The organism is Aeromonas sp. R5-3 (assembly GCF_040908225.1).
Lineage (GTDB): Bacteria > Pseudomonadota > Gammaproteobacteria > Enterobacterales > Aeromonadaceae > Aeromonas > Aeromonas dhakensis.
Genome location: NZ_JBFODH010000008.1, coordinates 1 through 57,671 on the forward strand (window position 1 = coordinate 1; position 57,671 = coordinate 57,671).

A 57,671-nucleotide genomic window follows, 5' to 3' on the forward strand; every position below is an offset into this window, starting at 1 on the left:
CGGCTACAGCCGCCAGCAGTTCTACGAGATCCGCCGTAACTACCAGACCTATGGCGCCGAGGGCTTGCTCGACAAACTCCCCGGCTGTAAAGGGGGGCATCCCAACCGGGTCGCTCCCGAGATTGAGCAGGCCATCCTCGATTACTCTCTCACCAGACCAACCCATGGCCCGCTGCGGGTCGCGCAAGAACTGGCTCTGCAAGGCATCAACGTCAGTGCGGGCGGTGTGCGTGGCGTGTGGCAACGTCACGATTTGCTCTCTAAGCATGACCGCTTGTTGCGCCTCGAGAAAACCCATAGGGAGCAGACCATTGAGCTCAATGACGAGCAAATTCGCCTGCTCGAGCGCTTCAGTCCCGAGTTCCGAGAACGCCAGATAGAGGTCCACTACACCGGGGAACTGGTGGCAGTCGACACCTTCTTCGTCGGTGCACTCAAGGGTGTGGGCAAGGTGTATCTGCAAACCGTGCTAGATTGCTACAGCCGCCACGCCTGGGGACGGCTCTACACCAGCAAGCTGCCGGTGACGTCGGTCCATGTACTCAACGAAACGGTGCTGCCGTTCTTCGAAGCCCATGAGGCACGGGTCTATACCATCTTGTCGGACAATGGGCGCGAGTTCTGCGGGCGCCCTGACCATCATCCCTACGAGCTGTTCCTGCAACTGGAGGGGATTGAGCACCAGACCACCAAGGTACGCAGGCCACAGAGCAACGGCTTTATCGAACGGTTGCATCGAACCCTGTTGGATGAACACTTCCGTATCAAAGGGAGGACAACCTGGTATGAGTCGGTGGAGCAGATGCAGACAGACCTGGATAGCTATCTGGAGCACTACAACAACCAGCGACCACATCAGGGCAGGATGATGGAAGGACAAACGCCCTACAGCATGTTCAAGAAGGGTCTGAAATTGATACCGAAGGAAGTGCGCACTAAAGTAGCGTAAACAAGACACCGGTTTGAGGCCGGTGTCAGGTGATAACTAGATCTGTACACGTTGTAGACGATGCCGAACATCAAGCAATGCTTTGCGATAGAGAGACTGGGGATGTTCATCCTTAGTCTGTTCAATCAGATGCTCAATGATAGGTAATGACATTGACTTGTACTCGGGAAACTCGGCTAATTGGTAAGTAGCAATAGCCTGCTGTACTGCGGTGAGCACTTGGCCTTTTTCATCCATGCCAGCAAACCACACAAATACTTGGCGAAATTGTTCAAAGCGTTTGTTTGCTGCTTCGAGTTTTCGTGTGTCCAAGTATTTCCAAACGCCGAAGAGAAAAGCAATGGGGCCTCCCAGTAAGGTTAGAGAGGTAAGATATTCCATATTTGCTAGCCTGTATCTCAATGGATCCATAGATAAATGATTGTGACATGACTCTTTATTCAATGTCATCAAGGTCTTAGCCACTTTGAAATGACTCTTTCGTGCGTCTGGCTTTGGCTATGTCATCGAGGACAACAGAGATCAGCTCCGGGTCTCCTACCTCAACAGCTTCGTCCAGATATGCTTTAATCTCGGCTTCACTGGTCAAGTATTCAGCAGGTTCGTATTTGCTAAACACTTCTTCCATGTCTCGTCTCCCCACTCTCATGACACTGAAATTTCGATGCGAGCGCTCATAAATGTGAGACTCCTGTGGCCCTTCATTATACTTCTGTTGTCGTGACTCTTTACTCAGCACTTCCTCTATTCTATGACATTTCTATTTGACGGAATTCACGACATTTCTACATGTTTTTGACATATGTTACAGAAGGCCATCCAGGGCGTGATCCGAGAACTTGTGAGCGTCGTCGAAATACTCCTGCAAGGTACGGATGTCCTTGTGGCGGGTGACCTCGATGATCTTGTTCATCGGTTTGCCGGCGGTCACCGCCGATGTGATAAAGCCGCGGCGCAGACTGTGGCCGCTGACCTGGAGATCGTCGATGGCCTGACCGGTGCGCCGCTTGATCATCAGGTTGATGCCTTGCGGGCCGAGCGGCTCCTGCATGAGCTGGCCCCAGCGATTCATGCGGCGAAACAGGGCCCCCTCATGGATCCGGCTCTGTTTGAGCCAGCGCGCCAGTGCCGACACCGGGCAATATTGTTTGCCGGGCACCAGGGCGATCTCCGTTTCATGTAGCTGATGCTTGCTGGGCTTGAGCCGAAGGCGGATCCCCTGCCCCACAAAGTCGAGGTCATCCACCTCAATCCTTGCGGCCTCCGAGCGGCGCAAGGCACAGCTGAACATCAGCAACAACAGGGTGTAATCCCGCAGTCCCGCCAGATTGCTGGTGTCGATTTGGTCGAGCACGCATGCCAGCGGTTTCAGGGTCAGCGCCCCCGTTTTACGTTTGCGGTTGTCACCGAGCCGCACTATGCCCCGCATCATCTCCTTTATTTCCGCATGCTCGGTCGGCATGGGGTGGATCCCCTTCTGCTTGAAGGCATAACGGATGCCGGCGAGCCGTCTTACCAGGGTGGCTGGCTTGCGGGGATCGCCGTTGCGCAGCGCCCCCTTCCCCTCTTCCTTGTCCAGCCAGACCCAATCGGCCAGGATGCCGTCGGCCTGATCCGCCAGAAAGTTCATGATGTCATGATGGGTAGTCTGCAGCGGATCGAGCCCATGCAGCTGACACCAGAACACGAAGATACGGGTATCGGCCTGGTAGGCATTGAGGGTGGAGTCGGCTTTGGCGCTGCGCAGGAAGCGTCTGGCCCGGCTGTTCAGCTGAGGATCGAAGACGCTCTGCAAGGGCTGTTGAACTGGGTTTGAAATGCGTGGGTAGTTCACTTAACTCTATGATTTAATGCGGAGTTTCGTTGAATCTTACAGGATCTTGCAGATCTATCAAGTATCGATAATGAATATTATCGATACTTATGAAGAGTGCTTTTAACCCATTTCACCCTCCTCATTTATTCCTCAGCACACTGTTCTTCTTGCTTCGTTTTATCAGGGTTGAGGGCTTTGCCTCATCAGCATCCACTACACGAAGTGAGAGATAACGAACAACTATGATCGTTTTTGAATGGGCCATGATAGTGCTGATTGTCATAGTAAAACGCCCCGCTATGCGGGGCGTTGTTTGTTATCGCTTTGCCAACTTGAACAATTCAAAGAAGTTGTCACTGGTCGCCTGCGCCAATTCGGCTAGCGGCATTTGCCGCAGATCCGCGATGAACTGGGCCACGTCGCGAACAAAGGCCGGCTCGTTCTCCCTGCCCCGGTGCGGAACCGGCGCCAGATAGGGTGAGTCGGTTTCAACCAGCAGTCGTTCCAGTGGCAGCGCCTTGACTACAGATTGCAGCGCAGCCGCGTTCTTGAAAGTAGCGATACCGGAGATGGAGATATAAAAGCCCATCGCCATGGCCGCCTCTGCCATTTCAAGCGACTCGGTGAAGCAGTGCAGCACCCCGCCTACCTGATCTGCCCCCTCTTCGCGCATGATCTGCAGGGTATCCTGCTGGGCATCGCGGGTATGGATGATGAGGGGCTTGTTCAGGGCGCGGGCCACCCGGATATGCTCCCGGAAGGAAGCCTGCTGTACCTCCTTGTTCTCCGGCGAATAGAAGTAGTCGAGCCCGGTCTCGCCGATGGCCACCACCCTTTTATCCGCCGCCTGAGTCAACAACAAATCGGCATCGACGCCAGGCTCTTGGTTGAGGGGATGCACGCCGCAGGAGGCAAACACCTGAGGGTAAGGGGCGATCGCCTCCAGCATGGTCGGGAACTGTGCCTGGGTCACACTCACACAGAGAAAATATCCCACGTCCTGCCTGGCCGCCTTGGCCAGCACATCGGCCATGTCGGTCTGCTTGCTGCCATAACTCAGACGATCGAGATGGCAATGGGAATCAACGAGTAACATACAAAACCTTTTGGGATCTATAACCAGCGAGTGAGCCAGTTCATCAAATGAATGGTGGGGTTGGAGAGCTGCCCGGGCTGGCAGGCCGCCTTGAGCCCAACGAGCTGCTGCTCCGCCTCCAGCAGCTTTTCACTGGAGTGACGCTCCGCCAGTTGTTGACTGAGCGAGGCCAGATCCGGCATGGCCAGCTGGTGATGCCCACAACCGGCCTGCGTCTTGAGCGCATCGCACAAGAACAGCTGCACCCAGTGCAGTCTGACCTGGGTATCGCTTGCCAGCAGGCTGCACACATGGTTGGTCCGGGTGGGCGTTTGCGAGAGGGCGAGAAAACTCTCAAGCAGATCACGGCGATCCGTGTCCTGCTGCTGCATCAAGTAATCCAGCACTCGCAGCGGAGCCCCCTGGCAGATCCGCACCTGAGCCTGGGTGGCCTGATGACCCTGCTCGGCGAGCCAGGCCAGGGTCTCCCCTTCCGCCGGCAACTGGCAGACATGCTTGTGGCAACGGCTGAGAATGGTGGGCAGCAGGCGGGAAACCTGAGAGGCGATCAGCAGCAACAAGCTGTCGCCGGCCGGCTCCTCCAGGGTTTTGAGCAGCGCGTTGGCGGCCGATTCGGTCATGCGCTCCGTATCCGGGATGATCACCACCTTGCCCCGGCCAAGCTGGGCCGAATTCTGCAGACGTGCACAGATCTCGCGGATGGCCTCGACCCCTATGGTCTTGCCCTCAGTGGTGAGGGTGCCCAGATCCGGGTGGTGGCCCTTTTCAAACAGCTGGCAGGAGTGGCACTGACCACAAGGCTCGCCCCGATCAGGCTGATGGCACAGGTGCAGGCGGGCCAGCTGCTGTGCAAGTTGCTCCTTGCCAAGACCGGGATCACCCAGCAGCAGCCAGGCGTGCCCCAGCCGGCCGGCGGCGGCAGTCTGACTCAAGGCATGCCAGTCCGGGATCAACCAGGGATACATGAGGGCTCGTCTTTCAGGTAGTGGGACAATGCAGCCTCGATGGCCGCCTTGACCTGCTCCGGCGCTTGGCCGGCGTCGATCACCTTGACTGACGCATCGGCGGCAGCCAGTTCCAGATAGCGCTGGCGGGTACGCTCGAAGAAGCTGAGCTGTTCAAGCTCGATCCGGTCCAGCTCACCGCGATGACGGGCCCGTTGCAGGCCGATGGCGGGATCGATGTCGAGATAGAGGGTCAGATCCGGCTTGAAGTCGCCGAGCACGGCCCGCTTGATGGCGCCGATGAGGTTGGCATCGATGCCGCGACCACCGCCCTGGTAGGCCTGGGAGGAGAGATCGTGGCGATCGCCCACCACCCAGACACCATCGGCCAGCGCCGGCTTGATGCGGGTCTCGACCAGTTGCACCCGGGAGGCGTACATCAGCAACAGTTCGGCTTCGATGGTGAGCCGCTCGTCGTGCACCTCCTTGACGATGGCCCGCATCCGCTCCGCCAACGGCGTGCCGCCCGGCTCACGGGTACACTCGATCCGTGCCACCCCGTGGGCATGCAGATAGTCGGTCACGTAGCGCACCGCGGAGCTCTTTCCTGCGCCTTCCAGTCCTTCAATCACGATAAATTTAGACATTAGGGTTTCTTCAAAATGTATTCACGCACCGCCCGATTGTGTTCATCGAGGGTCTTGGAAAAATAGTGGGCTCCGCCCCCCTTGGCGACGAAATAGAGATAGTCGGTCGACAGGGGGTTGAGCGCCGCTTCGATGGAGGCCTTGCCCGGCATGGCGATGGGAGTGGGCGGCAAGCCGTCGATCACATAGGTGTTGTAGGGGTTCACGTCGGTCAGGTCGCTGCGGCGGATATTGCCGTCATACCTGTCCTTCACCCCGTAGATGACGGTGGGATCAGTCTGCAGCTTCATGCCAAGGCGAAGACGATTGACGAACACCGAGGCGATCCGCGCCCGCTCTTCCGGCATCCCCGTCTCTTTTTCGATGATCGAGGCCATGATCAGCGCCTCGTAGGGAGTCTTGTAGGGCAGATTGGCCTGACGCTTCTCCCAGCTCTGCTGCAGGAAGGTCTCCATGTCCTGATGGGCACGGCGCAAAATGGAGAGATCGCTGGCATGAGTGGTATAGGCGTAGGTCTCCGGCAGGAACCACCCCTCCAGCTTGCCGTTTTCGATGCCAAGCTCCTGAGCCAGATCGGTCTCGGGCAACTCGACGGTCAGCCGCTCCAGATAGGGGGCGCTGGCCAGCTGCTTCAACCAATCCTCGAAACGGGATCCTTCGACGAAGGTCAGGCTGAAGTGAAACTCCTTGCCGGAAGCAAACAGGGAGAGGGTATCCTTGAGCGGTGCCCCTTCCTTGATCTCATAGGTACCGGACTTGATGGCAACCAGCTCGGGATGACCGCGCAACCAGAGCCGCACCGCCCAGGGGCTGGTTTCCCCCTCCCCCAGTTCGGCGATCAGACGCGCCGCATGGGCCCCCTTCTCAACGGTAAAGAGACGGGTCGGTCCCTTGTTGGTGAGCGTCTCCACCTGTTGCCACTTGTAATGTACATAGCCCCCGGCAGCGGCGACAGTCAGCGCCGCGCCCGCGAGCAGGGTGTAAAGCCGATTAAACTTCAATGACCAAACGCTCCTGTAAACGGCGGATCAATTCCTGACTGGCATATTGGGTCTCCCCGATGCCGGTGACCGGCACTATGCCCATCAGGGTATTGGTCAGCCATACCTCTTCGGCCTGCCACAGTGACTCCAGCGGAGCCTCCACGACACGCAGTTCAATGCTCATCTGTTTTAGCATCGCCATCACATGGCGCCGCATGATGCCGTCTATGCCGCAGTGGGAGAGATCCGGTGTAAACACCGTTCTACCACGGCGCCAAAACAGATTGGCACTGACCCCTTCTACCAGAAATCCCCGACTGTTCAAGACTATACCTTCGACCCCGGAACGGGCCGCGAGTTCGCTTTTCAGCAGCACCTGCTCCAGCCGGTTGAGGGTCTTGAGGCCTGCCAGCATGGGGGCATCCCCCAACCGCTGTCGGCATACCAAGAGTGGAATGCCATCTCGCTGCCATGTCGGATAGTGAGCCGGGTAAGCGGCCAGCGACAGGATCCGGGTCGGCGCATGGCAGGCTGTGCCATCATAGCCCCGGCCACCGCTGCCACGGGTCAGCATCACCTTGATCACCGCCAGCGCTTGATCGCGGGCCAATTGGGCCACTTCATCGCCAAGTTGTTGCCAGTCCAGCTCGGCAAGGCCGAGTCTGGCGCTCGCTTGCTGCAACCTTGTCAGGTGTGCCGGCCACCAGACGGGTCGGCTATCCTTGACCAACAGGGTGGTGAAATGACCATCCCCATAGGCCAGACCACGATCCATAGCGGAGACGCTGTCTGTCGGTATTCCATTGATCAGCAAAAGGATCCCTCCGATAAAAAAGGCCCGATACTGACGTATCGGGCCCATACTATCCGCCCAGGGCGAATTATACGCGTTTGAAGATCAGTGAGCCATTGGTGCCGCCAAAACCGAAGGAATTGGAGAGGGCATATTCGAAGTTGCCGGCCTTGGCAACATGAGGCACCAGATCCAGGTCGCACTCATCATCCGGGTTGTCCAGGTTGATGGTGGGCGGCGCCATCTGATCGCGCAGCGCCAGTACCGTGATGATCGCCTCGATGGCGCCGGCGGCACCCAGCAGGTGACCGGTCATCGATTTGGTGGAACTGACCATCAGGGATTTGGCATGTTCGCCAAATACGGCCTTCATGCCGCGCAGCTCGGCGACGTCACCCAGCGGGGTGGAGGTGCCGTGGGCGTTGATGTAGCCCACCTGCTCGGGGGCGATACCGGCATCCTTGATGGCATTTTGCATGGCGCGTGCGCCACCGTTTCCGTCAGCGGGAGGCGCCGTCATGTGGTAGGCATCGCCGCTCATGCCAAAGCCGACCAGCTCGGCATAGATCTTGGCACCACGGGCCTTGGCGTGTTCGTACTCTTCCAGCACCAGCACCCCGGCGCCATCACCCAGCACGAAACCGTCGCGATCTTTATCCCACGGACGGCTGGCCTTGGTGGGCTCGTCGTTGCGGTTGGAGAGCGCCTTGGCGGCGGCAAAACCGCCCATCCCCATCGGGGTGGATGCCTTCTCGGCACCACCGGCCACCATCACGTCCGCATCGCCGTAGGCGATCATGCGACCGGCCATGCCGATGGCATGGGTGCCTGTGGTACAGGCGGTGGTGACGGCGATGTTGGGGCCCTGCAGGCCTCTCATGATGGAGAGATGACCGGACACCATATTGATGATGGTGGACGGTACGAAGAAGGGGCTCAGCTTGCGGGGACCGCCGTTGACCAGGCTGCTGTGGTTCTGCTCAATCAGACCCAGACCGCCGATGCCGGAACCAATCGCCACACCGACACGCTCGGCATTCTCCTCGTTGATGACGAGACCGGCATCATCCAGCGCCTGCACGCCTGCGGCGATGCCGTACTGGATGAAGAGATCCATCTTGCGAGCTTCTTTGCGGTTGATACCGTACTGCTCGGGATCGAAATCCTTGACCTGGCCTGCGAAGCGGGTCGCAAACTCGCTGGCGTCAAAGTGTTCGATGGGAGAAATGCCGCTCTGCCCGTTGAGCAGGGCTTGCCAGCTGGATTCGGCAGTGTTGCCTACCGGGGAAAGCATCCCCAAGCCGGTCACCACGACTCTGCGTTTTGACACTGAGGTAGTCTCCGAGAGGTGTTTTGAAAAGGAGTAAACATAAAAGAAGCGGCCCTTGGGCCGCTTCTTTCAGAACAGGAACTTATTCCTGATTAGCGGTGATGTAGTCGATAGCCGCTTGAACAGTGGTGATCTTCTCGGCTTCTTCATCAGGAATTTCGGTATCGAATTCTTCTTCCAGCGCCATTACCAGTTCAACGGTATCCAAAGAGTCAGCGCCCAGGTCGTCGACGAAGGAGGCAGCGTTCTTAACGTCTTCTTCTTTAACACCCAGTTGTTCGATGATGATTTTCTTTACGCGTTCTTCGATGTTGCTCATGACCTGAATTTTCCTTTAAAAATACGCTATTGCGTCTGGTTGGGGTAGTTTATTCAATTGACGTGAGTTTGCAAGTAGCTTGCCGCTGGTCAAACCACGAAATTCGCCAAACTTCGGCGTACTATCGCAAATTTGAACAGATCTCACGACAAATTGATTACACCATGTACATCCCGCCATTAACATGCAGGGTTTCGCCAGTGATGTAGGCGGCATCATCCGATGCCAAGAATACCACAGCAGCGGCAATTTCTTTTGGATCGCCCAGCCGAGCGGCAGGTACCTGGCTCATGATGCCGGCACGCTGCTCTTCATTGAGCGCCTTGGTCATATCGGTCTCGATGAAACCGGGGGCAACCGCGTTCACGGTAATGCCGCGGGAGGCCACTTCACGGGCCAGCGACTTGGTGAACCCCACCAGGCCCGCCTTGGCGGCTGCATAGTTGACCTGACCAGCGTTGCCCATGGTGCCGACCACGGAACCGATGCTGATGATGCGGCCATTGCGCTTCTTCATCATGGCGCGCAGCACCGGCTTGCTCAGACGGTACAGGGAGGTGAGGTTGGTGTCGATGATCTCGTTCCACTCATCATCCTTCATCCGCATCAACAGGTTGTCACGGGTGATCCCTGCGTTGTTGATCAGGATGTCGATGTCGCCAAAACGCGCCTTGATGGCGGCGAAGACGGCTTCGATGGATTCCTGGCTAGTCACGTTCAGTGCCATGCCGCAACCCTGTTCACCCAGATAGACGCTGATTGCCTCGGCGCCGCTCTCGCTGGTCGCCGTGCCGACTACCTTGGCGCCACGGGCCGCAAAAGTTTCAGCAATCGCACGGCCGATGCCACGACTGGCACCGGTCACCAACACAACCTTATCGGTAAAGCTCATTCATTGCTCCTGTTTACTTGATCTGGGCCAGCGCCTGCTCGAAAGAGGCGGCATCGTTGGCATGAATACCTTCCACGCGCTTGTCGATGCGCTTGGCGAGCCCGGTCAGTACCTTGCCCGGTCCCATTTCGATCTCGAGGGTGACCCCCTCGTTGGCCATCCGCTCGACAGTCTCGGTCCAACGAACCGGGCTGAACAGCTGACGCACCAATGCCTGCTTGATGGCGGCCGGATCCTGCTCACAGGATACGTCGACATTATTGATGACGGCGATGGCAGGAACCTTGATCTCGATCCCGTCCAGCGCAGCTGCCAGTTTTTCGGCGGCAGGTTTCATCAGGGCGCAGTGGGAGGGCACGGAGACCGGCAGCGGCAGCGCACGCTTGGCACCGGACTCTTTCATCAGCACGTTGGCGCGCTCGACAGCCTCTTTGTGACCGGCGATGACCACCTGGCCCGGGGAGTTGAAGTTGACCGGAGAGACCACCTGCCCTTCAGCCGCCTTCTCGCAGTTGGCAGCGATGGCGTCATTGTCCAGGCCGATGATGGCGGCCATGGCACCGGTGCCTTCCGGCACGGCTTCCTGCATGGCCAGACCACGCAGTTCAACCAGCTTGACCGCATCGGTAAAGGCCAGTGCGCCGCTGCAGACCAGGGCGGAATACTCACCCAGACTGTGGCCTGCCATCACGGCGGGGGTTGCCCCACCCTGCTGTTGCCACAGGCGCCACAGCGCGACAGAAGCGGTCAGCAGTGCAGGCTGGGTACGCCAGGTCTTGTTCAGCTCTTCGGCCGGACCTTCCATGACCAGGGCAAACAGGTCATAACCCAGCACCTGGCTCGCCTCGGCGAAGGTCTCCTTGATCACGGCATGTTGTTCGGCCAGCTCGGCCAGCATGCCGACGGTTTGGGAGCCCTGTCCCGGGAAGGCAATGGCAAATTGGGTCATCATTGATTCCTTTAAATAAGAGAAAAATGAGAACGGCAGGATGAGACGCTCGTCCCATCCCGCTGACGATCAGAGGCGAACCAGCGCCGAGCCCCAGGCAAAACCGCCGCCGAAAGCTTCCAGCAAGACCAGCTGGCCCGGTTTGATCCGGCCGTCGCGCACCCCTTCATCGAAGGCGATGGGCACGGAGGCAGCAGAGGTGTTGCCGTGTTTGTCGAGGGTCAGCACCACCTTGTCCAGCCCCATGCCAAGCTTCTTGGCGGTGGCGCTGATGATGCGGAAGTTGGCCTGATGGGGCACCAGCCAGTCCAGCTCGCTCGGCTCGATGCCGGCGGCGGCCAGGGTTTCGGTGACGATCTCGCTCAGACGGGTGACCGCGACTTTGAAGACATCATTGCCCTTCATGTACATGTAGGCTTCGAGCTCGGCCCCCGGCATGCCGCGACGGGGCTGCGGCAGCTTGAGCAGCTCGCCATAACGACCATCGGCATGCAGATGGGTGGAGAGGATGCCGGGGGTGTCGCTCGCACCGATCACCACTGCCCCTGCCCCATCCCCGAACAGGATGATGGTGCCACGATCCTCGGGATCGCACATGCGCGACAGCACATCGGCGCCGACGACCAGCACGTGGCGGGCGGCGCCGGATTTGACGAACTGATCGGCAATGGAGAGCGCATACGTAAAGCCGGCGCAGGCGGCCGCCACGTCGAAGGCCGGGATCCCTTGCACCCCGAGCAGCCCCTGCAGTTCACAGGCGGCGGCCGGAAAGGCGTTTTCGGCGCTGGTGGTGGCCAGCACTATCATGTCGAGATCGGCAGCAGTCAGACCTGCGGCATCCAGCGCGCGCAGGGCCGCCTGGTGAGACAGGGTTGCAACGGTTTCATCGGCACCGGCAATGCGGCGTTCACGGATCCCGGTACGCTCCACAATCCACTCGTCACTGGTCTCTACCATCTGTTCGAGGTCGGCGTTGGTACGTACTGAGGACGGCAGATAGCTGCCAGTACCCAAAATTTTGCTATGCATAGAGTTCTTATAGGTCCCTGTCGGAAAAGACAGATTCAAGGCGATCTGCGATTTGCAATGGAAGTTGATGCTTGGCCTCTTGCGCGGCCAGCAGGATCGCGTTACACAGGGCGCGCCGTTCGGCCCGCCCATGGCTTTTTACCACAATGCCGCGCAATCCTAACAGACTTGCACCGTTATACTGGTCGGGGTTCAGGTAAGAAAAACGTCGTTTGAACATAAATCCGGCGATACGGCCAAGAAAACTGCGTTTCTTGCGGGGATATCCGGCCAGTTGGGCCATCATCCGTACCACCCCCTCTGCCGTCTTGAGGGCGACATTGCCGACAAAACCGTCGCAGACGATCACGTCACAATCGCCGCTAAAAATTCGATCCCCTTCAACAAAGCCGACAAAGTTGAGCGCCTGGCACTGGCGCAGCAGTTCGGCACTGTGGCGCACCAGATCGTTCCCCTTGATCTCCTCCTCCCCCACGTTGAGCAGGGCCACCCTGGGAGTGGCAACCCCCTCCACCTTTTCAGCCACCACTGAGCCCATCACGGCAAACTGCAGCAGGGTGTCGGCATCGCAGCTGACGTTGGCACCGAGATCCAGCATCACGGTACGTTTGCCGGACAGGGTGGGCAGCGCCTTGATGAGGGCGGGTCGGTCGACGCCGGGCAGGGATTTGAGCACGCATTTGGCCATGGCCATCAGTGCGCCTGTGTTGCCGGCGCTGACGCAGGCATCGGCCTCGCCGCTCTTGACCAGATTGAGTACGACTCGCATGGAGGAGTCTTTCAGGGTGCGCAGTGCCACGATCGGTTTGTCGCCCATCCCAACAACCTGGGAGGCATGGACAAAACGGACGCGAGGGTGATTGAGCAAGCCATGTTGCTGCAGGAGGGGGGTGGTCTGGTGCTGGTCACCGACCAGGATCAATTTCAGCTGGGGTAAAAGAGACAGTGCCTGCACGGCGGCAGGCACTGTTTCCGAGGGGCCAATATCTCCCCCCATGATGTCTAGCGCGACAGTTTGCGTAGACAAAGGCAATCCTTAAGCGATTACCTTTTTACCGCGGTAGAAACCATCGGCAGTCACGTGGTGACGACGATGGATTTCGCCACTGGTCTGATCAACAGTCAGGGCAGCGGTGGTCAGCGCATCGTGGGAACGACGCATGCCACGCTTGGCACGGGTTTTACGGTTCTGTTGTACGGCCATTGTAGGCTAACTCCTAAATTCACTTACGTTTAAGCTCTTCAAGAACTGCAAAGGGATTCGGCCGCTCATCAGCAGGTTCGATTTCACCCCAGGTCATCTCCATGTTACCGCGCGGGCAAGCATCCATGGGATGCATGGCCACCTGCGGCAACGAGAGGATGAGTTCATCCTCCAGGATTTGATGAAGATCCATCTCGCCGTTTTCGTCCAACTCAATGGGCTCATAAGCTTCCGGCAGTTCTTCCTCGTTTGTTCTTTCGAACAGCGGAGTGTAGATAAATTCAGCTTCACAGAGATGTTCGAATGTCTCTCCACAACGCTGGCAAACCAGGTCAACCTTGGCATGGGCAGTGCCTTTCATAACGGTCAACTTCTGGACATCTTTGCCAAAGTGCAGCGATACATCGATATCACTCCGCAAGCCTGCGGTTGATTCCTCCAGCCTGGGCATCTGCGACTTTTCCACTATCCCGACATAATCGAGCAGCTTCGAGGCACTACGGACTGGATCAACCTTTACGGGCAACTTCACCTTTTGCATAGGGCGCGAATATTATAGGTCCAACAACTGATAGTCAAAGGAAAAAGTCCTTACCCCCGATGATTTTAACCTCACAACCCCCGCACATGGCGGAACTTGCGCTCACCGGTGCCTGATTATGCCACAAACCTGCGGATCCGACACCGGATCCTGGCCGGATTTGCTGGTGCGTCAGGCCCCAGACAGTTGTCAGACCGCCCCACTGTCACTTGCTTGTCCAATTCGCCCTGCCTTCCCCACCCTGCCGCAGTCAAGGGGTAGCGCCACAAGCGCCATGCTTTCCACCAGGTCGCTGATGAAGACAGGCACAGATCCCCACCGGGGCGCCCTCCATCAGGCGGCGAATGGCGCGAAAACTCTGCAGCGCAGCGTCGGCAGCCATGGGATTGACGAGCCAGGCGGGCAGCGTGTCGCCCGGGTTGGTATAGGTTTCGAGGCGCACCAGCGTCGTGCCGTTCAGCTGAGGCAGCGCTTCCCAGCGTCCTTCACTGGTGCGGATCCGCACCCGACCGGGATAAGGCGGCAAAGCATCGGGGGCCGCCCAGACGTTCAACACCAGGCCGCAATCTGACAGCCGTTGCAGGCGGGAGTGGGTAATAAGCTCCCTGTCCTGTACAGGCCAGGGGGCAGCGAGGCGGGTATAAACAATATCCTCATCGGGAGCGGGTTTGGCCAACACCCTCACCTCCAGGCTTTGGGGCAGCCACTCCTGATGTCGACCGGTATCACGCAGCACCGCGAGCAACGCCGCAGGGGGCGCTGCCACATACATCTCCAGTCGCAAGGCCAGAAAGGCGCCGGGTGGATGAGGGCGGGTCCACAGCAGTATGCCCTCCTCCCCTGCCTGCAGGTGCCAGCCTTGTCCCCAGACGGGCAGACAGAGCAGCCACAACAACCATGCCCCCAGCTTGTTCATCTCATCGCCCCTGTTACCCCGCTCTTATGCTTATAGCCGTTTTCGGACGGGACAGAGACAGTCAGTGTCACTCCATCAGCCAGATGTAGCCGACGCGCACTGTATTCTGAGCAAGGCCAGCGCATCGAGCAGGCACACCTGCTTGCGAGCGCGGCGACATTTGCCCGCGCCGCACGATGGCGATACCATCGGCGCCTGCCCGTTTCTGACCCTGGATACCTGATTGCCATGTCGCGCCCCCTGATCCTCGCCTCCACCTCCCGTTACCGCAAAGCCTTGCTGGAAAAGCTGGGCTTCCCCTTTGAGTGCGCCGCGCCCGAAGTCGATGAATCTGTGCTACCCGGTGAAGAGGCACAGGCGCTGGTGGCCCGCCTTGCCCATGCCAAGGCCAGCGCCATTGCCAGCCTGCGTGATCAAGGGCTGATCATCGGCTCGGATCAGGTGTGCGTCTGCGATGGCCGGATCCTGGGGAAACCGGGAACGGTCGAACAAGCGGTAGCCCAGCTGATGGCGGCCCAGGGGCGCAGCATCACCTTTTATACCGGCCTGTGCGTACTGGATGCGGCCTCCGGCCGGGCTGAGCAGCTGGTTGAGCCTTTCACCGTCCATTTTCGCCAGCTGGATGAGAGTGCTATCCGCCGCTATGTGGAGGCCGAGCGTCCCCTCGACTGTGCCGGCAGCTTCAAGTGTGAAGGCATGGGTATCGTGCTGTTCAAGGCTCTGGAGGGACGCGATCCCAATGCGTTGATCGGCTTGCCGCTGATCGGGCTGATCAAACTGCTGGAGCGCCACGGCCTCTCTCTGCCCTGATGAAGATAGAATGTTGGCAATAAAAAACGGAAGCCTTGGCTTCCGTTTTTTATTGCATCCCGGTGCTTGTCATCAACCCAGCAGCGCCCTCAGCTCCGCCATGGTATCGACCACCGCCAGCGGATGGTGGGCCTGCAGGCGCCCCCGATCGTGCACGCCCCAGCTTACGCCGATGCGCGGCATGGCCAACGCTTCGGCCATCGCCATGTCGTGGATGGAGTCACCTATCATCACCGCCTGTGACGGGATCAGCGCCAGCTCGGTCAGGATCTGGGTCAGCATCAGGGGATCAGGCTTGGAGTTGGCCTCATCCGCCCCGCGCGTGACGGCAAAGAGCGGCCGCAACCCGGTTTCATCCAGTACCCTGTCCAACCCCCGCCGTGACTTGCCAGTCGCCACCGCCAGCGCAATACCCTGCTCGTGCCAGCCGTGCAGCAACTCCCTCGCCCCGGCAAACAGGGGGCTGGGAGTGGCATCGTGCAAGTAGTGGTGGCGATAGCGGGCGATCAGAGCATTGGCTCGCTCACCGCCCTGCTCCAGGGAAAACAGCCGGGGGATCCCGACCTCCAGACTGAGACCAATGATCTGATGAGTCTCGGTGGCGGTGGGCACCACCTCGGCACAGTCATGGGCGGCGGCGGCCACGCAGGCCACTATCCGGCCCACCGAGTCCATCAGGGTACCGTCCCAGTCGAAAATGGCGAGCCGGATCTGCGTCATCAGCGTGCCAATCCGTTGAGGAAGGTCTCGAGCTCGGGCGACAGGGGCGCTTCGACCTGCATCTCGCGACCATCGGCCGGATGAGTGAAGGTCAGCCGCCAGGCATGCAAGAAGAGCCGTTTCAGGCCTTGGCTGCGCATTTTCTCGTCAAATGCCGCTTCTCCATACTTGTCGTCACACGCGATGGGGTGGCCGGCATGCAGGGTGTGCACCCGGATCTGGTGGGTACGGCCGGTGATCGGGCTGCACTCGACCAGGGTCGCCTCGGCGAATTGACGGGCAATGCGAAACCGGGTTTCTGACGGCTTGCCATCGGCACTGACCCGCACGACCCGCTCGCCGGATTGCAAATCATTCTTGCGCAGCGGCGCATTGACCACCTTGACGTGGGGTTGCCACTGGCCACGCACCAGCGCCAGGTACTGTTTGCGCATGGTCTTGACCCGCAGCTGCTCGTGCAGACTACGCAGGGCGCTGCGCTTCTTGGCGACCAGCAGCACACCGGAGGTGTCGCGATCGAGACGATGCACCAGTTCGAGAAAGCGGGCTTCCGGGCGCAGGGCGCGCAGCCCTTCGATGACCCCGAAGCTCAGCCCGCTGCCGCCGTGAACGGCCATGCCGGACGGCTTGTTGAGCACGATCATGGCGTCGTCTTCAAACAGGATCTGGCTTTCCAGACGCTGGATGCTGCCGAGGTTGGCCGAGGGCAATTCATTCTTTTCGGCGACCCGCACGGGGGGAACCCGTACCTCGTCGCCGGCGCAGAGTTTGTACTCCGGTTTGATGCGCTTTTTGTTGACGCGCACTTCCCCCTTGCGAAGGATGCGATAGATCAGGCTCTTGGGGACGCCCTTTAGCTGAGTCTTGAGAAAATTGTCGATGCGCTGCCCGTCATGCTCAGCTTCGATGGTGAGCAGCTGCACTTGTTGTTGTATCTGTGTCATGGCGCGGATTTTAACACTGCCGACGGCCCTTGGCTGCATGCTTTGTTGAAAAATGGCGCCTTGCTATAAAAGTGATTTAAATGGGATAATAAACAAGGTTTTGTCATTGTGTTCAAGCCTTGTACTAAGTGGCCAAAAATTATGCCACCCAATCCCGAAACACCGTGTATACAAGAACATGACGGTTCCCGGGTGCGAGGTACAGCGCATGGAGAACGCAAACAGAACCGCCTATTTGTCTCCACACCGGTATCCTTTTCATGCCTTCTCGAGAAGGCTGAACCAGAGTGCCCTTAGTTTGCGCCTCATGCATACCCCAACCGGGAGGTTGCCCCAGTATGCTGAAGACCCGAGGCCGGCGCCGGCAGGATCCTGTGGAGGAAATCAAAATGACAAAATAACGAGAACTCAATGAAAAGAATGCTAATCAACGCGACTCAGGAAGAAGAGTTGCGCGTAGCGCTGGTTGACGGACAACAGCTCTACGATCTGGATATTGAAAGTCCGGGACACGAGCAGAAGAAAGCGAACATTTACAAGGGCAAAATCACCCGCGTAGAACCCAGTCTCGAAGCTGCTTTTGTCGACTATGGCGCCGAGCGCCACGGTTTCCTGCCGTTAAAGGAAATCGCCCGCAATTACTTCCCCTCCGGTTACTCCTATCAGGGTCGTCCCAACATCAAAGAAGTGGTCCGCGAAGGCCAGGAAGTTATCGTCCAGATCGACAAGGAAGAGCGTGGCACCAAGGGTGCAGCCCTCACCACCTTCATCAGTCTGGCCGGCAGCTACCTGGTGCTGATGCCGAACAACCCCCGTGCCGGCGGTATCTCCCGTCGCATCGAGGGCGATGAACGGACTGAACTGAAAGAAGCCCTGAGCGGCCTGACCGTGCCGGACGGCATGGGCCTCATCGTGCGTACCGCCGGTGTGGGCAAGTCCCCGGAAGAGCTGGAATGGGATCTGAACGTTCTGCTCAACCACTGGGACTCCATCCACAAGGCGTCACAGAGCCGCTCCGCGCCGGTGCTGATCCATCAGGAAAGCAACGTCATCGTGCGTGCCATCCGTGATTACCTGCGCCGCGATGTGGGCGAGATCCTGATCGACAACCCGGTCATTTTCGAACGCGCCAAGTCGCACATCGAGCTGGTACGTCCCGATTTCCTCAACCGCGTGAAGCTGTACAAGGGTGAAGTTGCCCTGTTCAACCACTTCCAGATTGAGAGCCAGATCGAGTCTGCCTTCCAGCGTGAAGTGCGCCTGCCCTCCGGCGGCAGCATCGTGATCGATCCGACCGAAGCGCTGACCTCCATCGATATCAACTCCTCCCGTGCCACCAAGGGCGGCGATATCGAAGAGACTGCGCTGCAGACCAACCTGGAAGCGGCCGACGAGATTGCCCGTCAATTGCGTCTGCGTGACCTGGGTGGTCTGATTGTCATCGACTTCATCGACATGACGCCGGTTCGCCATCAGCGCGAAGTGGAAAACCGTCTGCGTGAAGCCGTGCATCAGGACCGTGCCCGCATCCAGCTCGGCCGGATCTCCCGTTTCGGTCTGCTGGAGATGTCTCGTCAGCGTCTGCGTCCCTCCCTCAACGAGTCCAGCAGCCATATCTGCCCCCGTTGCCAGGGTCAGGGCGTGATCCGTGACAACGAATCACTGGCCCTGTCCATCCTGCGTCTCATCGAAGAAGAGGCGATGAAGGACAACACCGAGCAGGTGCATGCTCAGGTGCCGGTCGATGTCGCCGCCTATCTGCTCAACGAGAAGCGCAGCTCCATCGCCAGCCTGGAACAACGCAATGATGTGCGTGTCTACATCATTCCGAACCAGCACCTGGAAACCCCGCACTACGAAGTGACCCGCATCCGTCAGAACGAGATCCCGGAAGCGGCCAGCTACGAGCTGAAAACCGAAATTGCCAAGCCGGTCTACCAGCCCAAACAGGCCCAGACCATCGAGCGCGAGCAGCCCCTGCTGCAAGGCTTCGTCCAGGCACCGCAACCGGCTGCGCCGGTGGCCCCCGCCCCTGTTGCAGCCCCGGTTGCCGAAGAGCCGGGCCTGTTCGGCAAGCTGTTCAAGAGCCTCTCCAACCTGTTCGGCGGCAATGCTGACAGCGCCGAGGTCACCGCGCCTGCCGAGAAACCGGCAACGCGCGAGGCTCGCAAAGAGGACGGTCACCGTCATCAGCGCGATGAATCCCGCAGCCGTGGTCAACGTGGTCGTCGTGACGACAACCGCAGCAGCCGCAACGGCGATGCCGGCGAGAAGCGCGAAGGCGTGGCCAGCCGCGAGAACGGCGAAGGCCGCAACCGTCGCCCGCGCAAAGAGCGTGAGCCGCGTCAGGAACGTGAAGCCCGTGGTGAGGTGCGCGAACAGCGCATGGAACGTGAACCTCGCGAGGCTCGTGAGCCGCGTCAGGAGCGCGAACCCCGTGCCCCGCGTCAGGCTCGTGAGCCCCGCGCTCCGCGTGAACCCCGTGCCGAGGTAGTGGTTGACACGCTGGACAGCGTAGAAGCCGTTGCCACCAACGTGGAACAGCGTCAGGAAAAAGAGCAGAAAGTGGCCGAGCGCCGCGAACGCCGCCAACTGCGCAAGCAGATCCGCGTCGATGCGCCTGCCGATGACGCCGCTGTTGCCCACGCTGCCGATGTAGCGCCGGTTGCCGCCGTCGATGCCGTTGACGCGACTGAACAGCAGGATGAGCAGGCAGAAGGCCAGCGTCGTTCCCGCCGTACTCCGCGCAATCAGCGTATCGAAGGTCAGCGCCGCAAGCGCATCAACGAAGAAGCTCGCAGCCAGCGTGACGATGAAGAGCAGACTGCCGAAGTCGCTGCACCAACTCTGACTGCCGCCGCGCAAGCCGATGCAGCCCAGGTCAAAGTGGAAGAACCGGCTGTGCCCGTGATCACCATCCCGAGCGCTGAAGCCGTTGCTGCTGCCCTGCAGGCCTCCTCTGCCCTGACCGAGCACGTGGTTGCAGAGGCCGTCGCCGAAGAAGCCCGCGAGCAGGCCGAAGCCGTTGTCGCCGCTGAACCGGTAGCAACCGTCGTCGAAACCGCCCCCGTGGTAGCCGAACCGGTCATTGCTGCTGTTGAAGCCGCGCCTGTTGCAGTGGAAACCGTGGCAGAGGCTGTCGTTGAGCCCGCACAGGCTGTTGAGACTCCGGTTGTCGAGACCAAGCCGGTTGTGGAAGCGACCGTAAAAACCGCCCCGGCAGTTGCAGACGTTGTTGCCGCACCGACCGTTGAGCCGGTTGCCGCTGTGGCCGAGCCTGTTGTCGCTGCAGAGACTGCCAAGGTTGAACCCGCAACCGCAGCCCCGGCTGCCAAGCAGGTCAAGCGCGGTGGCAGCCTGCTGGCTGGTGCCCGCAAGGCCTCTGCCCCGATGGCAACTCCGGCCGCCGCCCCTGCCTTGCCGGCACGCGAGCCGGTCGAGTATGCACCCTTGGTGCGCAGCGAAGTGGCCACTTCCGGCCGCCATGGTGGCAGTACTGCCGCCGTCAACGTTGCAACCAGCCCGGCCGGTCGTCCCTGATTGACCCGCTAGCCTGATAAAAGAGCCACACAGTGTGTGGCTCTTTTTTTATCTCTCTATGTAGCTCGTATTGACCCAGGAGCAGCGCCTGCAACCCAGTCCATTACCGTCTGCTCATCTTCTTTATGCCACACTGTGCAAACCTAACCCTGGCTTCTCGCACTTGGTTACCCGTCATGCTTCCCTACCCCACTATCCAGGCTTCATACCGCTGATGCATCCATATGATCTGAAACCCCGGTCGTTTTACGACAGCAGACATGGTCAGTTGAAACCGCGGTTAACACGGCTTGCTCCCCCACTCCAGGCGGCTTTCCAAGCAGTGAAGCTGTGATAGCGGAGCAGAACATTGCTCATGCCGTTGCACACTGTCCATTTCTTCTATCGGATATTCACCAATGCACATCTGACTGCCTCGTTACATCATCTGAACTCTGCTGCTCGCGCCGATTGGCCTCCCCATGACTTGAGTGACTGGTCTAACGGGCCACATTTTTGTTGATGTCAAATCCCCTCGCTTTGTAGACGGGTTTCTTTGAAGGTCGTGATATGGGTGAGATCAGTGATGAGTCTTTTACATTGTTTTCAAATATTTAGTTTGATGGCATATAACGAGAGCATTGGCATCCTCGTCAACTACGAAGGTATGGCTGAGTGTTTGTTTTGAAGACATGAAAAAAGGGCCCTTGGGGCCCTTTTGACAATCAGATGGAACTGGTTCAACTGAACAGATGGTTGCTGATCAGGAACAGACCACCGGAGAGCAGCATGGTGAGCGGCAGGGTCAGCACCCAGGCCATCAGAATGGTCTTGATGGTCTGGCTCTGCAGGCCCGACTTGTTGGCTACCATGGTCCCCGCTACCGCAGAGGAGAGAATATGAGTGGTGGACACCGGCATGCCGGTCAGACTGGCGATACCGATGGAGGCAGCTGCCGTGATCTGGGCTGCGATCCCCTGGCTATAGGTCATGCCGGAGGAGCCGATCTTCTCACCTACCGTGTAGACGATACGACGCCAGCCCACCATGGTACCGCAACCAAGCGCCAGGGCGATGGAGACGATAACCCAGGTCGGCGCGTATTCGGCAGTCGCGGTCAGATCCTTGCGCCATTTGGCGAGATCGGTCAGCTCCTTGGCCGGCAGCGGCAGCTTGGAGACCTTGCGGGCAGTATCGTCGATGCACAGCAGCAGGCGACGTACTTCACGGCGATCGGTCAGGTCCATCTCTTCATAGGTGCGCACCTGGGCAAGACGATTGTCCAGGGTGGCCATGGCCTGCAGTGCACCGGAGGCGGCGCAGTGGGTCATCAGCTCTTCCTGGGCCTGGGCCGGCACCTTGAAGTCCACAACCTTGGAAACCAGCTCATGGTTGCGCTGATAGATCTCCATGATGCGCTGGTTGGCATCCTGGGTGCGATCCAGATCGTAGGAGCGGCTGTTCATGTCCAGTGCGAAGTAGGCCGGCGCCATGCAGATCAGCACCAGCATCACCAGACCGATCCCCTTCTGGCCATCGTTGGAGCCGTGCACGAAGCTGACCCCCATGGCAGAAGCTACCAGCGTGAGACGAGCCCAGAACGGCGGATGCTTCTTGCCATCCACCAGCAGGCGCTCTTCCGGTGTTTTGTGGATCTTGCTGCCCTGCCAGACACGTTTCATGGCAAACAGCAATATGGCCGCAATGATGAAACCGACGGTGGGCGAGATGATGAGGGAGAGCATGATGTCGATGGCTTTGCCGACGTTGATGCCTTCCTGCAGCGGTTGATGGTTGATCCAAGCATAGGCGCCGCCTACCCCTAGGATGGAGCCGATCAACGTGTGAGAGCTGGATGCGGGGATCCCGAAGAACCAGGTGCCCAGGTTCCACACGATGGCGGAAAACAGCAGGGAGAACACCATGATAAGACCCTGGGTAGAGTCCATTCCGAGCAGCAGATCGATTGGCAGCAGGTGAACAATGGCATAGGCTACCCCCAACCCGCCCATCATGACCCCGGCAAAGTTGAACAGACCGGAGGCCACCACGGCCGTATGTGCCGGCATAGCCTTGGTATAGATGACCGTTGCTACCGCGTTGGCGGTATCGTGAAAGCCATTGATGAATTCATAGGCCAACACAAAAAAAACGGCCAATACCAAACCGATTGACCACCACAAACCCAAACCACTAAACATTTCAAACATAAAAAACGAACCTGTTTATGAGTTGCGGCGGATTATGCCAGAAGGCTGATAACGCCATACCCGTTGTTGAAATATTTCAGTAAGAAAAAAAAAGAGCATTCAGCCAAAAAATAGCTTAGCGCCAGTCTCCATGCGGCTTGTCTTGGATTAATTAAACAGACCTTGCCTGACAAAAACAGTCCCCAAACGGGAACAATTCATCATCTCTGGCCCCTTCAATCTCCCTCCACAGGTGCGTGCTGCGTCAATCTTGGACCGACCCAAAAGGGAAAATTGCACAAGGAACCGACAACTTCCCTGCCGACGCAGGTTGCCACCACCATGGATAAGGGCGCCGTTGCGGGCGCCCTTCTTTAGCATATTGTCTCTTGTCGACGGCCAAGGATCACGCAGGCCAGATCAGTCCTGGTTGATGCGGCTGGCCACGGCGCCCTGCTGGCTCTTGTACTTGGCGTTTTCCCGCTTGTTGTAGGGACGCGCCGCCACACCGGAGAGCATCTCGAAGTTCAGCGCACCTATCTTCATCTTGGGGCGCAGCGCCAGCGGCAGCTTGCCGCCGTTGTAGAACTCCAGCACGATGCGGCCGGACCAGCCCGGATCGATGCGGTGCGCCGTAACGTGCACCATCAGCCCGAGGCGGGCCAGGGAGGAACGGCCATCGAGCCAGCCGACGATATCCGCCGGCAAGGTGACCGATTCATAAGTGACCGCCAGCGCCAGCTGACCCGGGTGCAGATAGAAGGCTTCCCCATCGGGAATGTGAATTTCGTCGCTCATCACCCGATCGATGGCATCGGCCATCTCGCTGCTCGGCCCGCTCAGATCAATATAGGGAGCGGTGTGATCGCGAAAGACCCGAAACTCGTTGCCCAGCAGCACGTCGACGCTGACGCCACTGATCCGTTCAATACCGGGTCTTGGCTCAATGACGATCTTACCTTCATCCAGATGACGTTCGATATCGGTATCACAAAGACGCATTGGGCGACTCTCCTGACAAATTGTTCATTTAAAAAAGCCGGGCATCACCCGGCTTGATATCTCTCAACCAATCAACATATGGCGGATCCGCGCCTTGAGCATGTCGATGGCGATGCGGTTCTTGCCGCCACGGGGCACGATCACGTCCGCGTACTGCTTGGAAGGCTCGATAAACTGCAGGAACATGGGACGTACCGTCTTCTGGTACTGCTTGAGCACGGAATCCATGGTCCGGCCGCGCTCCTGCACGTCGCGCACCAGGCGACGCAGCAGGCAGATGTCGAGCGGGGTATCCATGAAGATGGAGGCATCCATCAGGTCGCGCAAGCGGCTGTCGGTCAGCAGCAGGATCCCTTCCAGAATGATCACCCGGCGCGGGGCAAAGGGGGTCACATCGCTCATGCGGGTGTGTTCGGTATAGGAGTACTGGGGAATGTTGACGGCATCCCCCTGCACCAGCTGGCTCAAGTGTTGTACCAGCAGGTCGTGATCCAGTGCGTTGGGGTGGTCATAGTTGGTCTTGACCCGCTCTTCCATGGTCAGGTGGGTCTGATCGCGATAGTAGCAATCCTCGGTGATCACGCCAATTTGACCGGCTCCCAGCTCGGCCACCAGCTCTTCATAGATGGTTTGGGCTATAAGACTTTTGCCGGACGCGGATGCACCAGCAATACCGATGATCACACACGAATGTTGAGTATCAGACATTGAAAAATACCTAAAGAGAAGAGCAGTGGGGATTGTTTAAACCGATCCATTATATAAAAAAGGGTGAGCCCTGCCCACCCTCAAATCCACCCCAAACGGCCGACCGCCGATTATTCATCCAGCGCCATGGTATAGAGGGGGGTCGCAATCGGTTTTCCGCTGAAATAGAGTTCAGCCCCCACCCGACGGGCCAGTTTCAGATAGGCCTCTGCCAGCTCCCCTTTCGGTGCGCCGAACACGGTCGGGCAGCCATCGTCCATGTGTTTGCGGATGTCGATGTGCAGTGGCAGCTGACCCAGCAGGGCCACCTGATACTGCTCGGCCATCTTCTGGCCACCGCCGGTACCGAACAGCGCCTCATGATGACCACAGGCGCTGCAGACGTGATAACTCATGTTTTCGACGATGCCGAGCACGGGCACATTGACCTTGTTGAACATGGCCACCCCCTTGCGCGCATCCGCCAGCGCCACGTCCTGAGGGGTGGTGACGATCACCGCTGCCGTGGTCGGTACCTGCTGGGCCAGGGTGAGCTGGATGTCGCCGGTGCCCGGCGGCATGTCCACCACCAGGTAGTCCACCTCGCCCCAGCGGGTCTCGTGGAGGATCTGGGCCAGCGCCTTGCTCGCCATGGGGCCGCGCCAGATGGTGGCATCCTGCTCGGAGACCAGATAGCCGATGCTGTTGCTCTTGAGGCCACAGGCCATCACCGGCTCCATCAGCTTGCCGTCATGGCTGACGGGACGCTCCTTGAGGGTTCCGGTCATGGTCGGGATGGAGGGGCCGTAGATGTCCGCATCCAGAATGGCGACTCGCGCCCCCTCTTTTTGCAGAGCCAGCGCCAGGTTGACGGCGGTGGTGGACTTGCCCACCCCGCCCTTGCCGGAGGCGACCACGATGATGTTGCGAATGCCCTGCACCGCCGCCAGCCCCTGCGCCCGCGGCATGCTGGCCACTTCGATCTCGCCCACCCAGTCGATACGGGTCGCGCCGGTGACGCTGCGCAGCCGGGCATCGAAGTCCTGCTGGATCTGCTCGAACAGGGAGTGGCCAGCGAAGGGCAGCACCAGCTTGATGGTGAGCGCAGAACCCTGTTTGTCGATGCTGCGTACGAAGCCGGCAGCCACCAGATCCTTGCCCCACCCTGTCGGCTTAAATTCGGCCAGGATCTGTTTTACTGAATCAATCACCATTAACTCCTCATTATCTTGTCATTATCTTGAGGTGAACGGTTACCGCACACAAATCAGTGGCTTGCCTGCTTGCCGACCGGCGTGCGCCGGCGGGTTGGACGAGCCACAACCCTAGGCAGGCTACCCCCAATTCGGGTAACATGCACGGCACTCTATCATCCCAACAAGCACATCAAGAACGACTATATGGCAACTGATCCTCGTACAATGCTGGTAACCTGCGCCCTTCCCTATGCCAATGGCTCCATCCATCTTGGCCACATGCTGGAACACATCCAGGCCGATATCTGGGTTCGTTATCAGCGAATGCGCGGTCACCAGGTGCACTTTGTCTGTGCCGACGATGCCCATGGCACCCCGATCATGCTCAAGGCCCAACAGCTGGGGATCACCCCGGAAGAGATGATCGCGGCCGTCTCCCAGGAGCACCAGGCCGACTTCGCCGGGTTCAACATCAGTTTTGACAACTATCACTCCACCCACAGCGACGAGAACCGTGAGCTGGCCGGGCTTATCTACGGCCGTCTGCAGGCCGGCGGCAAGATCAAGAGCCGCACCATCTCCCAGCTGTTCGATCCGGAAAAATCCATGTTCCTGCCGGATCGTTTCGTCAAGGGCACCTGCCCCAAGTGCAAGTCCCCGGAGCAGTATGGCGACAACTGCGACAGCTGCGGCGCCACCTACAGCCCGACCGAGCTCATCGATCCGAAATCTGCCGTCTCCGGTGCCACTCCGGTGATGAAGGACTCCGAGCACTTCTTCTTTGACCTGCCACAGTTTGAGACCTGGCTGGCCGACTGGGTGCGCGGCTCCGGCGCCATTCAGGAAGAGATGGCCAACAAGATGCAGGAGTGGTTCGAAAGCGGCCTGCAGCAGTGGGACATCACCCGTGACGCCCCCTACTTCGGGTTCGAAATTCCGGGCGCCCCGGGCAAGTACTTCTACGTCTGGCTGGATGCCCCCATCGGTTACATGGCCTCCTTCAAGAACCTGTGCAACAAGCGCGGTGACATCGATTTCGACAGCTACTGGAAAGCGGACTCCGAGGCCGAGCTCTACCACTTCATCGGCAAGGACATCGCCTACTTCCACTGCCTGTTCTGGCCATCCATGCTGGAAGGCGCGGGTTTCCGCAAGCCGACCAAGGTCAATGTGCACGGCTATGTGACCGTCAACGGCGCCAAGATGTCCAAGTCCAAGGGCACCTTCATCAAGGCCTCCACCTATCTCAATCACCTGGATCCGGAGTGCCTGCGTTACTACTACGCCGCCAAGCTCAACAGCCGCATCGACGATCTCGACTTGAACCTCGAAGACTTCGTGCAGCGCGTCAACGCCGATGTGGTCAACAAGCTGGTCAACCTGGCGTCGCGCAACGCTGGCTTCATCGCCAAGCGCTTCGACGGCAAGCTGGCCGCCACCTGCGCCGAGCCTGAGCTCTACGCCGAGTTCGCCAATGCCCGCACCGCCATCGCCGAGGCCTACGAGAGCCGCGAGTTCAGCCGCGCCATCCGCGAGATCATGGCACTGGCCGACAAGGCCAACCGCTACGTGGACGACAAGGCCCCCTGGGTCATCGCCAAGCAGGAAGGGGCGGATGCCGAGCTGCAAGCAGTCTGCTCCGTCGGCATCAACCTGTTCCGCGTGCTGATGGCCTATCTCAAGCCCGTCATGCCGCTCCTGGCCGAACGTGCCGAGGCCTTCCTGGCCGAGACCCTCAGCTGGGATGGTATCGCCGCCCCGCTGGTCGACCACACCGTCGCCCCGTTCAAGGCGCTCTTCTCCCGTATCGAGCCGGCCAAGATTGACGCCATGATCGAGGCCTCCAAGGAGGATCTGGCCAAGGAGCAGGCACCGAAAGCAACCGGCCCGCTGGTTGATGACCCCATCAGCGAAACCATCGCCTACGATGACTTCGCCAAGGTGGACCTGCGCGTGGCGCTGATCACCAAGGCCGAAGCGGTGCCGGAAGCGGACAAGCTGCTCAAGCTGCAACTGGACATCGGTGGCGAGACCCGTCAGGTGTTTGCCGGCATCAAGTCCGCCTACAACCCCGAAGATCTGGAAGGCAAGCTGACCGTGATGGTGGCCAACCTGGCCCCGCGCAAGATGCGCTTTGGCATGTCTGAAGGCATGGTGCTGGCCGCAGGCCCGGGTGGCAAAGATCTCTGGATCCTGGAGCCACAGGAAGGTGCCCAGCCTGGCATGCGCGTCAAATAAGCGCTGCCGCAGCCGTTAGCAACAAGGGAGGCCTGGGGCCTCCCTTTTATTTTCTCTCTTTCCTCCTCCCCCTCTCCCGCTGATTGCGCCGTTTTGTGCCTTGCCTCCCCCTTGGGTGCTTGTTGCTCCCGAGCAATTTGCCTAGACTGGCGATTCACTTCGGGCCCATGGCCCCCTTCATCAGGCAAGGAGCAAGCATGATCACCTTATATGGCACCCCCGTCAGCCGAGCCCTGCGCGTATCCTGGTTACTGGAAGAGCTGGACGTGGCATGGCAGTTCCAGTTTCTCGACTTCGCCAAGGGCGAGAATCGCAGCGACTGGTTTTTGACCCTCAACCCGAGCGGCAAGATGCCGGTGCTCAAGGACGGGGAGTTCGTGTTGACCGAGTCCGCCGCCATCATGCAGTACCTGGCCGAGGTGTATGGCCCGAACTGGCTGCCGGCCAGAGGGACCCAGGCCTCGGCGCTGCACGCCCAGTGGGTCAGCTTCATCACCTGTGAACTGGAGCAGCCACTGTGGACCATCGGCAAACACCGCTTCGCCCTGCCCGAGGCCCAGCGCCTGCCGGCCATCTTCCCCACCGCCAAATGGGAGTTTGACAAGGCGGCGGCCATCGCCGAATCCTGGGTGCCCGAGCAGGGTTACCTGCTGGGTGAGCAGGTGACCATCGCGGATCTGCTGCTGGCCCATACCCTGATGTGGGCCACCCGCTTCGAGCAGACCATTCCCCCCAAGCTGGCGGCCTATCGGGATCGCCTGGCCAAACGCCCCGCCCTGCAGGCGGTGCTGGCCAAGACCCAGGCCATCGCCGATGCCGCTCAGGCCGGCTGACCTGCGGACAAGAAACCGTCAATGCAAACGGGAGCCCGCAAGGCTCCCGTTTTTCATGGTTGTTCGGCATCATTGGCGTAGCAAGGCGCTCAATTGGTATGAAAGCCGCTCCCCTTGGGCGGTGGTGCCACCTCATATTCCATCCGGGTCACCTCGGCGGTACGCGGGCCGCGCTCCAGCCAGCCCAGCATCATTTGCACGCTCTGCTCCGGCCCGCAGATGAGGATCTCCACCGAGCCATCTTCCAGGTTGTAGGCATGGCCCCGCAGCCCCAGTTGCAGCGCCCGCTCCCGGGTGAAGTAACGAAACCCCACCCCCTGCACCAGGCCCCACACTCGCACGACAAACGATTGCTCTCCCATTTCTCACACCTTCCCCTTAAGAAATTTCCCTCCAAGGCGATAATGAGCGCGACACTCTCATCCCCTTGCAGGACGCAATACCATTATGAAAGAAGTAAAGTTTCGGTGGGTTGACCGTTATCTCATTCACCTCACGATCAGCGAAAAATTTCTCATCACCTTCTGGTGCCCGCTGCTGTTCATCGCCTTTATCAGCTGGTATCTGCTGGCAGACGGCCATCAGCAGGAGATGCAGCTGCGCCTGGATCAGCTCAAGCAGCGGGTCGAACTCGGCGCCCAGCTGGCCAGCCAGCACGCCGATCTGACCCTGCCCGCCGAGCTCACGCTGAGCCCGACCGGCAGCACAGGGTTAACCCAGCAGGGCGACATCTATCGATACGGCTCCAGCGCCGGCCAGGCCGGGGTCGTCACCGGGACCCTGGATGCCTCCCACTACTCCCTGTGGGATGGCCAAGGAACCACCCTCACCATCATAGCCGTGCTGGCCGCCCTGCTGGCCCTGGTGACCCACTACCTGATGACCTTCGTGTCGGGGGCGCTCTACTCCACCAACAAGGCGCTGCAGACAGTGGCGGATGGCGATCTCACCTTCCGCCTCAACTTCTTCCCGGTGCGCGACGAGTTCTCCATCCTGGCCGGCAGCATCGACCGCTTCACCGACCGCCAGCACAAGATAGTACAGCTGGTGGAAGAGTCCGCCGAGGCGCTGACCATGGCCGCCGACGAGTTTCGCGATCATGCCAGCGAAGGCGAAACCATGGCCCGCTCCCAGCGCCAGCACATGGACTCCCTGGCAGCCGCCATGGAGCAGATGTCCGCCGCCATTCGCGAGGTTGCCCGCAACGCCAACGACACCCTGCAGCAGACCCGCCAGTCGAGCGAAGAGGCGGCCAACGGCGCCTCCCGGGTATCGCGCACCATCACCTCCATCCGCACCCTGGCCGACGAGATCGGCAACGCCTCCGGCGCGGTGGAGCGGCTGACCCACAATGCCAATCGCATCAATGAAGTGGTCAACGTCATCAACGCCATCTCCCAGCAGACCAACCTGCTGGCCCTCAACGCTGCCATCGAGGCGGCCCGCGCCGGCGAGCAGGGTCGCGGCTTCGCGGTGGTGGCCGACGAGGTGCGCACCCTGGCCAGCCGTACCCAGCAGGCCACGGTAGAGATCCAGCAGATGATTGAAGAGCTGCAGGCCGGCACCGGGGCACTGAACGACATCATGGAGAAGACGGTGGAGCGGGCGGCCAGCAGTCAGCAGCTCATCAGCGAGGTGGGGCTAGACATCGACAAGCTCAGCAACCACAGCGATGCTGTGCTGGAGATGAGCACCCAGATCGCCACTTCGAGCGAACAGCAGAGTTCGGTGGCCGAAGAGATCACCCGCAATCTGGATCAGGTGCGCCACGAAGCGGGCCAGGTGGAAGCGTCCGCCAGCGCCTCGGTGGCCGGCACTGCCGGCCTCAAGGCCACCGCCACTGAGCTGACCCAGGCATTGAAAGGGCTAAAGATCTGATTTTTCTAACAACAAGCTCCCAGAGCCTGACGCTATCTGCCAAGGTTGTTTGAGTTTTGCCAGCGGGCCACATAGAATGTGGCCCCTTTTCTTTTGACCATCTGGCAACTCCCATGAGCGCTTCCATCTATCTCGTCAAAGGCCGCGAAAAATCCCTGCTGCGTCGCCACCCCTGGATCTTCTCCAAGGGGATCGAGCGGGTTCAGGGCAACCCCATTGACGGCGATACCGTCGAGATCTTCACCCATGACGGCAAATGGCTCGCCCGTGGCGCCTGGTCCGGCAGCTCCCAGATCCGCGCCCGGGTCTGGACCTTCGACAAGGATGAGACCGTCGATCTCGACTTCTTCATCCGTCGCCTGAAATACGCCCAGGAGTCCCGTGACGGGCTCATCAAGCGTCAGGGCCTCACCGGCTATCGCCTCTGCGCTGCCGAGTCCGACGGCCTGCCGGGCTTGACCATCGACCGCTACGCCGATTTTTTGGTGTGCCAGATCCTCTCCGCCGGCGCCGAGTTCCAGCGTGAACTGATCACCCAGGCGCTGCGCACCCTCTACCCCGAGTGCAGCATCTATGAGCGCTCCGACGTGGCGGTGCGCAAGAAGGAAGGGCTGAAAGAGCGCACTGGCGTCATCCATGGTGAGACCCCGAACGAGCCGGTGGTGATCGAGGAAAACGGCGGCGTCAAGATCCTGGTGGACATTCGCAACGGCCACAAGACCGGCTTCTATCTGGATCAGCGTGACAACCGCCAGGCCGCCGCCAAGTACACCGAAGGCAAACGGGTGCTCAACTGCTTCTGCTACACCGGTGGTTTTGGCGTTTATGCCCTCAAGGGCGGCGCCAAGGAGGTGGTCAACGTGGATCTCTCCCAGAATGCGCTGGACATCGCCCGCCAGAACGCCGAGCTGAACGGTCTCGATACCAGCAACACCCAGTTTGTCCGTCACGACGTGTTCAAGCTGTTGCGCGAATACCGCGAGAAGGGCGAGAAGTTCGACGTCATCGTGCTGGATCCGCCCAAGTTTGCCGAGAGCAAGGCCCAGCTGCTGGGCGCCTGCCGCGGCTACAAGGACATCAACATGCTGGCCTTCCAGCTGCTGGCGCCGGGTGGCGTGCTGCTGACCTACTCCTGCTCCGGCCTGATGGAGCATAGCCTGTTCCAGAAGATCGTCGCCGACGCAGCGCTCGATGCCGGCCGCGACGCCCAGATCCTGGAGCTCTTGTCCCAGGCATCCGATCACCCCATAGGTACCGCCTATCCGGAAGGCTTCTACCTCAAAGGGCTGGTGGTGCGCGCCCGCTAAGCCGTACAGACCCGAGTTAACCCCTCTCTTGGCCTCGGCTCCAGATCCGGGCCGTGGTCCGGCAAGCCATCAAAAAGCCCGCTATTGTAGCGGGCTTTTTATATGCGCCGCCGAAGAGATTGCTCCTTTGCTTCTCCTCCAGCGGCGATGGGTACCCCCATCTCTCCTCTTCGACTGACTACAGCCATCCTCACTCCGGGGCTGCCGCATCGCTAATCCGGTATCCGTGCCTTTCTTACTCCAGACATGGCATCCATAGCCCGCCAACAGAGACATGCCCGGCATTTGTCTTATGCAAAATCATGAAAAAATACGCATCAACATTAAAAATATCTCGGGGAGATATCGGCAATAAATGCATGCTCACTCACCTGAATGAATATTGCTGTTTTCCCCTGTGGTTGGTCACACCCTGCCTCTCCCGGCTCGTCAAAGCACCAGGTCGGCAGGAATGCATCATCCCATTCAATCACGCGCCGGCGCCCCCAGCGGGAAATAGTGCCGAAATGGCCTTGCCTCCTCCACTACCCGCACGATGGAGGGATGGCTGAGCAGGCGGGCGCGATAGGCACGCAGGCGGCCATAGCCAGCGGGGATCTCGTGGGCCCAGTCGGCGTAGAAGAGCGAAGGGGCGGCGGCGCAATCGGCCAGCGTGAAGTCTGCGCCGGCAATCCAGTGGCGTCCTTCCAGCCGCTGATCGAGCCAGAGGTAGATCTGATCGAGCAGCTCGCGGGCCTCCACTACGCCATAGCGGTCACGATCAGCGGCCGGGCGCAGCATATCCAGCACCACTTTTTGCATCGGCGTCATCACATAGTTGTCGAACACGCGATCCAGCATATGCACTTCCAAGCCCGCATCACCAGGCGGGATCAGGCAGATGGGGCCCAGGTGGTGCGCCTGCAGATGGGCGACTATGGTGCTGCTCTCGAGGATGCAGCGACCGTCATCCAGCAGCACCGGGAAGCGCTTGAGCGGCCAGAGAGCGGCAAGCTCGGTGTTGGCCGCCAGCTCTTCCAGATTCCGGTAGTCAAACGGGGTGGCATTCTCGTAGAGGGCGATCAGCACCTTCTGGCTGTAGGACGAGAAAGGATGGGCATAGAGTTTCATCGGGATGCTCCTGGCACGCGGATGGATGACTCACCTAGTCTAGATCCCTTCTCCACTTCCGATGCCGCGCTCATCCCTTGCTGGTTTTTGGATGATAAGTGCGCATTCATGACGACAATCACACCCGTATGGCTCTCTTTTAGGTAGGGTGATCCCGCCTGTGGCCGCCAAGCCAGGGCAGTCGACTCATTGATGAGCGGCACCACAACAAAAATTGATGTCAGGCCAAGCTGAACATCATCAAGGATCCCGTCATGAATCAATCATTGCCGCTGTTGACGCCGCTGCGGGGCATCGCTGCCCTGATGGTGGTGCTGTTCCACGCCCGCTTGCTGCTCTTTCCCCAGTGGATGGAGTCGATCGCCGGCCACACCCAACTCATCGAGAACGGCTACCTCTGGGTCGATCTCTTCTTCATTTTGAGCGGACTGGTGCTGGCCCATGTCTACGGGGAGGCGTTTGCCCGCACGCCCCGCACCATAAGTTATGGCCGCTTCCTCTGGCTGCGGCTGACCCGGGTATATCCCCTCTACCTGGTGACCCTGCTGCTGCTGCTGGGGTGGGAGCTCTACAAGGCCCGCCATGGAATTGGCTTCTACGCCGGCCCCCTGTTCAAGATGTGGGAGTGGGAGGGGATGCCTCCTTTCGGCTCACCCTTTACCCCGGCCGAGGCGCTGCCAAGCAGCCTGTTGCTGCTGCAGGTGGTGACCGACCAAGGGTTGACCTGGAACTTCGCCGCCTGGTCGCTGAGCGTGGAGTGGATTAGCTATCTGCTGTTTCCGCTGCTCATTCCCCTCGCCGTCACCCGCAGCCGCTGGAGCAACCTCGCCCCCTTGCTGGCCCTGACGGTGCTGGCCTTTATCGTGCACAGCCGGGGCACCCTGGATGTCACCAGCGGGGCACTGGCCATCGGGCGCGGGGTGAGTGAATTCGTGCTCGGCCTCTGGCTGCTGCCGAAGGTCAAGGCTGCCCGCCAGTGGCCCATGATGCAGCAAGATCTGCCGCTACTGATCGCCTTTCTGCTCCCCTTCGCGCTGATGCAGTTCACCATGACGCCGCAGCTGACCCTGCTGCTGATCAGCGCCTACGTGTTGCTGATCTGGATTGCCGCCTGCCAGGGCGATCGCCAGAGCCCGCTGCTGCGCCTGCTGGATAACCGCGTCACCAACTGGCTGGGGGATCTCTCCTACTCCATCTACCTGCTGCATGCCCTGGTGCTGCTCACCGGCTGCGAGCTTGTCCACTATCTGGCGCCGGGGCTCACCGAGTGGTGGTATGCCCAGACCAACCCCTTGCTAGGTGTGTTGGCCACGTTGTTGATGCTGGCGGTGCTGATCGGGCTCTCGGCGCTGAGCTACACCCTGCTGGAGCGGCCGCTGCAACGGCGCCTGCGCCGGCTCGGCAAGACTCGCCAGCCGGTGATGGAGCAAGCCGGCTAAGTTCCCCACCAAAGATGGCCCCGATGGCAGCATGGCTTGCCTTCGGGGCTACATTGGGGAGAGCCTTGTCAGCGACATGGCGAGGGCGGCCCCCTTCCTCTAAAGCCGCCAATTCCCTGCGCTTTGTGTGAATTCCAGTTCGAACCAGAGCGGCCATTTGTGGCATAATGGCCCGTCCTGTGGCCCTTGGCGGGGCTGCGCCGGCGCATCTGTCGCCTCTCCTCCCCCGTCCTGCCAGGCTGTCTTGCACGGCTGCCTGACATCGCTGCGCTCACAGCCAGCCTGGGCCACCCGAATTTCGCGCGCATACGCGCACATTTGACGGCTATACAGAGCCGCTGCACTTATTTGTACACGCAAGTTTGCACACACAAGGGGAAAGTATGTCTTCCATTCGTCTGACCCAATACAGCCACGGCGCTGGCTGCGGCTGCAAAATCTCTCCCAAGGTGCTCGACACCATTCTCAAGAGCCAGATCCCGGGCTTTGACGACCCGACCCTGGTGGTTGGCAACAGCAGCAAGGATGACGCGGCCGTGGTCGATATCGGCAACGGTCAGGGTATCGTCTCCACCACCGACTTCTTCATGCCCATCGTCGATGATCCCTTCACCTTCGGCCGCATCGCCGCCACCAACGCCATCAGCGACATCTACGCCATGGGCGGCAAACCCATCGTCGCCATCGCCATCCTCGGCTGGCCCATCAACACCCTGCCGGCCGAAGTAGCCCAGCAGGTGATCGACGGCGGCCGTCAGGTGTGTCACGAAGCAGGGATTTCTCTGGCCGGCGGCCACAGCATCGATGCCCCCGAGCCCATCTTCGGCCTCGCGGTGACAGGCATCGTGCCGCTCAACGCCATCAAGCAGAACGACACCGCCAAGGTGGGTGACACCCTCTATCTGACCAAGCCGCTTGGCATCGGCATCCTCACCACCGCCCAGAAAAAGGGCAAACTCAAGCCCGAGCACGAGCAGCTGGCCCCCAACGCCATGTGCACCCTCAACAAGATCGGCCAGCGCTTTGCCGAACTGCCCGGCGTGCACGCCATGACCGACGTGACCGGCTTTGGTCTGGCCGGCCATCTGCTGGAGATGTGCGAAGGTTCTGGCGTCAGTGCCCGCCTGGACTTCAAGGCGCTGCCACTGCTGGACGAGGTGGATTACTACCTGAGTGAGGGCTGCGTACCGGGCGGTACCCTGCGCAACTTCGACTCCTATGGCGCCAAGCTGGACGCCATGGACGATCGCACCCGCAACATCCTGTGCGACCCGCAGACCAGCGGCGGCCTGCTGGTAGCCGTCGGTAAAGAAAGTGAAGCCGAGCTCCTCGCCATTGCCGCACAGGCAGGGCTGACCCTCTCCCCCATCGGCCAGCTGCAGGCCCAAACCGGCAACCAGTTCATCGAGGTTGTCCAATGAGTGCTCTGCCACTGGCCACGGATTACGCCCGGATTTTTCTGGATGACGTTCCGCTCATCGACCTGCGCGCCCCCATCGAGTTCAAGGAGGGGGCCTTCCCCTGCTCGACCAATCTGCCGTTGATGACAGATGATGAGCGGGCCCAGGTCGGTACCTGCTTCAAGCAGCAGGGTCAGGCGGCCGCCATCGCGCTGGGTCATCAACTGGTCGGTGGCGCGGTGCGGGCCGAACGCCTCGAAGGCTGGCTGGCCCAGCTGCGCCGGCAGCCGGATGCCGTGCTCTATTGCTTTCGAGGCGGTCTGCGCTCGCAAACGGTGCAGCAGTGGCTGCATGAGGCGGGAGTCACCCGCCCGCGGGTAGCCGGTGGCTACAAGGATCTGCGTCGCTTCCTCATCGACACGCTCGACGGGGCGGCAGCAGAGTGCCACTGGAGCGTGCTGACGGGCATGACCGGCTCCGGCAAGACCCACATGCTGGCCAAGGTTGCCCAGGCGCTGGATCTGGAGGGGCACGCCCACCACAGGGGGTCGTCGTTTGGTCAGCTGCCCGGCGGCCAGCCCAGCAACATCAACTTTGAAAACAACCTAGCCATCGAGCTGCTCAAGCGTCGCCATCAGGGGGAGCAGCGTTTCGTGGTGGAAGACGAGAGCCGCCTCATCGGCCGCTGCTGCCTGCCCAATTCGCTGTTTGACACCATGAGCCAGGCCCCGCTGGTGGTGGTCGAGGTGCCGCAAGAGGAGCGCGCCGAGCAGATCCGCCAGGACTATGTACACGATCTCTGGCTGCGTTATGAGGAGCGTTTCGGCGCCGAAGAGGGCTGGCCGCTGTTTGCCGCCTACCTCACCGATGCCCTGGCCAGACTCAAGCGCCGGCTCGGTGATCAAGCCCATCGCGAGCTGGATCAGTTGATGCAAGTGGCCCTCGAAGAGCAAGGCCGCAGTGGCCACACCGAACTGCACCTGGCCTGGATCACCCTGCTGTTGACCCGCTACTACGACCCCATGTATCTCTACCAGCTTGGCAACAAGCGCCAGCGCGTCATCTTCCAGGGTGACAAGCAGGCCTGCCTCGACTTCTTTGCCCAGCAGCGCGCCTGAATCAGCGGCCCATCAAGAGGACCCCATATGTTGAAATTCGAGGTGATCCCGGTCACCCAGTTTGCCCAGAACTGCTCCCTCATCTGGTGCGACGAGACCCATCAGGCCGCCCTCATCGATCCGGGCGGAGAGGCGGACAAGCTGCTGGCCGCCATCGCCAAACGGGGGCTGACCCTCACCCACATTCTGCTGACCCACGGTCATCTGGATCACGTGGGCGCCGCCGCCGAGCTGCGCGACAGAACCGGCGTCACCATCACAGGCCCCCACAGGGAAGATGCCTTCTGGCTCGACATGCTGCCCCAGCAGAGCCAGATGTTCGGCTTTGCCCATACTCCGGCCTTTACACCGGATAGCTGGCTCGAACAGGGTGACAAGGTGCAGGTTGGCAAGAGCGAGCTGGAGGTTTATTTCTGCCCGGGTCACACTCCGGGTCATATCGTGCTGCTCAGCCAGGCCGAGCGGCTCGCCTGGGTGGGCGATGTGCTGTTTGCCGGCAGCATAGGTCGGACCGACTTCCCGCGCGGGGATCACGGGACGCTGATCAAGTCGATCACCGAGACTCTGCTGCAGCTGGGGGACGACATCGTCTTCATTCCGGGGCACGGCCCCAGCTCGACGTTCGGCCGCGAGAAGGCAAGCAATCCCTACCTGATGCAACCTATCTGGTGATCTCCCGCTCCTCGCGGGTGTCCCACTGGCTCTTGAGACGCAAGATCTCCGGCATGATCTCGAGAAAACGTGCGAGCAGCCGGGGATCGAAATGCTGGCCAGCACCGTCACGCAGCGTGGCCAGCACCTGCTCCAGCGGCCAGGGCTCCTTGTAAGGGCGACGCACGCTCAGGGCATCAAACACATCGGCGATGGCCACGATCCGCGACGCCTCGGGGATCCCTTCGCCGGTCTCCCCTGCGGGGTAACCCGAGCCATCCCACTTCTCATGGTGATGCAGGGCTATCTCCGCCGCCATCCGAAAGATGGGGGCGTCTGAGCGGCTCAAGATCTCGTAGCCGATGCGCGGGTGGGTGCGCATGATGACCCACTCCTCTTCGGTGAGAGGACCGGGCTTCTTGAGGATGTGATCGGGGATCCCAATCTTGCCCATGTCGTGCATGGGGGCCGCCAGCTCCAGCAGCTCCGACTGCTCCGGACTCCAGCCCGCCGCACTGGCCAGCGCACGGGCGTAGGCGGCCATGCGCCAGATATGTACCCCGGTGTCGGTGTCGTTGTAGTGACCCGCTTCGCTCAGCATCACGATGGCGGTGCGGTAGCTGTGCTCGAGCTGATCGAGGCGCACCAGAGAGAGGTGGTTGCGCACCCGGGCACGTACCGTGCTCGGGCAGACCGGCTTGTAGATATAATCCACTCCGCCCGCCTCGAACCCCTGGCTCTCGCTGTCTGCGTTGTCGCTCGCCGTGATAAACAGCACCGGGATCCCGGCGTGGGCCGGATCGGCCTTGAGCCGGCGGCACACCTCGTAGCCATCCATGTCAGGCATACGCACGTCAAGCAGGATCAGGGCGGGCTCGTGGCGCGCCACGGCGGCCAGCCCCTCCTCGCCTCCCTTGGCGAAGAAGAGGCTGTACTCCTCCTTGAGGATTTGTCGCAGCAGCCCGAGGTTGCTCGGCTCGTCGTCGATGATCAGCACACGCGGTCGGTTCATGATCCAGGTGCCTCCCGATTCTCCAGATAATCCTCCAGCTTGCAGGTGGCAAGCTGGATGTCGAACAGCTCCAGGGCCGCACTGATCTCGCTCACCAGCTCAGCGGGCAAGTAGCTCTTGGCCTGGCCCAGTGCAGGCTCGATCAGCTCCAGATCCTCGCTCATGAGGGCCTGACGCAGGGCGTGCAGGCACACCTCCTGCGCCTCCCCCTGCGCCAGCGGGGAGCTGACGGCACCTGGCTCGCGCCCGGCATAGAGGTCGATAGCCTGCTGCGCCCGCTCCAGCGCCTCGAGCAAGGGGGCGATGAGCTGACTGGTGTCTCCCCCCTGTTCGATGGCCTCGTTCAATTCCGCACTGATGCGCGCCACATCGGTGAGCGACAGGCTGCCCGCCACCCCCTTGAGCTTGTGGGTCAGGCTCGCGGCAGCGTCCGTCTCGTGCTGGGCGATGTAACCCGGCAGCACGGTACCGACCGTCATGTAGTCATCGCGAAAACGCCGCAGGTATTTGAGATAAACCGACGCCTCGCCCCAGTTGCGCAGGCCGGTATCGATGTCGATGCCGGCCACCGGCTCCTGGGCTGGCGGCGCGTCGCTGACCGTGAGCGGCGCCACACTGTCGGGCAGGTAGCGCAGCAGGGTGGCGATGAGCTGCTCCACGTCGAGCGGCTTGGCGATAAAGTCGTTCATGCCAGAGGCCAGCGCTGCCTCGCGCTGATCCTTGAACACCCCGGCGGTGAGAGCCAGCACGGGGATATCCTCCCGTCCCGGCAGTTGGCGCAGACGACGGGTCGCCTCGTAGCCATCCATCACCGGCATCTGCACGTCCATGAGCACCAGATCGATGCGCTGCGCCGAGTCGGCAAGGCAGGCCAGAGCCCGCTCCCCGTCGATGGCGGTGATCACCACGGCCCCCTCCCGCTGCAGCAAGCGGGTTGCCACCTCCAGGTTGATGTCGCTGTCATCTACCAGCAGTATGTGCACGTCCGGCAGACGCTGATGGCGCTGACCGCTTTCCAGCGGCTCCACATGTTCGCGCTTCTCGTGAATGAGGCGCGCCACCGCATTGTAGAGACTGGAGCCGGTGACCGGCTTGTGTAGCACCAGATCCACCTGCTCCGAGCCGGGGCGGCGCATCAACTCTTCTTGGGAATAGGCAGTCGCCATGATGATGATCGGCGAGCGATCCTGCTGCTCGAAGGCACGGCGAATGGCCACGCAGGTCTCGAGCCCGTCCATGCCCGGCATCATCCAGTCGAGCAGGATCACGTCGAAACGCTCCCCCTGGCGCAGCAGATGGTGCAAGGCCTGCTCGCCCGATTCCACCACCCGTGACTGCCAGCCGAGGGAGCCCACCGTCATCGACAGGGTATCCCGGGTCACCTGGTTGTCGTCGGCGATAAGCAGCGAAACGTGCTGTAGGCGCTCGTGGAAGACCTCGGGTCGCTCTACCTGAGCCAACCGGACACGGAACCAGAATTCGCTCCCCTTGCCCAGTTCGCTAGTGACACCAATGTCGCCCCCCATCAGGCTGACCAGACGGCGGCTGATGGTCAGGCCAAGTCCGGTTCCGCCAAACCGGCGGCTGGTGGAGGAGTCGGCCTGGGAGAAGGCATTGAAGATGTTGGCCTGCTGCTCGGGCGGAATGCCGATCCCGGTGTCGCGCACCCGAAACAGCAAGGTGGCGGTGCCATCTTGCTCAGCCTCCAGCTCGACCTTGACCTCCACCTCCCCGCGCTCGGTGAACTTGATGGCGTTGCCGGTCAGGTTGAGCAACACCTGTTCGAGGCGCAAGGCATCCCCAATCAGGTGAGTGGCTCGCTCGGGGGCACTGCTCACCACCAGTTCGAGGTGTTTTTCGCCCACGCAGGTGGACATGATGGCCGCCACGTGATCGAGTACCTCTTCCAGACTGAATGGCACCTGCTCGAGCTCGAGCCGGCCCGACTCAATCTTGGAGAAATCGAGGATGTCGTTGATGATCCCGAGCAGTGCCTGCCCGGCCTGGTGGATCTTGCGCACCAGGGCCCGCTGACCATCGTCGAGCCCTCCCTGCTCGAGCAGGTAGGTCAGCCCCATGATGGCGTTCATGGGGGTACGGATCTCGTGGCTCATGTTGGCGATGAAATCCCCTTTGACCCGCGCGAGCCTGGCCGCCTCCTGCTGTGCCAACTGCTCCCGATACCGACTGTGCACCAGCGAGGCCACCCCGGCACCAAACAGCAGCAGCAAGGTGGCGCAGCTGGCCGAGATAAGCCCCCAGATGTGAGTGCGAATGGCCAGCAGCTCGCTGCGTGGCACCATGGAAGCGGCTTTCCAGATCAGCTGATCGTGATTGAGTGCCGGGTACAGGGTGGTCCAGCTCCACAGCCCGTCGGCCAGCTCAACCTGGCCGCTCGAGGCGCCCCAGAATGCCTGCCAGGCCCGGGGAGAAGATTGCTTCAAGGTGAGGTCCGGGCGCTCGAGCATGAACCCCCACTCTTGTGCCGGATCCGGGCTGCGCAGCCAATAACCGTCCTGATTGAGCAGCATGGTGTGATCGGCGGCCTTGCCACTGCTGTTGGTGAACTCCTTGAGCATGCGAGCGGCTTGCACGTTGATAAGCAGCAAGCCCAGATCGCGGCCCCCCAGACGCATGCGCTTGGCGATGCGGATCATGGGATTGAAGGGGCGATCGATCACCCCGTGTTCGACGTTGAGATCGAGCGGCGAGACGTAAACCCGCTCCCAGGGCAGCGCCATGGCATCGCGAAAGTAGTAACGCTCCCCTTTGTTTTGCAGCTGGTCGTCGGCCACACGCTGCAGATGCTGACCCTGACGATCGATACGCACCCGCTCCATGCCGTCCGGCGCCAACCAGCGCACCTGGGCATAGTCGGGATTGCGGTTCATCAGAACGGTAAACTGGGCAGCCATGGTGTCACGCTCGCCGCGGCTCGCCGCCTCGAGCAGAATGGGCTCTTCCGACATGCTGCGCACATGCCGCAACGGCACCGCCAGCTCGTCATCGAGACGACTGCTGGCGAGCGCCAGGAAGGTGCTCTCATCACTGCGAACACGATAGAGCTCGCGCTCGACCAGTGCGTCCCCCAGCAGGTATCCCCCCACCAGGACCAGCACCAAAATGGGTGAGAACAGCAGGAAATATCCCCGTATGATTCCCTTCATGACGGTCAACACCACCCCGTGATTGGACTTGTTCGAATACTTTATATATGTCAGAGCACCACAATTGGTGTCCTGCTGTCAATCATGCCTACAAGTAAAGACTAACAGCACTAGTTGAGTATTTTATTTTTATCGGGAAAAATGCCGTAAAAACAAAGAGGCCACCCGATTGGGTGGCCTCTTCACAGGAACGTTCGTGGTCGATTAGACGCGAACGAAGTCCAGGTGCAGCAGCTTGTAACGTACCGGGTGACGCTGGATAGCTTTCACTTTTACGTTAACTTCTTCGCCGTTGATAACCAGAGTCAGTACGGACTCATAGAACTCCGGCTTTTCTTGGGCCAGGATGAATTTCTTGTGGTCAACGGTGATGGACACGGCTTCTTTGCCTGCACCGTAAACGATGGCAGGAACTTGGTCAGCGTGACGCAGGCGGCGGCTCGCACCTTTCCCCAGGTCAGAACGGACTTCAGCTTGGAATACGAAAGACATAGTATGTATCTCTTTTAGATGAATTTATGGTGCAGACTGCGACCGGTCGGCACCTCGCAAAACGAGCGCGAATACTATCACGGCCCCCGAGCAGTGACAAGAGACCTCAGCGTCCCTGTTCCAATCTGGCAAAACGCTGCAATCGCTGGGCCGGACTCAGGGCATCGAAACGGGCCAGCGTCTGCGGCGCCGGGCAGTAGAGGGTATCTCCCGCCTTCACCTTGATGCCCTGACCCATCAGCGCCTGGTTGTCATCGACGATGGCCAGCAAATAGCTGTAGGTATCCCCCGCCACCCCGGTCACGGTCCCGTTCTGGGCCAGCATGGCAGCGATGCGCCAGAGGGTCTCTCCTGCGGCGACCTGATGACAGACCCGTTTGCCGCCAGCCGCCGGCGCCGCCAGCGTCAGCGTGCTGCTGACAGGCACCATCATCCCCTGACCATCACCCTGCGATGACACAAATTGCGCCAACCGGGTAGCAGGCGCCTGCCAGCTGGCCTGCTGCGACAAGGCGGCCAGCAGGGGTTCCCCTTGCTCACTTGCTTTCGGCTGGCCCGGTGATGGTGGCACAGCAAACTCCGCCATGAAGGGCACGGCCAGGGTCGCCACCTCTTGTGTCGGATGAGGCTGATAGGCCGCCGGGGTAATGGGTGCCAGCCCGTAGGCCGCTTCGTCGATGCGCCGCAATCTTGCCAGATAAGCTTTGGAAAGCTCGGCCTCCCCCTCGAACAGATCGAAGGGGGGCACCAGCCGGGCTGGAAACAACACCTGCCAGCGTCCCTTCTTCTTCTTGCGCTCGAGGGTGGGAAATTGATTACCCCGCCAGGCCACGAACATGGCGGGCGGGGTGCGATGCAGCGGGTAGTACTCCGGGTTCAACTGTACCCAGGTTTGCTCGGCAATGGGCTGATAGCCACTGATGTTGACCATCGCCATCCCTAACCAGAATCCAAGCATCCTTGCTCCTCCGTCAGCGTCCAGGCTGCCGGTAGCGCACCCGCGGCCTTTCTCCTCAGCAGATTAGCACTGGGCGATGGCGTTTAGCACCCGTTTATCGGAGACCGGATAGGGGGTCCCCAGATTCTGGGCAAAGAACGACACCCGCAGCTCCTCGATCATCCAGCGGATGTTGGCCACCTCGGTGGGCACCAGCTGGGATTTGGGGATCTTGGCCAGCAGCGCCTTGTATTCCGACTCCACGCTGTGCACCTTGAGCATGTAGACCCGATCCCGGTTGGGGTCGATGGCCAGCTTCTCCAGGCGCCGCTCGATGGCGCGCAGATAGCGCAAGAGATCCGGCAGCCGCTGCCAGCCGGTCTCGGTCACGAACCCCTTGTGAATGAGGTTGCCGAGCTGCTGCTGGATGTCGGACATGGCAAAGGCGGTGTCGAGCTGCATCTTTCCCTTGAGCCGCTTCTTGATCTCATGGGACAGCGTCAGCACGGCTTCCACCTGTTTGGCTACCTCCACTACGGCGTCGTTGAGCTCGGCGCGGACATACTCCTTGAGCGCCTCGAAACCGGCCTCGTCCCAGGCCATGCCGCCGTGCTGCTCGATGAGCTTGTCGCAGCCGCAGGCGATACAGTCATCGATAAGCTCCGCCACCTTGCCAAACGGATTGAAGTAGAGCCCCAGCTTGGCCTTGTTGGGCAGCTTCTCCTGCAGGTACTTGATGGGAGATGGCACGTTGAGCAGCACCAGCCGGCGCTGACCGGCCCACATCAGCTGCTGTTGTACCACCGGGCTCTCCACCAGCTGGATGGCGACCGAATCCTTCTGATCCACTAACGCCGGATAGGCCTTCACCTCGAAGCCGCCACGTTTCTGGCTGTACTCTTGGGGCAGCTCACCAAAGCTCCACAGGGTGAGGCCGGACTGCTCGATATCGTCGTCCGCCACTTGCGACAAGGTCTCCTGCACCTTGCCGCGCAGGGACTCTTTCAATGCCTCCAGGTCTTTGCCTTCCGCCACCTTCTTGTGCTTGTCGTCCACTACCCGGAAGGTGAGTTTCAGGTGATCGGGCACCGCAGCCCAGTCCCAGGATTCGCGGGGCACGGCCACACCGGTCATGCGCCGCAGCTGGCGCTCCATCTCGTCCAGCAGCGGCCCCTGCTCGGGGTTGATGCTGGCGAGCAGCGCATCGGCATAGTTGGGGGCTGGTACGAAGTTCTTGCGCATCGGCTTTGGCATCGACTTGATAAGGGCCACCAAGAGCTCGTGACGCAACCCCGGGATCAACCACTCGAACCCTTTCACCTCCACCTGATTCAGGAGCGGCAGCGGGATGTGCAGGGTCACGCCATCGGCGGCCTCCCCCGGTTCGAACTGGTAAGTCAATTTGAGCTTGAGGCGCTCCTGCTGCCAGAAGTTGGGATAGTCGAGATCGCTGATGTGGGCCGCATCCCCCTTCATCAACATCTCTTTTTCGAAGTTGAGCAGCTCGGGATCCTGCTTCTGCGCCTCCTTCCACCACTTGTCGAAGTGACGGGCAGAGATAATTTCTTCCGGCAGGCGGGCATCGTAGAAGCGGAACAGATCTTCATCATCCACCAGGATGTCACGACGACGGGATTTGTGCTCCAGCGCCTCCACCTCGGCCAAAAGCTTGCGGTTATCGCTGAAGAAACGGTGGCGGGTCTCGAAATCCCCCTCCACCAGGGCACGGCGGATAAACAGCTCGCGACACAGGGCCGGGTCGATACGGCTGAAGTTGATGGTGCGCTCGTTGACCAGGGTCAGGCCATAAAGCGTCACCTTCTCCTTGGCCATGACGGCACCGTTTTTCTTCGACCAGTGAGGGTCGCTGTGGTGCAGCTTGATGAGGTGGCCCGCCAGCGGCTCCACCCACTCGGGTTCAATCTTGGCGTTGATACGGGCGTAGAGGCGCGAGGTCTCCACCAGCTCGGCGGCCATCACCCACTTGGGCGGCTTCTTGAACAGACCCGAGGCCGGGAACAGATGGAAACGGCCATTGCGGGCGCCAAGAAACTCCGGCTTTTCCAGATCCTTGTTGCCGATGTGGCTCAAGAGGCCGGTCAGCAGCGCGCAGTGCACCGTCTTGAAATCCGCCGGTTCATGGTTGGCTTTAAAACCAAGCTCCTTGACCGTCTGGCGCAGCTGGAAGTGAATGTCCTGCCACTCGCGCACCCGCAGGTAGGAGAGAAACTCCTTCTGGCACATGCGCCGAAACGGGTTGCTGCCCAGGGTATCTTGCTGCTCTTTCAGGTAATTCCACAAATTGACGAAGGCGAGGAAGTCGGAATCCTTGTCCTCAAAGCGTCGGTGCTGCTCGTCGGCGGCCTGCTTCTTCTCCATGGGCCGCTCGCGGGGGTCCTGAATGCTGAGGGCTGAGGTGATAACCATCACCTCGCTCAAACAGCCGGTTTGCGCGGCGCTGATCACCATCTTCGCCAGGCGCGGATCAAGGGGGATGCGCGAGAGCTGGCGACCGGTCTCGGTCAGCTGCAGCTTGGCTTCGCGATCGCCGGTGGCAGGCAGCTCTTTGACCGCCTCCAGCTCTTTCAAGAGGGTCAGGCCGTCCTTGATATGGCGCGATTCCGGCGGCTCCACGAAGGGGAACGCCTCCATGTTGCCAAGGCCGAGCGCCAGCATCTGCAAGATGACGGAAGCCAGGTTGGTGCGCAGGATCTCGGGGTCGGTAAAGGCCGGACGGCCGTTGAAATCCTCTTCGGAGTAGAGGCGAATACAGATACCGTCCGCCACCCGGCCGCAGCGACCTTTACGCTGGTTGGCGCTGGCCTGGGAGACCGGCTCAATGGGCAGGCGCTGCACCTTGGTACGCCAGGAGTAGCGGCTGATACGGGCCGTGCCAGGATCGATCACGTAACGAATGCCCGGCACCGTCAGCGAGGTCTCCGCCACGTTGGTGGCCAGCACGATGCGCCGCCCGGCGTGGGGCTGGAACACCTTGTTCTGCTCGGCGTTGGAGAGGCGGGCGTAGAGCGGCAGCACCTCGGTGTCGCGCAGGTTGAGCTTGCGCAGGGCATCGGCGGTATCGCGGATCTCGCGCTCGCCGTTCATGAAGATGAGGATGTCCCCCAGCCCTTCGCGGGCCAGCTCTTCGACTGCATCGAAGATCCCCTGCAGCTCGTCGCGCTCCTCCAGCCCCTCGCTCTTGTCACTGCTTTTTTTATCAACAAACAGTGGGCGGTAGCGCACCTCCACCGGGTAGGTGCGGCCGGAGACCTCGATCACCGGCGCCTTGTTGAAATGGCGTGAGAAACGTTGCGGGTCTATGGTGGCCGAGGTGATGATCACCTTCAGATCGGGGCGCCTCGGCAGCAGCTGCTTCAAGTAACCCAGGATGAAGTCGATGTTGAGGCTGCGCTCGTGGGCCTCATCGATGATGATGGTGTCGTACTGGGTGAGCATCCGGTCGTTCTGGATCTCCGCCAGCAGGATACCGTCGGTCATCAGCTTGATGTGGGTCTGCTCGCTCACCTGATCGGTAAAACGCACCTTGTAGCCTACGTAGTGACCGAGCTCGGACTCCATCTCTTCGGCAATACGGGCCGCCACGGTACGGGCCGCCAGACGGCGCGGCTGGGTGTGGCCTATAAAGCCTTTCACCCCGCGCCCCAGCGCCAGGCAGATCTTGGGGATCTGGGTGGTTTTGCCCGAGCCGGTTTCCCCGGCGATGATCACCACCTGATGTTCGTTGATCGCCTTGGCGATCTCCGCCTGCTTCTGGCTGACCGGCAGATTGTCCGGATAGGTGACCCTGGGCACACCGGCCAGACGGGATTGATAGCGCGCCTCGGCCACATCCAGATCGGCAGCGATGGTCTCGAGTACGGCGGCCTGCTTGGCTTCCGGCAGCTTCTTGGCCCCGTGCAGACGGCTGGAGAGACGGCGGGCGTCGAGGTTCATGCAGGCAGATAGACGGCGGCGCAGCGCCTCGATAGAGAGAGACAAGGTACGAATTCCTTAAAAGAGTGCCCATCAAGGGCCATATCGATAGCTGGGGGAGATCCTAAAGAGCGAGGCTGGACGGTGCAAGCCTTAAAGCGGCGCCGAGGAGGATGAAGCCTGTATCATAATAGCTGGCATCGGCATTCCCCATGCGGCAATAAAAGAGCAGGCATGGTGCCTGCTCTGTGCTGCCAACGTGCTGACGAGGTGAAAACAGCGTGTCCTCAGGCACGAGCCTTGTGTACGAAACAGCTCCCCAGCTGGGCGTGGATGGCCTGCATCACATCGTGGCGGCTGATGACCCCGAGCAGATGCCCCTCCTCCACGACCGGATAGATCTTGGGCTTTTGTCCCATCATCATCTCGGCCAGCTCGAGGATGCTGGTATCGGGGCCGACGGCCAGCACCTCCTTGCGCATCACATCCCTGACCTGGGCTACCTGTTCACAGTGATAGGCCTCTTTCAACATGACGGCGATACAGTCCTGCTCGGAGACCCAACCCACCAGGTGGCCCCGTTCGTCCACCACGGGGCCGCCAAGCTGGCGACTGTTGAGAAACTTTTCCACTGCCGCCTGCACCATCATCTCCGCGCTGAAGGTGATGGGACGAGTCTGCATGTAATCCTTTGCCTTGAGTGATTCCATCGTGCGTTCCCCCAACCTGCCTCCCGGGCGGGAGGCGCGAGCCGGGCACTATGTCCGGCTCACTCCAAGCATAGCTCGCATGGATCAGGAGATGGATTGCAGCAACAACAGCAGCTCGTTCTGGCTGTGGCAGTCGGTCTTCTTGAACACCCCTTTCAGGGTCGAGCGCACGGTTTCCACCTTGACGCCGCGTAGCTCGGCGATGTCGTTGCTGCTGTAACCCTTGCTCATCAGCACCAGCAGCTCTTTCTCGCCGATGGTGAGCGGATAGAGGCTGGCCAGCGCTTCGATGTCGGGGTTGAAGGAGTGTTCGGGATCCCGCAGCACCACCTCCACATACCGCTCGAAGCGATTGAGACCGCTCATCAGGGTACACTGGATCAGCAACGGCCGCAGATTGGGCTGACGAGGAATGGACATATAGGCGCTGGCGCCGGGCAGCAGATAGGCGAAGCCATTCAATATCTCTTTGAACTGGCGTTGCTGCTCCTTATTTTGCAGCGAGAAAATACCATTGCCCGCTCGCAGTTCCACGTTCTCGTCGGCAATACGATTGAAGGCCACGTTGGAATAATGGATATGCCCTTTGTCATCGACGATGGCGCTGGGTTTATTATGGTTTTTTACCAGCTGTTGCAGCTGATAGTTCTGGGTTTCCAGGGCCAGTAGGTTCCAATAATGTTGGCTCCAGGCCGCCAAGCCAGAATAAACTTCGCCAAGGGAAGAAATTTCCTGCGCACTGAAATCATCCTGCGTCGCCGCACGATAGGTAGACAGGCTGCTCAGCCCCCGCCCCTTCACCCGGCAGACACCGCCGGCCGCAAACTGGGCGCCGAAACTGGCCAGCAAACCCGCCGAATTGGAGAGGCTGTTGGCACTGACGATCCCCTGGCAGCCCTTGTCCAGATAGTGATTGAACCACACATCCTGGCGATGGTGCTGGACATAGAACTGCTGCTGGGCTTCGGTCAAACCACTGGAAAAAAGCTTGATGCCGTCGCTCTTGTCATCATCCCGCAACAAGAACAGCGACGAGCTGCCTGACACGTCGGAGCGGAACTGATCCACCACCAACTTAATGTCAGAATCATTAATACCGCACTCATATAACTGGCTTATATAGGGCGATACCCTTTCTTTTACTAATGCCTTCACACCCGAACTCCTAATTTCTTATTTTTATTGAAGTGGCATCTTACTCTGCAATGAGAAACGCGAAAAGTAGTCAAATGAACAAAGGTTTTATAACTGATCCATAAATAGTAATGATGAAACGACATAAGAGCGCTCGAAAGCGAAAATCTTAAATCCAAGTTAATGTTTTTTATGATTTTTGTCGCTGATGTTGTGCTTGTCTGTGGCAAACAACAGGCTCCGCCGACGCGACAATGTTGCAACAAAGCAGCCCTCTCGTGCCATTTGCTGCGACAAGTTGCCCAGGGGTGCCAATCAACGCGACTATGTCACTCCACAGACCTGGTTATTTTGGGCCGCTCCACGCCTAAGCGCCTGCCACCTCTCGCCCTCGGCCATGCTGGCACCCTGCCCGACAGCTCCCTGCTCCCCTGATCATTTCTCAAATCCAACCGACTCCCTTTGCCGCCAACCTCATCGCTTACTCGCTGTCGTCGCCGCTCAAGGTGTTTCATTTTGGTTAATTTTGTGTTTAATTCACTCCTGAAATACTTAATGTATATACAAATGACGACCCAACACACGGACTGACACCCACCGCAAGGAGCAGATATGGAATCGGACAACCTACTGTCAACCCCCATGAAGCCAGGCGCAGGCATCAAGCTGCTGCTGACCAGCCTGCTTGGCATCGCCATCTTCTTTATTCCGGTCGAGCTGGGGGGGCGCAGCACCATAGTGGTGGATCATCTGGCCGGCCTGGTGATGACCCAACGCCCCCTGGCGACCGGCCTCATCCTGCTGCTGATTGGATATGGTGCCGTGATGCCCTTGCTCGACGGCCGCTGGCGTGCACGCCCCATCGACAGGATATTGAGCCTGTTCAAGCTGCTGGGCCTGGGAGTGGCCTTGATCTATGTCACCGGGATCGGGCCGACCTGGTTGATGACCCCGGATCGACTGCCTTTTCTGTTCGACAAGCTGGCCATGTCGGTGGGCCTCATCGTGCCCATCGGCGCCATGGCCCTCACCTTTTTGCTCGGCTTCGGTCTGCTGGAGCTTATCGGCGTATTGATGCAGCCCGTGATGCGCCCCCTCTGGCGCACGCCAGGCCACTCCGCCATTGATGCCGTGGCCTCGTTCGTCGGCAGCTACTCGGTGGGTCTGCTCATTACCAACCGGGTTTTCCTGACAGGCAAGTACACGGTGCGCGAAGCCGTCATCATCGCCACCGGCTTCTCTACCGTGTCGGCCGCCTTCATGATCATCGTGGCCAAGACCCTTGGCCTGATGGCGCAGTGGAATTTCTACTTCTGGTCCACCCTGATCATCACCTTCATCATCACCGCCATCCTGGCGCGCGTGCCTCCCATCGCCACCATGGCTCATGAAGGCGACACCGACGAACCCTTGCCTGCCGGCCAACGCCGCTGGCAAGCGGCCATGGCTGCCGGGCTCACCCAATCCAGCCAGGCCGAACCCTTGCTGAGCCAACTGCGGGACAACCTCAGGGACGGTCTTCACATGGCTGCCGCCGTGGTGCCGACCATACTGTCGGTCGGTTTGCTGGGCCTGCTGCTGGCCCAGCACACCCCCCTGTTCGATCTGATAGGCTGGCTGCTCTGGCCGCTCACCTGGCTGCTCGATCTGGGAGAGCCGCTGGCTACCGCCAAAGCGCTCTCGGCCGGTCTGGCGGAGATGTTCCTGCCGGCCATCCTGCTCAAGGATGCAGATTTGCTGGTGCGCTATGTCGCGGCCGTGGTCTCGGTCAGCTCGGTGCTCTTTTTCTCGGCCTCCATCCCCTGCATCCTAGCCACCCGGATCCCGGTGAGTGTGGGACAACTGGTGGTGATCTGGCTGCTGCGTACCCTGCTTGGCATTGTGCTGGCTGCGCTTTGCGGTCGCCTTGCCATTGCACTCGGCTGGCTGGCGTGAAGACTCGAAGAGGATCGCGCATCAGCACGTTGGCTGAAACACTAAACAGGGAGGCAAGCCTCCCTGTTTATTTAATTTATCGACCCCCTCTCCAACACTGAAAATAATACATGGCCAGCCCATTCACGATCATCAAATTGATACCGTCTGAGCATCACCAATAATGAACAACAATGGGTCAGGCACATGATGGCCGCTTGAAAAATTTATAAACAATAGAAATCCATTTAAAAAAATATGGCGAGCGTGACCAAGGCAAGTCTTGAATCAGGCCTGTCATGTCGCCCGCGAGCTCACGGTGACAGCTACGTCAGCCCCGCAGCAGGCCTCAATGCAGCCGTCTTTTAGGTTGACGAACCAACCTGACAGCAGAACAGCAGTACCCCATTTTTATTTTTACAGGCAATATTTGGTAACAACTTCCTCATTATCATTCCCCCATGGCTGTGATACTACAGTTGACTGCCGATCTCTTATTTTTGGTGACACAGATTAAATATGGATATTGTCATGACACATCATCGCCATGCATTTTTCGACAGGGTCGACAGGCAACCGCAATTCATGCGGTCAGGAGGGTCCCATGCTGCCCACTAGACCCGCAGTCGAGACTCATCTCGGTGCCTTGCTCCTCATGGTCTTCGTCATCGTGTTGATGGGTCAGTTTGGCCACCAGCTATGGACGCCAGACGAACCTCGCGAAGCCGCCATCGCCTGGGAGATGTTCAACAGCCGTGAGCTGGCTATCCCGACCCTGGCCGGCAGCAGCTTTATCGAAAAACCCCCGCTCTATTACATTCTGGCCATCCCCTTGCTGGCCCTGCTGCACGATACCCTGGATATCACGGTGACGTTGCGCCTGGTGGGGGCCCTCTGGGCCCTGGGCACACTGCTGTTCACCGGCCTGCTGGCCAAGCGGGTATTGGGTTCAGGCACTGCGGCGCTCTGGTCGGTCATTGCACTGGGAACCATGGAGGGCTTCATCATGAACAGCCACTGGATCCGGGTAGACACCAGCCTCGCCTTTTTCGTCGCCTTCACCATGTGGGCATTCGCCGAATGGTACCTGGGTGGTCGTTCACGGATGCTCTGGTGCGCAGGGCTCGGTCTCTCCCTCTGTTTTCTGGTCAAGGGGCCCATCGGCCCCATCACCCTCTTCTTTGGCTGGCTGGCACTGTTCATCCCGGCATTCAGGCGTCATCTTGCCGCTAATGAGGGAGGCCGTTTCGTGATGCAGCACCTCGGCATGAGCCTGCTGTTCGTCATGCCCATTGCAGGATGGCTGCTGACCCTGTGGCAGCATCCCGAGGGAGACGCACTCTGGCAACAGTGGTTCTGGCAAAATCAGGTGGGCAGGTTGACAGGCAGCTCTGCCGAACTGGGCCACATCAAGTCCGGCGAATACTTCTTCTACCTTGTAGGAATCGCAGAATACACCCTGCCCTGGCTGCCCCTCGTGCTCTATTGGGGCTGGCAAACCATCAGGCAGAAACAGTGGAGCGTCTCCCGCCTGTTCCTGCTCATCTGGACAGTGGGCACTCTGCTGCTGCTCAGCGTGGCCTCCACCAAGCGGACCCTCTACCTCTTTCCGCTGATGCCGGTCTTTGCCCTGATGATCGGGCAACTGAGCCTCAGCTGGCCTCGCTGGCTGAATGGCTATGGCCGTGGCTGGACCCTGTTCATGTTCCTGTTCGCTCTGGCCCTGCTCATGGCCCCTTTCTACCTGCCGCTGTTGCCGGTGGAGATCCCCGACCAGACCCTTTCCGTCATCAGCACCCTCGGCTGGCGTCATGTGCTGGCGGCGGTATTGCTTATTTTCGCGGCTGAACAGTTGTGGCGCTGGCGTGAAATTGAGGGGGCCACCCTGCTGGCCAGCGCATCCGGCATCATGTTCTTGCTGGCATTTACCCTGGCCTACCCCGCCATTGATGCCGCCAAAGCGATGAAAAACGATACAGAGCGTTTCTTGCAGAAGATCCCCATCGAGCAGCGCGCCCGGATTGCCGGCTGGAACTTTGGTGAAACCGAGCGGGGACTCTTTTCGGTGTACGGCGACTGGCAGATCAAAAACGTCGACACGGCGCGGCTTCATGACATCTTGACTTGCCGTGACCCCATCTTCACCAGCCTGCTCATCAATCAGGACGACAAGAACTTCCAGCTGGCCAGCTTGCTGGCCGGGCATACCTACCGGTTGCTGGCCACGGGGCACCCCAGAGTGGACAGAGATGCCCGCGCCATCTACTGGGTCAAGGGGCGCTGCGACCATTGATGAATTGCACGGAGATAGACCCCATCGGAGAAAGGCCATTGAGATAGACGCTGGCTCAAGGTGGCCAGTCAATTTGCCAACGCCGGTTGAACAGCCTGCTCCTGCATCACCAGATCAGGCCGCATAAAGTAAAGAAGCCAGGACTGTCCCACTCCTGGCTTCTTTGCTTTTTACGCGCTTACCCGTGCTCAACACCTGTCAACATGACACGCCTGCACATTATTCCCTTGCCAATGTCCTTCAGATAAGAGTCACAGCCGAAAACCCGGCCATGATTGCTTGCCCGGGCTATCAACATGACCGGCTTTTTAATGAAGAGCTCCCACCGCCATCAATTCGATTCAACCAGGTGCCCTCGGTTCACGCTATAGACATTGAGTATTCAAAAGAGTCGTGATCAGATGGCCTGCGATAAGGCGCAGACTCTTCCCCCCCGCTCATCCATGACCGGGCTGAGACAAGGCGCCGGTTCGACGCTCAACTATCATCTATGTCTCCACGATTTGATCATACTGACAGGCAGCCATCGATGACGCGCATGTCTGCATGTCGGCGCTCTCGTGTGCAAGGGTGTCTCAGGTGGCTCAAGTAGAAATTGTCGCATGAAAGCTGATCTTCAATCGTCATTGCCGATGAATGCCAGAGTTTTAACCTTATGTTCAGTAACGCTATTTCAGAGTTAGATTGATCTTAGGAACGAAGAGCACTGTTTCACCGTCATAACGTTAATAAGAGGACATAGTGAATGGACAAACACACTCATGGGGCCGGTCAGTGCCCTTTTGCACACGGAGCCAATACTTCCGCCGGCCAGGAGCCTCAAGTTTGGTGGCCCAATGCCCTCAACCTCGACATCCTGCACCAACATGACCGCAAGACCAATCCGATGGATGAGTCTTTCAATTATGCTGATGCCTTCAGCAGCCTCGATTACGACGCCCTCAAGGCCGATCTGCATGCCCTGATGACCGACAGCCAGCCCTGGTGGCCGGCTGACTGGGGTCACTACGGCGGCCTGATGATCCGCATGGCCTGGCACTCCGCAGGCAGCTATCGTGCCACCGACGGCCGTGGCGGTGCCAACACCGGCAACCAGCGCTTCGCCCCCCTCAACAGCTGGCCAGACAACGGCAACCTCGACAAGGCGCGCCGCCTGCTGTGGCCCATCAAACAGAAATACGGCAACAAGATCTCCTGGGCTGACCTGATGATCCTGGCGGGCAACGTCGCTTATGAATCCATGGGGCTCAAGACCTTCGGTTTTGCCGGTGGCCGCGAGGATATCTGGCATCCGGAAAAAGATGTCTACTGGGGCTCCGAGAAGGAGTGGCTGGCGCCGAGCGGCAGTGAAGGGAGCCGTTACAGTGGTGAACGGGATCTGGAGAACCCGCTGGCCGCGGTGATGATGGGGCTGATTTACGTCAATCCGGAAGGGGTGGACGGCAATCCCGATCCCCTGAAGACGGCCCAGGACATGCGCGTTACCTTTGCCCGCATGGGGATGAATGACGAAGAGACCGTCGCCCTCACCGCCGGTGGCCACACTGTCGGCAAGGCCCACGGTAACGGCAGCGCAGCCAAATTGGGGCCCGCCCCAGAAGGGGCGGATGTGCATGAACAGGGGCTTGGCTGGATCAACCACGAGAGCCGCGGCATCGGTCGCGATACGGTCACCAGCGGGATCGAGGGCGCCTGGACCAGCAATCCGACTCGCTGGGACAACGGCTACTTCAAGATGCTGCTGGGCCATGACTGGTGGCTCAAGAAGAGTCCGGCCGGTGCCTGGCAGTGGGAGCCCGTTGCCATCAAGGAGGAAGATCGCCCGGTGGACGTGGAAGACCCCTCCCTGCGCTGCAACCCCATCATGACGGACGCGGACATGGCACTGCGCTTTGACCCCGTCTACCGGGAGATCTCCGAGCGCTTCGCCGCGGATCAAGACCTCTTCTCCGACGCCTTTGCCCGCGCCTGGTTCAAGCTGACCCACCGCGACATGGGGCCGCGCAGCCGCTACCTGGGGCCGGAAGTACCGAGCGAAGTCATGGTGTGGCAGGATCCGGTGCCGGCGGTGAATTACCAGCTCTCCGAGCAGGAGGTGAGCGAGCTCAAGGCCAAGCTGCTGGCCTGCGGCGTGGCGCCAGCCGATTTGATCGCCACCGCCTGGGACAGTGCCCGCACCTTCCGCGGCTCCGATTATCGTGGCGGAGCCAACGGTGCCCGTATCCGCCTTGCGCCGATGAAGGAGTGGGAAGGCAACGAACCGGCTCGCCTCGAGAAGGTGCTCAACGCCCTGACTGCCCTGCAGGCCACCCTGAGCAAGCCGGTCAGCATCGCCGACCTGATTGTGCTGGGGGGGAGCGCAGCGGTAGAGCAGGCGGCCAAGCTGGCTGGCGTTGACATCGTCGTTCCCTTTGCGCCGGGCCGCGGTGATGCCAGCGCCGATCAGACCGATACCGAGTCGTTTGCCTTCCTGGAGCCGGTGCACGACGGTTTTCGCAACTGGCAGAAGGGGCACTACAAAGTGCAGCCGGAAGAGATGTTGCTCGACCGTGCCCAGTTGCTGGGGCTGACCGCCCGCGAGATGACAGTGCTGGTCGGTGGTATGCGGGTGCTTGGCACCAACCATGGCGGCTCGGCTCACGGCGTCTTTACCGACCGGGTCGGAGTGCTCAGCAACGACTTCTTCGTCAACCTGACCGACATGGCTTATAGCTGGCAGCCGACTGGCCGCAACAGCTACCAGATCGTGGATCGTCAGAGCGGCGCAGTGAAGTGGACCGCCACCCGGGTTGACCTGGTGTTTGGCTCCAACTCGGTGCTGCGTGCCTACGCCGAGGTCTATGCCCAGCAAGATGGCAAGGAGAAGTTCGTACGCGACTTCGTCAAGGCCTGGGTCAAGGTGATGAACAACGACCGTTTCGACCTGAAATAATTCACCAGGTCCGTATAAAGAACGCCAGCCGCGAGGCTGGCGTTCTTTTTTGTCGGCACGCGCCGCCAGCGGCGGTGCATCGGCCTCCCCTCACGAACGGGGTACAGGCAGTGAAGCAAGAGGGGGCGGAAGGAATGCAAGCAGAGAGTACAGGCCTTGCACCGGTTCGATGTGGTGGGCGGTGTGACAGGAGTGGACCCCTACTCATAAAAACGCAGCTGACACGGGGAAAGTGTCAGCTGCGTCATGACTACTCGCTATGCATCCGGATGGTGAAGGCCTTGAATCGTTGCACACGCCACTGGCTGACAACGGGAGGGAATCACCTGCCCCATCCTGGCCCATGGGTCGGCAACGACAGCCCGGCGTTACCGGAGCGAGTTGACCGGGAAGTCGGGGCAAGTGCCACATCACGACCAATGGGCAGACCATCACGCGCAGCCTATTGCTGCACAGGGTGTATGGAGATGGTATTCAACCATCAGCTTGAGCTAAGACTCCTATGAATATAAGCATCATAGCAATACGGCTCACCATTTTTATCCGGCTTCCGTTGAGAAAGAAAATTGATAGTGACAATTTTGTTTAGCTGCCACATGTGGAATGGCCGCTCCTGTGTACAGGTATATGTTACTCGATTGGCCTCATCAATGAATGTGATCCCTAGTGAGTCATATCCATCATACTTATCACTACCATTCCCCAAAAGGGCCTGGTCTGCATCCAAAACTATGACTGGTTTATATGGTCCCACATAAATATTACTTTGAGCTTTGTCATATAGCCGATTGGATGATAGCTGTACAGTAGCCATTCTTAGGCTAGGGTCTGGCAGCACGATCTCAACTCCGACCTTGCCAACAACCTCTTTGGATAATGGCTTATATACCGCGATCATTGTCTCATCTTTCATGAGACTTGCAAAATCACTTGCAGACCACACTTGTTTATTAAATACGCTCATCCCATTTTCCCTGAACAAAAACACGGAGCATAAGATCAATACAACGAATAGGATTGATCCCCATATCTTTTTCCTCATGACCACGTCCCATCTGGTTTAAACTGCTTTGCACCATGGCTAAGCCCACTAGGTGATTTACCAGAAACGGGCTGTTGGCGTCCTCCCTGCTTTCTCCATAACGCATAGTTGCTTACACCTGACCAACGCCCCCGCCACCCTGTTGATAACCCAACATGATGCAGAGCTTCATATTCGCCATTCAATAACGTGTAAACTTCCTTATCTTCGCCTTTTCGAAGAGAGTCCAGGTTCTCTTCTATCTGACCTGTCACGCTATTATCCTTAACTACATTACTATAATCAGTCCTCGTTAAAAACGCTTTCACTGTCACATTGAAATACTTAGCCATTTTCATTGCTAAACTGCTCTCAGGATTTACCTCTGAGTCATTTTTATATGAATTAATCTGCGTGTATGGATGGGCATCAACCCCCATTCGGCACGCGAAACTATGAAGGATACCATCTTTTGAAAAAATATCTGACTTGATACTACTCAAGTTCCCCACAGATACATCAATATCTGGTTTTGCACCATAGTTGATTGAAACTCTATTTGGTAGACCATGACAGTATAAATAGAGATCCTGTATCTTCACATTTTCTCTATCTCGATTTAGTAAAGCGACAAAGTCTCCTAGCGAATTTATCCGCTTAATCTCACAACCATACTT

General features: G+C 59.7%; 48 protein-coding genes (1 of these 48 running past the window's edge). 14 read left to right on the top strand and 34 right to left on the bottom strand.

The genetic code is table 11. The features are described 5' to 3' along the window. Window positions 1-949, top strand: a 949-nt coding sequence (locus tag AB5Y95_RS02920; protein WP_368159468.1) for an IS481-like element ISAs19 family transposase, incomplete at its 5' end; no start/stop codon positions are given. A 36-nt stretch (window positions 950-985) separates the two neighbouring features. On the opposite strand, the gene AB5Y95_RS02925 is transcribed toward AB5Y95_RS02920, so the two are convergent. The 17 genes from AB5Y95_RS02925 to AB5Y95_RS03005 all read right to left on the bottom strand — a co-directional run bounded on the left by AB5Y95_RS02925 (window position 986) and on the right by AB5Y95_RS03005 (window position 14,408). Next, window positions 986-1,330, bottom strand: a complete 345-nt coding sequence (locus AB5Y95_RS02925) for a hypothetical protein (protein WP_368159469.1) — start codon at window positions 1,328-1,330, stop codon at window positions 986-988. Window positions 1,331-1,406: 76 nt separating this feature from the next. Continuing rightward, window positions 1,407-1,577 carry a DNA-binding protein gene (locus AB5Y95_RS02930; RefSeq protein WP_368159470.1) on the bottom strand — a complete coding sequence of 57 codons (171 nt, stop codon included), beginning with the start codon at window positions 1,575-1,577 and terminating at the stop codon, window positions 1,407-1,409. A 177-nt stretch (window positions 1,578-1,754) separates the two neighbouring features. Beyond that, complete coding sequence (locus AB5Y95_RS02935) at window positions 1,755-2,783, bottom strand: site-specific integrase (RefSeq protein WP_368159471.1); 1,029 nt, start codon at window positions 2,781-2,783, stop codon at window positions 1,755-1,757. Between the two features lie 298 nt (window positions 2,784-3,081). After that, window positions 3,082-3,861, bottom strand: a complete 780-nt coding sequence (locus tag AB5Y95_RS02940) for a TatD family hydrolase (RefSeq protein ID WP_208199310.1) — start codon at window positions 3,859-3,861, stop codon at window positions 3,082-3,084. A 17-nt stretch (window positions 3,862-3,878) separates the two neighbouring features. Then, entirely contained in the window at window positions 3,879-4,826 is a 948-nt protein-coding gene (holB, locus tag AB5Y95_RS02945) for a DNA polymerase III subunit delta' (RefSeq protein ID WP_368159472.1), read from the bottom strand. Further along, the gene (tmk, locus tag AB5Y95_RS02950; RefSeq protein WP_010633981.1) at window positions 4,811-5,452 is read right to left on the bottom strand and encodes a dTMP kinase; all 642 of its coding nucleotides are present in this window, start codon (window positions 5,450-5,452) and stop codon (window positions 4,811-4,813) included. The genes holB and tmk overlap by 16 nt, the downstream gene beginning before the upstream one ends. Next, window positions 5,452-6,453 (bottom strand): endolytic transglycosylase MltG, encoded by a 1,002-nt coding sequence (gene mltG / locus AB5Y95_RS02955; protein WP_005300892.1) that lies wholly within the window; start codon window positions 6,451-6,453, stop codon window positions 5,452-5,454. Before mltG ends, tmk begins: the two co-directional genes overlap by 1 nt. Then, window positions 6,443-7,297: an aminodeoxychorismate lyase gene (pabC, locus tag AB5Y95_RS02960; RefSeq protein WP_368159473.1), complete on the bottom strand. Its 855-nt coding sequence runs from the start codon at window positions 7,295-7,297 to the stop codon at window positions 6,443-6,445. Before pabC ends, mltG begins: the two co-directional genes overlap by 11 nt. A gap of 19 nt (window positions 7,298-7,316) precedes the next feature. Beyond that, a complete protein-coding gene (gene fabF / locus AB5Y95_RS02965; RefSeq protein ID WP_010633978.1) occupies window positions 7,317-8,558 on the bottom strand; it encodes a beta-ketoacyl-ACP synthase II in 1,242 nt (413 codons plus the stop codon). 82 nt (window positions 8,559-8,640) lie between these two features. After that, window positions 8,641-8,877, bottom strand: coding sequence for an acyl carrier protein (gene acpP / locus AB5Y95_RS02970; RefSeq protein ID WP_005300909.1), 237 nt, complete (start codon window positions 8,875-8,877; stop codon window positions 8,641-8,643). Between the two features lie 157 nt (window positions 8,878-9,034). Next, window positions 9,035-9,769 carry a 3-oxoacyl-ACP reductase FabG gene (gene fabG, locus AB5Y95_RS02975; protein ID WP_368159474.1) on the bottom strand — a complete coding sequence of 245 codons (735 nt, stop codon included), beginning with the start codon at window positions 9,767-9,769 and terminating at the stop codon, window positions 9,035-9,037. Between the two features lie 13 nt (window positions 9,770-9,782). Next, a complete protein-coding gene (gene fabD / locus AB5Y95_RS02980; protein ID WP_017764489.1) occupies window positions 9,783-10,718 on the bottom strand; it encodes an ACP S-malonyltransferase in 936 nt (311 codons plus the stop codon). A gap of 69 nt (window positions 10,719-10,787) precedes the next feature. Continuing rightward, window positions 10,788-11,747, bottom strand: coding sequence for a beta-ketoacyl-ACP synthase III (locus AB5Y95_RS02985; protein ID WP_244364268.1), 960 nt, complete (start codon window positions 11,745-11,747; stop codon window positions 10,788-10,790). A gap of 7 nt (window positions 11,748-11,754) precedes the next feature. Beyond that, window positions 11,755-12,774, bottom strand: coding sequence for a phosphate acyltransferase PlsX (gene plsX / locus AB5Y95_RS02990; RefSeq protein WP_226009891.1), 1,020 nt, complete (start codon window positions 12,772-12,774; stop codon window positions 11,755-11,757). A gap of 9 nt (window positions 12,775-12,783) precedes the next feature. Next, window positions 12,784-12,951, bottom strand: coding sequence for a 50S ribosomal protein L32 (gene rpmF / locus AB5Y95_RS02995; protein WP_005300935.1), 168 nt, complete (start codon window positions 12,949-12,951; stop codon window positions 12,784-12,786). A gap of 19 nt (window positions 12,952-12,970) precedes the next feature. Continuing rightward, window positions 12,971-13,492, bottom strand: coding sequence for a 23S rRNA accumulation protein YceD (gene yceD / locus AB5Y95_RS03000; protein ID WP_010633974.1), 522 nt, complete (start codon window positions 13,490-13,492; stop codon window positions 12,971-12,973). Window positions 13,493-13,742: 250 nt separating this feature from the next. Continuing rightward, complete coding sequence (locus tag AB5Y95_RS03005) at window positions 13,743-14,408, bottom strand: START domain-containing protein (protein WP_368159475.1); 666 nt, start codon at window positions 14,406-14,408, stop codon at window positions 13,743-13,745. 228 nt (window positions 14,409-14,636) lie between these two features. On the opposite strand from AB5Y95_RS03005, the gene AB5Y95_RS03010 reads away from it, so the two are divergent. Beyond that, window positions 14,637-15,218, top strand: a complete 582-nt coding sequence (locus AB5Y95_RS03010; RefSeq protein ID WP_368159476.1) for a nucleoside triphosphate pyrophosphatase — start codon at window positions 14,637-14,639, stop codon at window positions 15,216-15,218. Window positions 15,219-15,290: 72 nt separating this feature from the next. Here the strand turns inward: AB5Y95_RS03010 and AB5Y95_RS03015 are convergent, their stop codons facing one another. Beyond that, a complete protein-coding gene (locus AB5Y95_RS03015; protein ID WP_368159477.1) occupies window positions 15,291-15,938 on the bottom strand; it encodes an HAD family hydrolase in 648 nt (215 codons plus the stop codon). After that, the gene (rluC, locus tag AB5Y95_RS03020) at window positions 15,938-16,882 is read right to left on the bottom strand and encodes a 23S rRNA pseudouridine(955/2504/2580) synthase RluC (RefSeq protein WP_010633970.1); all 945 of its coding nucleotides are present in this window, start codon (window positions 16,880-16,882) and stop codon (window positions 15,938-15,940) included. The genes AB5Y95_RS03015 and rluC overlap by 1 nt, the downstream gene beginning before the upstream one ends. Window positions 16,883-17,293: 411 nt before the next feature. Here rluC and rne point away from each other — a divergent pair, with 411 nt between their 5' ends. After that, window positions 17,294-20,422, top strand: a complete 3,129-nt coding sequence (rne, locus tag AB5Y95_RS03025; protein WP_368159478.1) for a ribonuclease E — start codon at window positions 17,294-17,296, stop codon at window positions 20,420-20,422. Between the two features lie 719 nt (window positions 20,423-21,141). Here the strand turns inward: rne and AB5Y95_RS03030 are convergent. The 4 genes from AB5Y95_RS03030 to apbC all read right to left on the bottom strand — a co-directional run bounded on the left by AB5Y95_RS03030 (window position 21,142) and on the right by apbC (window position 25,493). Continuing rightward, window positions 21,142-22,611 carry an inorganic phosphate transporter gene (locus tag AB5Y95_RS03030; RefSeq protein WP_005300957.1) on the bottom strand — a complete coding sequence of 490 codons (1,470 nt, stop codon included), beginning with the start codon at window positions 22,609-22,611 and terminating at the stop codon, window positions 21,142-21,144. Between the two features lie 399 nt (window positions 22,612-23,010). Next, window positions 23,011-23,592: a dCTP deaminase gene (gene dcd / locus AB5Y95_RS03035; RefSeq protein ID WP_005300960.1), complete on the bottom strand. Its 582-nt coding sequence runs from the start codon at window positions 23,590-23,592 to the stop codon at window positions 23,011-23,013. A gap of 63 nt (window positions 23,593-23,655) precedes the next feature. Then, on the bottom strand, window positions 23,656-24,300 hold the full coding sequence (gene udk / locus AB5Y95_RS03040) for a uridine kinase (protein ID WP_005300963.1): 645 nt from the start codon (window positions 24,298-24,300) through the stop codon (window positions 23,656-23,658). Between the two features lie 110 nt (window positions 24,301-24,410). After that, the gene (apbC, locus tag AB5Y95_RS03045) at window positions 24,411-25,493 is read right to left on the bottom strand and encodes an iron-sulfur cluster carrier protein ApbC (RefSeq protein ID WP_005300966.1); all 1,083 of its coding nucleotides are present in this window, start codon (window positions 25,491-25,493) and stop codon (window positions 24,411-24,413) included. A 186-nt stretch (window positions 25,494-25,679) separates the two neighbouring features. Between apbC and metG the strand changes: the two genes are divergently transcribed. Further along, the gene (metG, locus tag AB5Y95_RS03050) at window positions 25,680-27,713 is read left to right on the top strand and encodes a methionine--tRNA ligase (RefSeq protein WP_124249463.1); all 2,034 of its coding nucleotides are present in this window, start codon (window positions 25,680-25,682) and stop codon (window positions 27,711-27,713) included. 197 nt (window positions 27,714-27,910) lie between these two features. Further along, window positions 27,911-28,546 carry a glutathione S-transferase family protein gene (locus tag AB5Y95_RS03055; protein WP_010633965.1) on the top strand — a complete coding sequence of 212 codons (636 nt, stop codon included), beginning with the start codon at window positions 27,911-27,913 and terminating at the stop codon, window positions 28,544-28,546. Between the two features lie 89 nt (window positions 28,547-28,635). Here AB5Y95_RS03055 and AB5Y95_RS03060 read toward each other — a convergent pair whose 3' ends face one another. After that, window positions 28,636-28,908: an acylphosphatase gene (locus AB5Y95_RS03060; RefSeq protein ID WP_005300975.1), complete on the bottom strand. Its 273-nt coding sequence runs from the start codon at window positions 28,906-28,908 to the stop codon at window positions 28,636-28,638. Window positions 28,909-28,993: 85 nt separating this feature from the next. On the opposite strand from AB5Y95_RS03060, the gene AB5Y95_RS03065 reads away from it, so the two are divergent. Further along, window positions 28,994-30,424 (top strand): methyl-accepting chemotaxis protein, encoded by a 1,431-nt coding sequence (locus AB5Y95_RS03065; RefSeq protein ID WP_368159479.1) that lies wholly within the window; start codon window positions 28,994-28,996, stop codon window positions 30,422-30,424. Between the two features lie 113 nt (window positions 30,425-30,537). Then, window positions 30,538-31,731 carry a class I SAM-dependent methyltransferase gene (locus AB5Y95_RS03070; RefSeq protein ID WP_024941770.1) on the top strand — a complete coding sequence of 398 codons (1,194 nt, stop codon included), beginning with the start codon at window positions 30,538-30,540 and terminating at the stop codon, window positions 31,729-31,731. Window positions 31,732-32,196: 465 nt separating this feature from the next. Here the strand turns inward: AB5Y95_RS03070 and AB5Y95_RS03075 are convergent, their stop codons facing one another. After that, window positions 32,197-32,841, bottom strand: a complete 645-nt coding sequence (locus tag AB5Y95_RS03075; protein ID WP_368159480.1) for a glutathione S-transferase family protein — start codon at window positions 32,839-32,841, stop codon at window positions 32,197-32,199. A gap of 254 nt (window positions 32,842-33,095) precedes the next feature. On the opposite strand from AB5Y95_RS03075, the gene AB5Y95_RS03080 reads away from it, so the two are divergent. The 4 genes from AB5Y95_RS03080 (at window position 33,096) to AB5Y95_RS03095 (ending at window position 37,470) form a co-directional block, all read left to right on the top strand. Next, window positions 33,096-34,280, top strand: a complete 1,185-nt coding sequence (locus AB5Y95_RS03080) for an acyltransferase family protein (RefSeq protein ID WP_368159481.1) — start codon at window positions 33,096-33,098, stop codon at window positions 34,278-34,280. A gap of 383 nt (window positions 34,281-34,663) precedes the next feature. Beyond that, a complete protein-coding gene (selD, locus tag AB5Y95_RS03085; RefSeq protein WP_010633959.1) occupies window positions 34,664-35,701 on the top strand; it encodes a selenide, water dikinase SelD in 1,038 nt (345 codons plus the stop codon). Then, window positions 35,698-36,798 (top strand): tRNA 2-selenouridine(34) synthase MnmH, encoded by a 1,101-nt coding sequence (mnmH, locus tag AB5Y95_RS03090; RefSeq protein WP_368159482.1) that lies wholly within the window; start codon window positions 35,698-35,700, stop codon window positions 36,796-36,798. Before selD ends, mnmH begins: the two co-directional genes overlap by 4 nt. Before the next feature lie 27 nt (window positions 36,799-36,825). After that, complete coding sequence (locus AB5Y95_RS03095) at window positions 36,826-37,470, top strand: MBL fold metallo-hydrolase (RefSeq protein ID WP_368159483.1); 645 nt, start codon at window positions 36,826-36,828, stop codon at window positions 37,468-37,470. On the opposite strand, the gene AB5Y95_RS03100 is transcribed toward AB5Y95_RS03095, so the two are convergent. From AB5Y95_RS03100 to AB5Y95_RS03130, 7 genes are all read right to left on the bottom strand, one after another. After that, entirely contained in the window at window positions 37,460-38,461 is a 1,002-nt protein-coding gene (locus AB5Y95_RS03100; protein ID WP_010633956.1) for an HD domain-containing phosphohydrolase, read from the bottom strand. The two genes, AB5Y95_RS03095 and AB5Y95_RS03100, sit on opposite strands and share 11 nt — an antisense overlap. Continuing rightward, window positions 38,458-41,628 (bottom strand): response regulator, encoded by a 3,171-nt coding sequence (locus AB5Y95_RS03105; protein ID WP_368159484.1) that lies wholly within the window; start codon window positions 41,626-41,628, stop codon window positions 38,458-38,460. Before AB5Y95_RS03105 ends, AB5Y95_RS03100 begins: the two co-directional genes overlap by 4 nt. A 204-nt stretch (window positions 41,629-41,832) precedes the next feature. Then, entirely contained in the window at window positions 41,833-42,120 is a 288-nt protein-coding gene (rplY, locus tag AB5Y95_RS03110; protein ID WP_005301003.1) for a 50S ribosomal protein L25, read from the bottom strand. A gap of 106 nt (window positions 42,121-42,226) precedes the next feature. Continuing rightward, window positions 42,227-43,078, bottom strand: coding sequence for a hypothetical protein (locus AB5Y95_RS03115; RefSeq protein ID WP_368159485.1), 852 nt, complete (start codon window positions 43,076-43,078; stop codon window positions 42,227-42,229). A gap of 63 nt (window positions 43,079-43,141) precedes the next feature. Beyond that, window positions 43,142-47,056: an ATP-dependent RNA helicase HrpA gene (gene hrpA / locus AB5Y95_RS03120; protein WP_368159486.1), complete on the bottom strand. Its 3,915-nt coding sequence runs from the start codon at window positions 47,054-47,056 to the stop codon at window positions 43,142-43,144. A 221-nt stretch (window positions 47,057-47,277) separates the two neighbouring features. Continuing rightward, window positions 47,278-47,700: a CBS domain-containing protein gene (locus tag AB5Y95_RS03125; protein ID WP_368159487.1), complete on the bottom strand. Its 423-nt coding sequence runs from the start codon at window positions 47,698-47,700 to the stop codon at window positions 47,278-47,280. 84 nt (window positions 47,701-47,784) lie between these two features. Continuing rightward, entirely contained in the window at window positions 47,785-48,855 is a 1,071-nt protein-coding gene (locus tag AB5Y95_RS03130) for a transcriptional regulator (RefSeq protein ID WP_005301015.1), read from the bottom strand. Between the two features lie 591 nt (window positions 48,856-49,446). Here AB5Y95_RS03130 and AB5Y95_RS03135 point away from each other — a divergent pair. From AB5Y95_RS03135 to katG, 3 genes are all read left to right on the top strand, one after another. Continuing rightward, complete coding sequence (locus tag AB5Y95_RS03135; protein WP_368159488.1) at window positions 49,447-50,769, top strand: YjiH family protein; 1,323 nt, start codon at window positions 49,447-49,449, stop codon at window positions 50,767-50,769. Window positions 50,770-51,352: 583 nt separating this feature from the next. Further along, window positions 51,353-53,041: a phospholipid carrier-dependent glycosyltransferase gene (locus AB5Y95_RS03140; RefSeq protein ID WP_362847750.1), complete on the top strand. Its 1,689-nt coding sequence runs from the start codon at window positions 51,353-51,355 to the stop codon at window positions 53,039-53,041. 745 nt (window positions 53,042-53,786) lie between these two features. After that, window positions 53,787-55,973 (top strand): catalase/peroxidase HPI, encoded by a 2,187-nt coding sequence (gene katG / locus AB5Y95_RS03145; protein ID WP_368159489.1) that lies wholly within the window; start codon window positions 53,787-53,789, stop codon window positions 55,971-55,973. Window positions 55,974-56,454: 481 nt separating this feature from the next. On the opposite strand, the gene AB5Y95_RS03150 is transcribed toward katG, so the two are convergent. Together AB5Y95_RS03150 and AB5Y95_RS03155 are read right to left on the bottom strand one after the other, a co-directional pair. Then, window positions 56,455-56,937 (bottom strand): hypothetical protein, encoded by a 483-nt coding sequence (locus tag AB5Y95_RS03150; protein WP_139752384.1) that lies wholly within the window; start codon window positions 56,935-56,937, stop codon window positions 56,455-56,457. A gap of 74 nt (window positions 56,938-57,011) precedes the next feature. Continuing rightward, on the bottom strand, window positions 57,012-57,671 hold the 3' portion of the coding sequence (locus AB5Y95_RS03155; RefSeq protein WP_139752385.1) for a hypothetical protein. It continues 279 nt past the right edge of the window; the window shows 660 of its 939 coding nt (coding positions 280-939); its start codon lies off the right edge, out of view — the gene reads right to left on this strand; it ends in the stop codon at window positions 57,012-57,014.

What these genes read in the sequence shown, in the direction of transcription:
- AB5Y95_RS03060 (WP_005300975.1), bottom strand. Translation starts at nt 28,908, where the DNA reads ATGGGAGAGCAATCGTTTGTCGTGCGAGTGTGGGGCCTGGTGCAGGGG.
- holB (WP_368159472.1), bottom strand. Translation starts at nt 4,826, where the DNA reads ATGTATCCCTGGTTGATCCCGGACTGGCATGCCTTGAGTCAGACTGCC.
- apbC (WP_005300966.1), bottom strand. Translation starts at nt 25,493, where the DNA reads ATGGTGATTGATTCAGTAAAACAGATCCTGGCCGAATTTAAGCCGACA.
- AB5Y95_RS03010 (WP_368159476.1), top strand. Translation starts at nt 14,637, where the DNA reads ATGTCGCGCCCCCTGATCCTCGCCTCCACCTCCCGTTACCGCAAAGCC.
- AB5Y95_RS03075 (WP_368159480.1), bottom strand. Translation starts at nt 32,841, where the DNA reads ATGAAACTCTATGCCCATCCTTTCTCGTCCTACAGCCAGAAGGTGCTG.
- AB5Y95_RS03095 (WP_368159483.1), top strand. Translation starts at nt 36,826, where the DNA reads ATGTTGAAATTCGAGGTGATCCCGGTCACCCAGTTTGCCCAGAACTGC.
- AB5Y95_RS02985 (WP_244364268.1), bottom strand. Translation starts at nt 11,747, where the DNA reads ATGCATAGCAAAATTTTGGGTACTGGCAGCTATCTGCCGTCCTCAGTA.
- AB5Y95_RS03055 (WP_010633965.1), top strand. Translation starts at nt 27,911, where the DNA reads ATGATCACCTTATATGGCACCCCCGTCAGCCGAGCCCTGCGCGTATCC.
- rplY (WP_005301003.1), bottom strand. Translation starts at nt 42,120, where the DNA reads ATGTCTTTCGTATTCCAAGCTGAAGTCCGTTCTGACCTGGGGAAAGGT.
- AB5Y95_RS03135 (WP_368159488.1), top strand. Translation starts at nt 49,447, where the DNA reads ATGGAATCGGACAACCTACTGTCAACCCCCATGAAGCCAGGCGCAGGC.
- rne (WP_368159478.1), top strand. Translation starts at nt 17,294, where the DNA reads ATGAAAAGAATGCTAATCAACGCGACTCAGGAAGAAGAGTTGCGCGTA.
- AB5Y95_RS03080 (WP_368159481.1), top strand. Translation starts at nt 33,096, where the DNA reads ATGAATCAATCATTGCCGCTGTTGACGCCGCTGCGGGGCATCGCTGCC.
- AB5Y95_RS02940 (WP_208199310.1), bottom strand. Translation starts at nt 3,861, where the DNA reads ATGTTACTCGTTGATTCCCATTGCCATCTCGATCGTCTGAGTTATGGC.
- fabG (WP_368159474.1), bottom strand. Translation starts at nt 9,769, where the DNA reads ATGAGCTTTACCGATAAGGTTGTGTTGGTGACCGGTGCCAGTCGTGGC.
- AB5Y95_RS03115 (WP_368159485.1), bottom strand. Translation starts at nt 43,078, where the DNA reads ATGCTTGGATTCTGGTTAGGGATGGCGATGGTCAACATCAGTGGCTAT.
- AB5Y95_RS02930 (WP_368159470.1), bottom strand. Translation starts at nt 1,577, where the DNA reads ATGGAAGAAGTGTTTAGCAAATACGAACCTGCTGAATACTTGACCAGT.
- fabD (WP_017764489.1), bottom strand. Translation starts at nt 10,718, where the DNA reads ATGACCCAATTTGCCATTGCCTTCCCGGGACAGGGCTCCCAAACCGTC.
- metG (WP_124249463.1), top strand. Translation starts at nt 25,680, where the DNA reads ATGGCAACTGATCCTCGTACAATGCTGGTAACCTGCGCCCTTCCCTAT.
- rluC (WP_010633970.1), bottom strand. Translation starts at nt 16,882, where the DNA reads ATGACACAGATACAACAACAAGTGCAGCTGCTCACCATCGAAGCTGAG.
- AB5Y95_RS03015 (WP_368159477.1), bottom strand. Translation starts at nt 15,938, where the DNA reads ATGACGCAGATCCGGCTCGCCATTTTCGACTGGGACGGTACCCTGATG.
- yceD (WP_010633974.1), bottom strand. Translation starts at nt 13,492, where the DNA reads ATGCAAAAGGTGAAGTTGCCCGTAAAGGTTGATCCAGTCCGTAGTGCC.
- AB5Y95_RS03030 (WP_005300957.1), bottom strand. Translation starts at nt 22,611, where the DNA reads ATGTTTGAAATGTTTAGTGGTTTGGGTTTGTGGTGGTCAATCGGTTTG.
- AB5Y95_RS02925 (WP_368159469.1), bottom strand. Translation starts at nt 1,330, where the DNA reads ATGGAATATCTTACCTCTCTAACCTTACTGGGAGGCCCCATTGCTTTT.
- AB5Y95_RS03070 (WP_024941770.1), top strand. Translation starts at nt 30,538, where the DNA reads ATGAGCGCTTCCATCTATCTCGTCAAAGGCCGCGAAAAATCCCTGCTG.
- AB5Y95_RS03065 (WP_368159479.1), top strand. Translation starts at nt 28,994, where the DNA reads ATGAAAGAAGTAAAGTTTCGGTGGGTTGACCGTTATCTCATTCACCTC.
- dcd (WP_005300960.1), bottom strand. Translation starts at nt 23,592, where the DNA reads ATGCGTCTTTGTGATACCGATATCGAACGTCATCTGGATGAAGGTAAG.
- AB5Y95_RS03105 (WP_368159484.1), bottom strand. Translation starts at nt 41,628, where the DNA reads ATGAAGGGAATCATACGGGGATATTTCCTGCTGTTCTCACCCATTTTG.
- tmk (WP_010633981.1), bottom strand. Translation starts at nt 5,452, where the DNA reads ATGTCTAAATTTATCGTGATTGAAGGACTGGAAGGCGCAGGAAAGAGC.
- AB5Y95_RS03100 (WP_010633956.1), bottom strand. Translation starts at nt 38,461, where the DNA reads ATGAACCGACCGCGTGTGCTGATCATCGACGACGAGCCGAGCAACCTC.
- AB5Y95_RS03005 (WP_368159475.1), bottom strand. Translation starts at nt 14,408, where the DNA reads ATGAACAAGCTGGGGGCATGGTTGTTGTGGCTGCTCTGTCTGCCCGTC.
- mnmH (WP_368159482.1), top strand. Translation starts at nt 35,698, where the DNA reads ATGAGTGCTCTGCCACTGGCCACGGATTACGCCCGGATTTTTCTGGAT.
- acpP (WP_005300909.1), bottom strand. Translation starts at nt 8,877, where the DNA reads ATGAGCAACATCGAAGAACGCGTAAAGAAAATCATCATCGAACAACTG.
- katG (WP_368159489.1), top strand. Translation starts at nt 53,787, where the DNA reads ATGGACAAACACACTCATGGGGCCGGTCAGTGCCCTTTTGCACACGGA.
- udk (WP_005300963.1), bottom strand. Translation starts at nt 24,300, where the DNA reads ATGTCTGATACTCAACATTCGTGTGTGATCATCGGTATTGCTGGTGCA.
- AB5Y95_RS03150 (WP_139752384.1), bottom strand. Translation starts at nt 56,937, where the DNA reads ATGAGCGTATTTAATAAACAAGTGTGGTCTGCAAGTGATTTTGCAAGT.
- AB5Y95_RS03140 (WP_362847750.1), top strand. Translation starts at nt 51,353, where the DNA reads ATGCTGCCCACTAGACCCGCAGTCGAGACTCATCTCGGTGCCTTGCTC.
- AB5Y95_RS03125 (WP_368159487.1), bottom strand. Translation starts at nt 47,700, where the DNA reads ATGGAATCACTCAAGGCAAAGGATTACATGCAGACTCGTCCCATCACC.
- selD (WP_010633959.1), top strand. Translation starts at nt 34,664, where the DNA reads ATGTCTTCCATTCGTCTGACCCAATACAGCCACGGCGCTGGCTGCGGC.
- pabC (WP_368159473.1), bottom strand. Translation starts at nt 7,297, where the DNA reads ATGGGCCCGATACGTCAGTATCGGGCCTTTTTTATCGGAGGGATCCTT.
- rpmF (WP_005300935.1), bottom strand. Translation starts at nt 12,951, where the DNA reads ATGGCCGTACAACAGAACCGTAAAACCCGTGCCAAGCGTGGCATGCGT.